50 protein-coding genes, 1 other RNA gene and 1 pseudogene (2 of these 52 only partly in view) are annotated in these 57671 nt (G+C 63.2%); 33 read left to right on the top strand and 19 right to left on the bottom strand.

What is annotated here, in order from left to right; translation table 11 throughout:
- Positions 1-297, bottom strand: partial view of a LysR family transcriptional regulator gene (locus ABIB73_RS11190; RefSeq protein WP_354223913.1) — the 5' portion only. The gene continues 624 nt to the left of window position 1, outside the view; only the first 297 of its 921 coding nucleotides appear in the window; it begins with the start codon at positions 295-297; the stop codon falls past the left edge of the window.
- A 96-nt stretch (positions 298-393) separates the two neighbouring features.
- Between ABIB73_RS11190 and ABIB73_RS11195 the strand changes: the two genes are divergently transcribed.
- From ABIB73_RS11195 to ABIB73_RS11210, 4 genes are all read left to right on the top strand, one after another.
- Complete coding sequence (locus tag ABIB73_RS11195; RefSeq protein WP_354223915.1) at positions 394-837, top strand: DoxX family protein; 444 nt, start codon at positions 394-396, stop codon at positions 835-837.
- Positions 838-1208: 371 nt separating this feature from the next.
- Positions 1209-2240, top strand: a complete 1032-nt coding sequence (locus ABIB73_RS11200; protein WP_354223917.1) for a TRAP transporter substrate-binding protein — start codon at positions 1209-1211, stop codon at positions 2238-2240.
- An 8-nt stretch (positions 2241-2248) separates the two neighbouring features.
- A complete protein-coding gene (locus ABIB73_RS11205; protein ID WP_354224282.1) occupies positions 2249-4102 on the top strand; it encodes a TRAP transporter large permease in 1854 nt (617 codons plus the stop codon).
- Between the two features lie 11 nt (positions 4103-4113).
- Entirely contained in the window at positions 4114-5091 is a 978-nt protein-coding gene (locus ABIB73_RS11210; RefSeq protein WP_354223919.1) for an NAD(P)-dependent oxidoreductase, read from the top strand.
- 205 nt (positions 5092-5296) lie between these two features.
- On the opposite strand, the gene ABIB73_RS11215 is transcribed toward ABIB73_RS11210, so the two are convergent.
- Complete coding sequence (locus ABIB73_RS11215) at positions 5297-6463, bottom strand: ABC transporter substrate-binding protein (RefSeq protein WP_354223921.1); 1167 nt, start codon at positions 6461-6463, stop codon at positions 5297-5299.
- Between the two features lie 325 nt (positions 6464-6788).
- Here ABIB73_RS11215 and ABIB73_RS11220 point away from each other — a divergent pair, with 325 nt between their 5' ends.
- The 3 genes from ABIB73_RS11220 (at position 6789) to ABIB73_RS11230 (ending at position 13413) form a co-directional block, all read left to right on the top strand.
- Positions 6789-9179: a bifunctional diguanylate cyclase/phosphodiesterase gene (locus tag ABIB73_RS11220; protein WP_354223923.1), complete on the top strand. Its 2391-nt coding sequence runs from the start codon at positions 6789-6791 to the stop codon at positions 9177-9179.
- Between the two features lie 91 nt (positions 9180-9270).
- The gene (locus tag ABIB73_RS11225) at positions 9271-10572 is read left to right on the top strand and encodes an MFS transporter (protein ID WP_354223925.1); all 1302 of its coding nucleotides are present in this window, start codon (positions 9271-9273) and stop codon (positions 10570-10572) included.
- A 255-nt stretch (positions 10573-10827) separates the two neighbouring features.
- Positions 10828-13413 (top strand): EAL domain-containing protein, encoded by a 2586-nt coding sequence (locus tag ABIB73_RS11230; RefSeq protein ID WP_354223927.1) that lies wholly within the window; start codon positions 10828-10830, stop codon positions 13411-13413.
- A 57-nt stretch (positions 13414-13470) separates the two neighbouring features.
- Here the strand turns inward: ABIB73_RS11230 and ABIB73_RS11235 are convergent, their stop codons facing one another.
- Positions 13471-13719 (bottom strand): hypothetical protein, encoded by a 249-nt coding sequence (locus tag ABIB73_RS11235; RefSeq protein WP_354223929.1) that lies wholly within the window; start codon positions 13717-13719, stop codon positions 13471-13473.
- Between the two features lie 112 nt (positions 13720-13831).
- Between ABIB73_RS11235 and ABIB73_RS11240 the strand changes: the two genes are divergently transcribed.
- From ABIB73_RS11240 to ABIB73_RS11255, 4 genes are all read left to right on the top strand, one after another.
- Positions 13832-14014, top strand: coding sequence for a hypothetical protein (locus ABIB73_RS11240; RefSeq protein ID WP_354223931.1), 183 nt, complete (start codon positions 13832-13834; stop codon positions 14012-14014).
- Positions 14015-14664: 650 nt separating this feature from the next.
- Entirely contained in the window at positions 14665-15630 is a 966-nt protein-coding gene (locus ABIB73_RS11245; protein ID WP_354223933.1) for a class I mannose-6-phosphate isomerase, read from the top strand.
- The gene (locus ABIB73_RS11250; RefSeq protein ID WP_354223935.1) at positions 15618-17894 is read left to right on the top strand and encodes a glycosyltransferase family 4 protein; all 2277 of its coding nucleotides are present in this window, start codon (positions 15618-15620) and stop codon (positions 17892-17894) included. The genes ABIB73_RS11245 and ABIB73_RS11250 overlap by 13 nt, the downstream gene beginning before the upstream one ends.
- Before the next feature lie 43 nt (positions 17895-17937).
- On the top strand, positions 17938-19254 hold the full coding sequence (locus ABIB73_RS11255; RefSeq protein ID WP_354224284.1) for a glycoside hydrolase family 130 protein: 1317 nt from the start codon (positions 17938-17940) through the stop codon (positions 19252-19254).
- A 45-nt stretch (positions 19255-19299) separates the two neighbouring features.
- Here the strand turns inward: ABIB73_RS11255 and ABIB73_RS11260 are convergent, their stop codons facing one another.
- Positions 19300-19911, bottom strand: a complete 612-nt coding sequence (locus ABIB73_RS11260) for a TetR/AcrR family transcriptional regulator (RefSeq protein WP_354223937.1) — start codon at positions 19909-19911, stop codon at positions 19300-19302.
- Positions 19912-20040: 129 nt separating this feature from the next.
- On the opposite strand from ABIB73_RS11260, the gene ABIB73_RS11265 reads away from it, so the two are divergent.
- The 5 genes from ABIB73_RS11265 to ABIB73_RS11285 all read left to right on the top strand — a co-directional run bounded on the left by ABIB73_RS11265 (position 20041) and on the right by ABIB73_RS11285 (position 28899).
- A complete protein-coding gene (locus tag ABIB73_RS11265) occupies positions 20041-21273 on the top strand; it encodes a cytochrome P450 (RefSeq protein ID WP_354223939.1) in 1233 nt (410 codons plus the stop codon).
- A 138-nt stretch (positions 21274-21411) separates the two neighbouring features.
- The gene (locus ABIB73_RS11270; protein WP_354223941.1) at positions 21412-25032 is read left to right on the top strand and encodes an AsmA family protein; all 3621 of its coding nucleotides are present in this window, start codon (positions 21412-21414) and stop codon (positions 25030-25032) included.
- A gap of 323 nt (positions 25033-25355) precedes the next feature.
- The gene (locus ABIB73_RS11275; RefSeq protein ID WP_354223943.1) at positions 25356-26480 is read left to right on the top strand and encodes a DUF2336 domain-containing protein; all 1125 of its coding nucleotides are present in this window, start codon (positions 25356-25358) and stop codon (positions 26478-26480) included.
- Between the two features lie 34 nt (positions 26481-26514).
- Positions 26515-26748: a hypothetical protein gene (locus ABIB73_RS11280; RefSeq protein WP_354223944.1), complete on the top strand. Its 234-nt coding sequence runs from the start codon at positions 26515-26517 to the stop codon at positions 26746-26748.
- A gap of 522 nt (positions 26749-27270) precedes the next feature.
- Positions 27271-28899 carry a di-heme-cytochrome C peroxidase gene (locus ABIB73_RS11285; RefSeq protein WP_354223946.1) on the top strand — a complete coding sequence of 543 codons (1629 nt, stop codon included), beginning with the start codon at positions 27271-27273 and terminating at the stop codon, positions 28897-28899.
- Positions 28900-28908: 9 nt separating this feature from the next.
- Here ABIB73_RS11285 and ABIB73_RS11290 read toward each other — a convergent pair whose 3' ends face one another.
- Complete coding sequence (locus tag ABIB73_RS11290; RefSeq protein WP_354223948.1) at positions 28909-29748, bottom strand: class I SAM-dependent methyltransferase; 840 nt, start codon at positions 29746-29748, stop codon at positions 28909-28911.
- A gap of 159 nt (positions 29749-29907) precedes the next feature.
- Between ABIB73_RS11290 and ABIB73_RS11295 the strand changes: the two genes are divergently transcribed.
- The gene (locus tag ABIB73_RS11295) at positions 29908-33279 is read left to right on the top strand and encodes an AAA family ATPase (RefSeq protein ID WP_354223950.1); all 3372 of its coding nucleotides are present in this window, start codon (positions 29908-29910) and stop codon (positions 33277-33279) included.
- 5 nt (positions 33280-33284) lie between these two features.
- Positions 33285-33806 (top strand): sterol desaturase family protein, encoded by a 522-nt coding sequence (locus ABIB73_RS11300; protein ID WP_354223952.1) that lies wholly within the window; start codon positions 33285-33287, stop codon positions 33804-33806.
- A gap of 44 nt (positions 33807-33850) precedes the next feature.
- On the opposite strand, the gene ABIB73_RS11305 is transcribed toward ABIB73_RS11300, so the two are convergent.
- The 3 genes from ABIB73_RS11305 to ABIB73_RS11315 all read right to left on the bottom strand — a co-directional run bounded on the left by ABIB73_RS11305 (position 33851) and on the right by ABIB73_RS11315 (position 35861).
- Complete coding sequence (locus tag ABIB73_RS11305; RefSeq protein ID WP_354223955.1) at positions 33851-34210, bottom strand: hypothetical protein; 360 nt, start codon at positions 34208-34210, stop codon at positions 33851-33853.
- 132 nt (positions 34211-34342) lie between these two features.
- Entirely contained in the window at positions 34343-35008 is a 666-nt protein-coding gene (locus tag ABIB73_RS11310; protein ID WP_354223957.1) for an HAD hydrolase-like protein, read from the bottom strand.
- A 115-nt stretch (positions 35009-35123) separates the two neighbouring features.
- Positions 35124-35861, bottom strand: coding sequence for a 3-oxoacyl-ACP reductase family protein (locus ABIB73_RS11315; RefSeq protein WP_354223959.1), 738 nt, complete (start codon positions 35859-35861; stop codon positions 35124-35126).
- A gap of 98 nt (positions 35862-35959) precedes the next feature.
- On the opposite strand from ABIB73_RS11315, the gene ABIB73_RS11320 reads away from it, so the two are divergent.
- The 3 genes from ABIB73_RS11320 (at position 35960) to ABIB73_RS11330 (ending at position 37815) form a co-directional block, all read left to right on the top strand.
- Entirely contained in the window at positions 35960-36553 is a 594-nt protein-coding gene (locus ABIB73_RS11320) for a TetR/AcrR family transcriptional regulator (RefSeq protein ID WP_354223961.1), read from the top strand.
- 176 nt (positions 36554-36729) lie between these two features.
- Positions 36730-37215 carry a YkgB family protein gene (locus tag ABIB73_RS11325; protein WP_354223963.1) on the top strand — a complete coding sequence of 162 codons (486 nt, stop codon included), beginning with the start codon at positions 36730-36732 and terminating at the stop codon, positions 37213-37215.
- Between the two features lie 228 nt (positions 37216-37443).
- Positions 37444-37815, top strand: coding sequence for a cupin domain-containing protein (locus tag ABIB73_RS11330; RefSeq protein WP_354223965.1), 372 nt, complete (start codon positions 37444-37446; stop codon positions 37813-37815).
- 352 nt (positions 37816-38167) lie between these two features.
- Here ABIB73_RS11330 and ABIB73_RS11335 read toward each other — a convergent pair whose 3' ends face one another.
- Positions 38168-38863, bottom strand: a complete 696-nt coding sequence (locus ABIB73_RS11335; protein ID WP_354223967.1) for a class I SAM-dependent methyltransferase — start codon at positions 38861-38863, stop codon at positions 38168-38170.
- Between the two features lie 303 nt (positions 38864-39166).
- Here ABIB73_RS11335 and ABIB73_RS11340 point away from each other — a divergent pair, with 303 nt between their 5' ends.
- A complete protein-coding gene (locus ABIB73_RS11340) occupies positions 39167-40261 on the top strand; it encodes a glycosyltransferase family 2 protein (RefSeq protein ID WP_354223969.1) in 1095 nt (364 codons plus the stop codon).
- Positions 40258-40881, top strand: a complete 624-nt coding sequence (locus ABIB73_RS11345) for a class I SAM-dependent methyltransferase (protein WP_354223971.1) — start codon at positions 40258-40260, stop codon at positions 40879-40881. The genes ABIB73_RS11340 and ABIB73_RS11345 overlap by 4 nt, the downstream gene beginning before the upstream one ends.
- Before the next feature lie 80 nt (positions 40882-40961).
- Here ABIB73_RS11345 and ABIB73_RS11350 read toward each other — a convergent pair whose 3' ends face one another.
- The 3 genes and pseudogenes from ABIB73_RS11350 to ABIB73_RS11360 form a co-directional block, all read right to left on the bottom strand.
- On the bottom strand, positions 40962-42467 hold the full coding sequence (locus tag ABIB73_RS11350) for a hypothetical protein (protein WP_354223973.1): 1506 nt from the start codon (positions 42465-42467) through the stop codon (positions 40962-40964).
- A gap of 161 nt (positions 42468-42628) precedes the next feature.
- Entirely contained in the window at positions 42629-42865 is a 237-nt protein-coding gene (locus ABIB73_RS11355; RefSeq protein ID WP_502918424.1) for a GNAT family N-acetyltransferase, read from the bottom strand.
- A 125-nt stretch (positions 42866-42990) separates the two neighbouring features.
- Positions 42991-43487: pseudogene (locus ABIB73_RS11360) on the bottom strand (GNAT family N-acetyltransferase).
- A 259-nt stretch (positions 43488-43746) separates the two neighbouring features.
- On the opposite strand from ABIB73_RS11360, the gene ABIB73_RS11365 reads away from it, so the two are divergent.
- Positions 43747-44421 carry a hypothetical protein gene (locus ABIB73_RS11365; RefSeq protein WP_354223975.1) on the top strand — a complete coding sequence of 225 codons (675 nt, stop codon included), beginning with the start codon at positions 43747-43749 and terminating at the stop codon, positions 44419-44421.
- A gap of 483 nt (positions 44422-44904) precedes the next feature.
- Here the strand turns inward: ABIB73_RS11365 and feoB are convergent, their stop codons facing one another.
- The 7 genes from feoB to ssrA all read right to left on the bottom strand — a co-directional run bounded on the left by feoB (position 44905) and on the right by ssrA (position 50473).
- Positions 44905-46776: a ferrous iron transporter B gene (gene feoB / locus ABIB73_RS11370; RefSeq protein ID WP_354223977.1), complete on the bottom strand. Its 1872-nt coding sequence runs from the start codon at positions 46774-46776 to the stop codon at positions 44905-44907.
- A gap of 36 nt (positions 46777-46812) precedes the next feature.
- Complete coding sequence (locus ABIB73_RS11375; RefSeq protein ID WP_354223979.1) at positions 46813-47088, bottom strand: FeoA family protein; 276 nt, start codon at positions 47086-47088, stop codon at positions 46813-46815.
- Between the two features lie 112 nt (positions 47089-47200).
- Positions 47201-47455, bottom strand: coding sequence for a ribbon-helix-helix domain-containing protein (locus ABIB73_RS11380; protein WP_354223981.1), 255 nt, complete (start codon positions 47453-47455; stop codon positions 47201-47203).
- The gene (locus ABIB73_RS11385) at positions 47452-47640 is read right to left on the bottom strand and encodes a DUF4169 family protein (RefSeq protein WP_354223983.1); all 189 of its coding nucleotides are present in this window, start codon (positions 47638-47640) and stop codon (positions 47452-47454) included. Before ABIB73_RS11385 ends, ABIB73_RS11380 begins: the two co-directional genes overlap by 4 nt.
- 277 nt (positions 47641-47917) lie before the next feature.
- Entirely contained in the window at positions 47918-49375 is a 1458-nt protein-coding gene (gene fumC, locus ABIB73_RS11390) for a class II fumarate hydratase (RefSeq protein WP_354223985.1), read from the bottom strand.
- Between the two features lie 89 nt (positions 49376-49464).
- Positions 49465-49983, bottom strand: a complete 519-nt coding sequence (locus ABIB73_RS11395; RefSeq protein WP_354223987.1) for an SspB family protein — start codon at positions 49981-49983, stop codon at positions 49465-49467.
- 114 nt (positions 49984-50097) lie between these two features.
- Positions 50098-50473, bottom strand: a transfer-messenger RNA (tmRNA) gene (gene ssrA / locus ABIB73_RS11400).
- Positions 50474-50557: 84 nt separating this feature from the next.
- On the opposite strand from ssrA, the gene ABIB73_RS11405 reads away from it, so the two are divergent.
- From ABIB73_RS11405 to hflK, 9 genes are all read left to right on the top strand, one after another.
- Positions 50558-51163: a chromate transporter gene (locus ABIB73_RS11405; RefSeq protein WP_354223989.1), complete on the top strand. Its 606-nt coding sequence runs from the start codon at positions 50558-50560 to the stop codon at positions 51161-51163.
- A complete protein-coding gene (locus ABIB73_RS11410; protein WP_354223991.1) occupies positions 51160-51690 on the top strand; it encodes a chromate transporter in 531 nt (176 codons plus the stop codon). Before ABIB73_RS11405 ends, ABIB73_RS11410 begins: the two co-directional genes overlap by 4 nt.
- A gap of 95 nt (positions 51691-51785) precedes the next feature.
- Positions 51786-52547 carry a tripartite tricarboxylate transporter TctB family protein gene (locus tag ABIB73_RS11415; RefSeq protein ID WP_354223993.1) on the top strand — a complete coding sequence of 254 codons (762 nt, stop codon included), beginning with the start codon at positions 51786-51788 and terminating at the stop codon, positions 52545-52547.
- 7 nt (positions 52548-52554) lie between these two features.
- Positions 52555-54069, top strand: coding sequence for a tripartite tricarboxylate transporter permease (locus ABIB73_RS11420; protein ID WP_354223995.1), 1515 nt, complete (start codon positions 52555-52557; stop codon positions 54067-54069).
- A gap of 151 nt (positions 54070-54220) precedes the next feature.
- The gene (locus ABIB73_RS11425; protein ID WP_354223997.1) at positions 54221-55204 is read left to right on the top strand and encodes a tripartite tricarboxylate transporter substrate binding protein BugD; all 984 of its coding nucleotides are present in this window, start codon (positions 54221-54223) and stop codon (positions 55202-55204) included.
- A gap of 189 nt (positions 55205-55393) precedes the next feature.
- A complete protein-coding gene (locus ABIB73_RS11430; protein WP_354223999.1) occupies positions 55394-56188 on the top strand; it encodes a thymidylate synthase in 795 nt (264 codons plus the stop codon).
- 5 nt (positions 56189-56193) lie between these two features.
- Entirely contained in the window at positions 56194-56679 is a 486-nt protein-coding gene (locus tag ABIB73_RS11435; protein WP_354224000.1) for a GNAT family N-acetyltransferase, read from the top strand.
- On the top strand, positions 56679-57188 hold the full coding sequence (locus ABIB73_RS11440) for a dihydrofolate reductase (RefSeq protein WP_354224001.1): 510 nt from the start codon (positions 56679-56681) through the stop codon (positions 57186-57188). The genes ABIB73_RS11435 and ABIB73_RS11440 overlap by 1 nt, the downstream gene beginning before the upstream one ends.
- Positions 57189-57347: 159 nt before the next feature.
- Positions 57348-57671 carry the 5' portion of an FtsH protease activity modulator HflK gene (gene hflK, locus ABIB73_RS11445; RefSeq protein WP_354224003.1) on the top strand. It continues 813 nt past the right edge of the window, so only the first 324 of its 1137 coding nucleotides appear in the window; its start codon is at positions 57348-57350; the stop codon falls past the right edge of the window.

The raw sequence follows: 57671 nt of genomic DNA on the forward strand, positions 1-57671 counted from the left end.
CACGTTGACGCGCAACAGCCCGCGCGGTTCGACGCGCTCGCGTGCGACCGCGGCGTCGGCTGTCTCCATATCGGCGAGGATCCGCTCGGATGATTCCAGATAGAGGCGGCCCGCCTCGGTGATCGACAGCCGCCGCGTCGTGCGGTGGAACAGCTTGATGCCGAGCCGCGCCTCCAGCGACGCCACATGCTTGGTGACCATGCTCTGCGACAGGCCCATGACCCGGGCCGCGCCGGACAGGCTGCCGATCGCCGCCACCTTGGCGAAGACTTCCAGGCTGGTCAGGCGGTCGAGCATTTATCTCACTCTATAGGTGTGAAGTATAATTCCAGAATAGCGGATTATCATTCAGTTGAGAATAGATCATAGCTCGGTCCAGCAAAGGAGACTGCCATGATCGATTCCCGTACCGCTCCCTACGCCGCGCTGGTGATGCGCGTGACGCTGGGCACGCTTTTCCTGGCCCATGCCAGCCTCAAGCTGTTCGTCTTCACCCCGGCCGGGACCGCCAAGTTTTTCGGCAGCCTCGGCTTCCCGCCTGAGCTCGCCTATGTCGTGATGACCGTGGAAGTGCTGAGCGGCATCGCCCTGATCCTCGGTGTCTGGACCCGCTATGCGGCGCTGGCCGGCATCCCGGTTCTGCTCGGGGCGATCTTCACGGTGCATGGCGCAGCCGGCTTCTTCTTCACCAATCCGAAGGGCGGCTGGGAATTCCCCGCCTTCTGGGCGATCGCGCTGGTCGCGCAGGCGCTGCTCGGCGATGGCGCCTACGCACTGCGTCCGTCGCGTGATGTCGAGGCGGCGAGTGGACAGTTGAGCGCCGCGCATTCGCGCTGACGTCATTGCAGTGTTGAAGCGCGAGAGCTGCGGGACCAGGATCCCGCGGCTCTTTCTTTGTTGTGCTGACGTACGCGAAGCGGGCCAAAGCCAAATCAATCTGCGTTCGGCATTGATCCATACCTGAATTGGATCGATCTGCGTCAATCTTGCCCAGCTCGCCGTTTGGCCGCGATGCGGCATCATCGGAATTAACGGCAAACATAGGCGTTCCGCTGCGGTTTCCGCTGGAGCGCCAGCCTCTCCTAGCTGTCGTAGCACCGCCAGTTGCAACCCTTGCCTGCCCCGACGCTTTGGCCATACAGTCCGCGCAACAGGCTGTGGCAACGACCGCGGCCGCGAATAATAAATACTCGGGGAGAGACCGCGCCATGACCATCGTGCCCGTGAGCCGTCGCACGTTCATCAAATCGTCGACGGCGGTCACCGCCGGCCTCGTGTTCTCTCCCACGATCATCGGCCGCGCCGAAGCCGCGACGATGAAGCTGAAATGCTCCTCCTCGCTGCCGAACGATCCCAAATACGCCAACGGCCGCGTCTACTACGACAATCTAGTCAAGAACCTGAAGGCGAACGGGCTCGGCGAGCAGGTCGAGGTGGCGTTCTTTCCCGACAACCAGCTGGGTCAGGAAATCGACGTCATCAATTCAGTGAAGCTCGGCGTCATCGACCTCATGGTGTCGGGCTCGTCGATCTCGGCCAATCTGGTGCCGCTCGTCGGCACCTTCGATCTCGGCTATCTCTTCACCAGCTTCGAGCAGCAGACCAAGGCGTTCGACGCCGGTGCAGCCAAGCCGATCGAGGACGCGCTGCTCAAGGGCAGCAACATCCGCGTCATCGCCTGGGCCTATAATTTCGGCGCGCGCAGCGTGCTGGCGAAGAAGCCGGTGAAGACGCCGGAGGATCTCGCCGGACTCAAGATCAGGACGCTGCCCAATCCGGTGATCACGGAATGCCTGCGCCTGATGGGCGCAGCCGCGACGCCGCTGGCATTCGGCGAGATCTACACCGCGCTCCAGGCCGGTGTTCTCGATGGGCTCGAGCACGATGCGCCGACCATCCTCGCCAGCAAGTTCTACGAGACATCGAAGCACTATGCGATGACGCAGCACATCTTCTCGCCGCTCGCGATCTATTTCAGCGACATGACCTTCAACCGCATGGATCCAAAGCTGCGCGAAGGTTTTCTTGACGCCGCCAAGAAAGCGGCGGCCGACAGCCGCACCCACGGTCGGGCGGTCGAGAAGGAGGCCTTGGCGACGCTCGGCGAGAAGGGCGTGACCGTGATCGAATGCGATCGCGAGGCCTTCCGCAAGCGCGTGTTGCCGCAGACGGAGAACTTCATGAGGGCGCGGCCGGAGTCCAAGCCGGTCATCGACATCATCCGCGCGACGCAAGCCTGATGTCGGTGATGACAGGCGCCGTGCCGCTCTCGGGCGGCCGCCACGGGAGTATCAGTCTTCTGCTTCGCTTGAGCGACGGGATCGCGGCCATCCTGCTGGCCGCCGACCTCGTGGTGGTCTGCGGCTCCGTGCTGCTGCGCTTCCTCTTCAATGCGCCGGTCGAATGGTCTGACGACGTCGCGCGCGGATTGATGGTCGGCTCGGCTTTCTTCGGTGCGGCAAGCGCGCTTGCACGCGGCGAGAATGTCGGCGTGTCCTTCTTTCGCGATCTGCTGCCGCTGCGGCTGCGCACGCTGGTCGATGCCGCGAGCGCGCTCCTGATCGTGCTGATCTCGGGCTATGTCGCCTATCACGCAGTCAAGCTGGGCTCGTTGACGGCGGGCCAGACCACCGGCTCCGGCCTGCCGCTGGAGCTGACATTCTACCCGATGGGCGTGGGCGCGCTGTTCATGACGGTGTTTGCGATCGACCATCTCTGCGCAAGGCCGTTGCCGGACATCGTCAGGGGCTTCGTTGCGGTTGCCGTGCTGACCGGCCTCTATCTCGCCTGGGATTATCTCTCGCCGTCGACGGTGCCGTCGGCGGGCACGCTGATGTTGATCGGCTTCTTCGCGACGCTGTTCGGCGGATTGCCGATCGGCTTTGCGCTGGCGCTCGCCGCGCTGATCTTCATCTGGGTCGAGGGCGCGCTGCCCGGCGTCATCTTCGCTCAGCAGATGGCGCGCGGCATCGATAATTTCGTGTTGCTCGCGATTCCCTTCTTCATCCTCGTCGGCTACCTCATGGAAGCCAACGGCATGTCGGTGCGCCTGATCGAGCTGTTGCAGCGCGGGGTCGGCCGCATGCGCGGTGGGCTGAACGTCGTGATGGTGGCCTCGATGGTGCTGTTCTCGGGCATCTCGGGCTCGAAGATGGCGGATGTCGCCGCGGTCGGCTCCGTGCTGATCCCGGCGGCGCGTCGCTCAAGGCAGAATCCGGGCGGCGCAGTGGCGCTGCTCGCCGCGTCCGCGGTGATGGCGGAGACCATTCCGCCCTGCATCAATTTGATCATCCTCGGCTTCGTGGCCAACCTGTCGATCGGTGGTCTGTTCATCGCAGGGCTTCTGCCGGCGGCGCTGATGGCGCTGGTCCTGATCGCCGTCTCGATCATCTTCGGCAAGCGGCCGGCGGAGACCGAGGAGGTCGAGCCACAGGTTCCGGTGTCGGGTCTGTGGAGCGGCGCGATCGCGTCGTTCGGCCTGATCTTCATGATCTTCTTCGGTTTCAAGAGCGGCTTTGCCACGGCGACTGAAATCTCCGCTTTCGCCGTGGCCTATGCGCTCGTCGTCGGCAGCCTCGTATTCCGCGAGCTCAGCTTCAAATCGGCCGCGCACAGTTTTGTCCAGGCGGCGACGCGCGCAGGGCTCGTGCTGTTCATCGTCGCCGCTGCGCAGTCGCTTGCCTTCACGCTGACCTTGCAGCAAGTGCCGCATGCGGTCGGCGAGATCATGCTGGGATTGTCCAAGACCAGCGGCGTCTGGATGTTCATTCTGCTCGCGATCGCGGTGCTGATCGTGATGGGCTCGGTGCTGGAAGGCGCGGCCGCGCTCATCATCTTCGGGCCGCTGCTGTTGCCGGTGGCGGTGCAGCTCGGCATCGATCCCCTGCATTTCGGCGTCGTGCTCGTGATCGCGATGGGCATCGGCCTGTTCGCGCCGCCGCTCGGGCTCGGGCTTTACGGCGCCTGTCTGATCGGCAATGTGCCGATCGAGCAGACGGTGAAGCCGATCATGGGCTATCTGGGCCTGCTGCTGCTCTGCCTGCTGGTGATCGCGTTCGTGCCGTCGCTCTCGACCGCGCTGCCGCGCGCGTTCGGCTACTGAAGGAGTTTGCCGTGAAGGTCCTGCTGGCCCACACGCCGGACATGCGACGCAATTACTACGGCGATCGAAGCCTGAACGGCCTGCGCGCGATCGCCGACGTGATCCTGCATGAGGGCGATCAGCCGCTCGATGCAGCTAGCCTCCTGCTCGCGGCAAAGGACGCCGACATCATCGTCGCCGATCGCATGACCGAAGGCCGCGGTGAGATCTTTGCGCAACTGCCGCGCCTGCGCGCCTTCGTCCGCTGCGCCGTCGACATCCGCAACGTGGATGTCGAGGCGGCCTCGCAAGCAGGTGTGCTCGTGACCCGCGCCGGTCCAGGCTTCGTGCAGGCGGTCGCCGAGCTCGCGGTTGGCTTCATGGTCGACCTGTCGCGCGGCGTGTCACGGGCGACCGCCGACTACCACGCCGGCCGCAAGCCCGAGGCGCGGATGGGCCGCCAGCTTGCCGGCAGCAAAATCGGCATCATCGGCTATGGCAGCATCGGGCGTTACCTTGCCGAGATCGCCAAGGTGATGCGCATGGAGGTGCTGGTCTCCGATCCCTTCGCGACTGTCAGCGACAGCGCGATCAGGCAGGTCGCACTCGACGAGCTCCTGACCGCCTCCGACTACGTCGTCTGCCTTGCGGTCGCGAACGAGCAGACGGAGAAGCTGATCGGGGAGGCGGCGCTGGCGCGCATGCAGACGCACGCCGTTTTCATCAACCTCTCGCGCGGCAATCTCGTCGACGAGGCGGCACTGGCGAAGGTGCTATTGGAGAACCGCATCGCGGGTGCGGCAATGGATGTCGGCCGTGCGCCCGACCAGATGCCGACGCCCGAGCTGGCGAAATTGCCGAACGTGGTCGCGACTCCGCATGTCGGTGGATTGACGCCGCAGGCGATCGAATACCAGTCGCTGGAAACCGTGCGACAGGTGGACGCGATCGTCAAAGGCGATGCCCCGCAGGGTGCCGTCAATGCCGAACGTTGGACTCGGCGGCCCTGAATCCACGCTCCCTCCGTTCCCTCCCCCCTTGCGGGAGGGGCTGGGAGGGGGGTGCCACACCGGGACTCTTTCCTTCGAGCAGACGCCGCGCGCCGCATCGTGAACAACGGACGCACCTTTTGCTGGGCTACCCCTCTCCCTAGCCCTCTTCGGGGAGGGGGGAGGGAACGCACTTTCATCGGCGGAGCTATGATTTCGCTACGCCTTACAGCCGGTCGACCGACCTGAACGTCCCGTCCTTCTGGATCACCGTCAAGAACACCTTTGGCGGCGCGTCAATGGCGCGTGCGCCGATGGTGATGACGCTGCCGCTGATGTCGAAGCGGCCGATGTCGTTGATCACGCGGAGCACGTTCGCCCGCGTCGGATTCGGTCCGGCCTTCTCCAACGCCGCGGCCGCGAGGCGGCCGGAGAGATAGCCTTCCAGCGACACGAAGTCGGGTGTCAGCGTCGGGTCGAACACCTTCTGGGAGTCCTGATAGTCGGCGACCAGCTTGAGCGAACGATCCCAGGGAAACGGCACGACCTGCGAGACGATGACGCCTTCGCCCTCCGGGCCGAGTTCTTTCGCGAGCGCATTGGCGCCGACGAAGGAGATGTTGACGAAGGTCGGTGAAAGACCGCTGCGGTGCACGAGCTTGATGAATTCGGCGCAGGGACCGTAGGTCCCGACCATGACGATGGCCTCGGGCTCGGCGCGCTTGATCATCCGCCATGCCGAGCCGACCGCGCGGGTGTTGCGTTCGAACGTGCCTTCCGCGGCGAGCTCGAGGCCGCGCCGGGCGAGCGCATTCTTCACGCCGGCAAGGCCGTCGCGGCCGAAGGAATCGTCCTGGTAGAAGATGCCGATGCGGGTCAAGTGGCGATCTTCCGTGAGGTGTTTGATCCACGCCTCGGCCTCCGCGCCATAGCTCGCGCGGATGTTGACGACGTTCGGAAGTTCGAGGTCGCGCAAGAACTCGGCGCCGCTGAACGGTCCGATGAACGGAATATTCCTGGCGCTGGTGATCGGAATCGTCGCCATCGCGGTCGGCGTCCCCACCGCGCCGATCAGCGCGAACACCTTGTCGTCCTCGATCAGCCGCAGCGTCTGCACCACCGAGCGGTCGGGATCGTAGCCGTCGTCGCGGCTGACGAGTTGAAGCCTGCGGCCGTGGACGCCGCCTCGAGCGTTGATCTCGGTGAATGCCGCGACAATGCCCTGCCGCATGCGTTGTCCGAGCGCGGAGGAGGGGCCCTCGAGCGCAGCCGCCTGACCGAACAGGATTGCATCCTGACTGACGCCGACCTCCTCGGCCCTCGCCGCAAGCGTGGCCACAGCCAGCAGTGCGAAGGTCAGAACGATGCGTGTCGCCGATTGAAACGGTTTCATCAGGAGGTCTTGCTGCATGCGGGAGAAAATCGCGGCGAGCATAGCCGCGTGGCCTGAATAGCTCGCTAACCGGAGCTGCAACGCGACCCCGTAAAACTTCGGGCAAAACAGGCGAGTTACTCTGATAACGCTGGGTCGCGCGCGTACTTCGTTAACTAAGCCGCGCAATGCGGGAAGGCCGGGTTCCGAAATTGTGCAGTTCTTAACTGCGGTCCTTGTCCGATCGCGGTCCCGGCGGTTCAACCAGAAGTTAGCTCCGCCGCAAAGAGGGGACGACGGTTTCGGGATGGGCGATCGCGATCAGAATGATCAGGATCGGGGACGGATGATCGGACGGTGGCGTCTCGCGCCGCTGCTCGGGCTCTATCGTCCTGCGCTCGTTGCAGTCGGCGTCGGTCTCTTGTTCTCGCTGGCGGGCGCGGCGGCGGTGGCGCGGTGGGAAGACCGTGTCAACAGGATCGAGTTCGAGAACGCGGCCGAGACCGAAGCCATCGTCTTGCAGAACGGCATGAACGAATATATCAGCCGGCTCGTCGCGCTGCGCACCCTGTTCGAATCGACCAACGAGGAAATCACCCGCAGCGAGTTCGAGACCTTCAGCGCCCGGCTGTTCGAGCGGCATCCCGGCATGCTGCGCATCGCCTGGCTGCCGCGCGTCAACCGCAAGGAACGCGCCGAATACGAGGCCGCGGCGGTCACGGACGGCCTCTCCAGCTATCGCATCAAATCGCTCCAGGGCGAGGCTTTTGCGGTCGCGCCGCAAAGCGACGAATATTTTCCTGTCTTCTACTCGACCCAGCCGAAGACTTCGTCCGTTTACGGCATGGACTACGCGACCGTTCCGGAACGCCGCGCGGCACTCGAGCGGGCGCGCGACAATGACCGGATCGCCGCCATTCGTGCGCGCCTCTACGAGCCGAGGGAGGGGGGCCGGCTGCCCGATGTCATCGTCGCCGTTCCCGTCTATGCCAAGGGCACCTCGCGCGAGACGGTGGTGGACCGGCGCCGCAATCTCGCAGGCTACGTCGCCGGCGTCGTCGATTTGCCGCTGCTGATGCAGGCCATCCGCGTCACGACCGGGGCAAACCCCGCGGTCAGCGTCAACGTCTATCCGCCCTTCACGGCACGGATCGTCAGTATCGAGGAGGCGCTGCCCGATTATTCGTCCGCGTCATCATCGCCGCAGTCGATGCGCGACGTCGCGCAGGGGCCGCACTGGGCCGGCCATCTCAAGATCGGAGATACTGACTGGCAAGTTCGCGCGATGCCGACGGCCGGCGGCTCGCTGGAGACGACTTACGACCGCGCGGTCGCGGTCCTCACCGTCGGCATGCTGCTGACGCTGTCGCTCGCGACCTATCTGATGCTGGCCAGCCGCAATTCGCGGCGGCTGTCGTTGGCGAACCGGCGCGTGCTCGAGCTTGCGCAGACCGACATCCTGACCGGCCTGCCGAATCGCGCCTTCTTCCTCGCCCGGCTCGACGAGCTCAACGGCCAGCTGATGGACCGCGGTCCGACCTTCTCGATCCTGATGCTCGATCTCGACCGCTTTAAGAACGTCAACGATTCCCTCGGTCACGGCGCCGGCGATGCGCTGCTGCGAAAGGTGGCGCAGCGGCTGAAATCCGCGGTGCGTGCCACCGACGTGCTGGCGCGGCTCGGCGGCGACGAATTCGCCATCATCCAGGAAGGCTGCGAGGATCAGCGGGTCTGCTCGACCGAGCTGGCGGGGCGGATCGCAAAGCTGGTGGCCGAGCCATTCCTCCTGCCCGGACATCGCGTCGAGATCGGCACCAGCATCGGCATTGCGATCGCGCCGGATCACGGCAGCGACCAGGAGCAGCTGCTGAAGAAGGCCGACCTCGCGCTCTATCGTTCGAAATCGGCGGGCCGCAACTGCTTCACGATCTACGACGAGGCGATGTCGGCCGAGCTCGAGGCGCGCAACACGCTGGAAGGGGACTTGCGCGACGCCATCGCGCTTTGCCAGCTCGAAGTGCACTATCAGCCCTTCGTCGACGCCAATAGTGGCGGCCGACACGGTTTTGAGGCGCTGGTGCGCTGGCGGCACCCGACCCGCGGACTGATTCCGCCGGACCAGTTCATACCGCTGGCCGAGGAAACCGGGCTGATCGTGCCGCTCGGCGAATTCGTGCTTCGGCGCGCCTGCGCGGACGCCGCCGCCTGGCCCTCGAATCTGATGGTCGCCGTGAACCTGTCGCCGATCCAGTTCAAGGAAGCCGATCTGTTCGACATGATCTGTGCGGCGCTGAGAGATTCCGGGCTGTCGCCGCAACGGCTCGAGATCGAGATCACCGAGTCGGTCCTGCTGGAGCGCGGTGCCGAGAACCACGCCTTCATGGAGCGGCTGAAGCACATCGGCATCGAGCTCGCGCTCGACGATTTCGGCACCGGCTATTCATCGCTCAGCTATCTCACGGCGTTTCCGTTCGACAAGATCAAGATCGACAAGTCGTTCATTCGCAATCTCACGCACCAGCCGCGCAGCTCGGCGATCATCTCCGCGATCGCGACGCTGGCGCGCGGCCTGGACATGTCGGTGACCGCCGAGGGGGTCGAGACCCGCGAGGAGTACGAGCGCCTGAAGGCGCTCGGCGTCAACTTCGCGCAAGGCTATCTGTTCGGCCGACCGCTGCCGATCGACCGGATCGAGCTTGACGTGTCCGGTCAGCCTTCGCAGCTCGACGCGGCCTGAGCTTGCTGTCCGACGGGCATGCGCGAAAAGCGCTTGACCCGGACAGCCCCAGATGGTCGGAAGAACCGTCTAGGGATGAAATAAACTCAACATGCGGCTTCCGTTCTTCTACGGCTGGGTGGTGGTCGCGGTGACCTTCGTCACCATGGCCATTGGCGTCAACGCGCGCACCGCCTTTTCATTGTTCTTTCCTCCCATCATCTCCGAGTTCGGCTGGGAGCGCGGCGTCACCGCCGGCGCCTTCTCCTTCGGCTTCGTTGTATCGGGCATCGTCAGCCCGCTGATCGGTCGCCTGATGGATCGCGCCGGGCCGCGCGCGGTGATGGAGCTTGGCGTCGTGCTGATGGGCGGCGGGCTGCTGCTCGCCCCACTCACCAGCCAACCCTGGCATCTCTACGTCACCATCGGCGTCATGGTCGGCGCCGGCTCCGTGTGCCTCGGCTATTCCGGCCAATCGCTGTTCCTGCCGAACTGGTTCATCCGCAAGCGCGGCTTCGCCATCGGCATTGCCTTTGCCGGCGTCGGCATCGGCTCGGTGACGCTGCTGCCGTGGGTGCAGCACATGATCGAGCAGACTGGTTGGCGCACCGCCTGCACCGCGATGGGCCTGATGATCCTGATCGTGCTGGCGCCGATCAATTTGTTCCTGCACAAGCGCCCCGAAGACATCGGCCTTCGGCCGGACGGTGAAGCCGCGCCATCCGCCGGCGCTGCAAAGCCCGTCTCCAACATCGTCGATCCGGTCTGGGCTGGCACCGACTGGACGCTCCGTCGTGCGCTCGCGACTGCGCGATTCTGGTGGATCGCGCTCGGCTATTTCTGCGGCCTGTACATCTGGTATGCGGTGCAGGTGCACCAGACCAAATTCCTGCTCGACATCGGCTTCAGTCCGAACGTCGCGGTATGGGCGCTCGGCATCGTCAGCCTGCTCGGCATTCCCGGCCAGATTTTGCTTGGCCATGTCTCCGACCGGATCGGGCGGGAATGGGTGTGGGCGATCAGCTGCGCCGGTTTTGCAATCTGCTTCGCGGCGCTGATCGCGCTGAAATATCAGCCTTCGTTCTGGCTGGTCTATCTGATGGTGTTCACGCAAGGCGCGCTCGGTTATGGCCTCACCTCGATCATGGGCGCGGTGGTGTTCGAGATTTTCCAGGGCAGGCACCAGGGCAGCATTTTCGGCACGATCATGCTGGCGGCGCTGGCGGGCGGTGCGGCCGGTCCCTGGGTCACGGGTTTTCTCTACGATCGCGCCGGCGACTACACGCTCGCCTTCGCCATCGCGATCGTCGTGAGCGGCCTGTCGGCGCTGTCGATCTGGCGGGCGTCGCCGGGCAAGGTGCGGGCCGTGGCCGGCCGGCTGCACATGCTCAAGACTGGAACCGGCGCGGAATAGAGCGTTTTCGAGCGAAGTGGATTCCGGTTCGCATAAAGAAAACGCGTCAAAACAAGAATCCGGAGCCCCGTTCCGATTCCATCGGAGCGGGGCTCTGAGTTCCGCACCCACCGGATTACCCTGGTCGCTTTCGCGGAACGTTAAGCATGTCGCGTCTTGGCAGGCCGCGAGCCGGTTGCAAAAACGTCTTGGACACCATCGAAGCATTAGCTTTGGGCCGATTGCCGCATCTTCCCGATGCCTCCGGGTCAAACGATGTCCGCCTCCGATTGCCTTGTGACAGAAAGTCCGGACGTACTGCGCGCTGCGCTCGAATGCGCCGACGATGGCATCGTCATTGTCGATGGCGCGCAGCGCATCACGCATTTCAACGCCGGCGCCGAGCGGATCTGGAAGCTCGCGCGCACTGACGTACTCGGCCGCGATGCCGAGATCCTCACGCTCAAATGCCTTCAGGCCGACCCGATCGCAGACTTCCGCGACGAGATCAGCCTGGTGCGCGGTGACGGCAGCCGGATCAGGGCGACGGTCTCGCTGTCCTCCGCAACCATCGACGGTGCGACCCATCACATCGTGTTCGCCCGCGACGTCACCGCCGACGCCGAGCGTCGGGTCAGGATCGGGCTGCTCAACGCCGTCTCCGACCAGACCAACCGCGCCGTGATCATCACCGACGTCGAACAAAATATCCGTTACGTCAATTCGTCCTTCACGACGCTGTTTGGCTATACCAGCGAGGAAGCCGAGGGCCGGCGCGCAGCCGAGCTCATTGCCGGCTGCCACACCAACCGCACCGCCGTCGCCAAGTTCGTCAAGCGGCTCATCGATGGCGGCCGGCGCGGCGAAGTCGAGACGCTGGTCTATAACAAGGACGGCGAGGAGATCTGGGTGTGCGCCCGGATCGATGCGTTTCGCGACAAGAAGGGCCGCGTCAAGCACATCTTCGCCCTTCTCGAGGACATCACCGAGACGAGGCAGTTGCGCTCGCTCCAGCAGCTCATCATGAGCGCGCTGGCCGACGAGGTGCCGATCACCGAGATCGCCGACCGGCTGTGCCGTCGCGTCGAGGAAATCGCGCCGGACGTCGTCTGTTCGCTGCTTCACGTCGATTCCGCCGGATTGATCCATCCGCTCGGCGGTCCCAGCCTGCCCGAGGACTATTCGCGCGCGCTGGACGGCATCGCGATCGGCCCGAATGTCGGCTCCTGCGGCACCGCCGCCTTCTACGGCGAGCCGGTTCTGGCCGAAGATCTCGACACCGATCCGCGCTGGCAGCCCTACAAGGCGCGTCCGCTCGAAGTCGGCCTGCGTGCCTGCTGGTCGACGCCGATCAAGGCCAAGGACGGCCGTGTCATCGCGACCTTCGCCTTCTACTTCCGTGAGCCGCGTGCGCCGAGCAACTGGCATCGCCGGATCGTCGAGGCCTGCGTCAATCTCGGCGCCTTCGCGATCGAGCGCAAGGAGGCGCGCGCCGAGATCGCGCGGCTCGCCTATCACGACATCCTCACCGGCCTGCCGAACCGCGCGCAGTTGCGGCATCTGATCACCACCGCGATCGACGCCTGTCCGACCGGCAGCCATATCGCGCTCGCCTTCCTCGACGTCGATCATTTCAAGGATGTCAACGACACGCTCGGTCACGCCGCCGGCGACGAGCTTCTGATCCAGCTCGCGCAGCGCCTGCGCGAGCATATCGGGCCCGAAGACATGCTGGGGCGGCTGGGCGGCGACGAATTCGTCGTGCTGCTGCCGTATCGCAACGCCGAGAGCGCCGAGCGCGTCGCGGCCGAGATCACGGAGGCGCTCGCCGCACCCCTGCGGCTTGGATCCAGGCAGTTGCAGATGTCGGCCAGCATCGGCATCAGCCTCTATCCCGATCATGCCACCGACATCGACACGCTGATGCAGCAGGCCGACGCCGCGATGTACATGGCCAAGCAGGCTGGCCGCTCCACCCATCGCCTCTTCTGCGCCGAGATGAACGGGCTTGCCGAGCAGCGGCTGGCGCTGATCGCCGCGCTCCGCCGCGCCATCGCGGATGGGGCGCTCACGCTCAACTACCAGCCGCAGATCCGCAGTTGCGACGGCGCCATTCACGGCGTCGAGGCGCTGGCGCGCTGGCACGATGCTGCGCTCGGCGACGTCTCGCCGGCAAAGTTCATCCCGCTCGCCGAGGAATGCGGCCTGATCGAGCAAATCGGCCTGTGGTCGGTGCGCGAAGCCTGCCGGCAGATGGCGAGCTGGCGCCGCGCCGGGCTCAACATACCTACCGTCTCGGTCAACCTGTCGCCGATTAATTTCCGCCATGTCGCGCTCGCAGCGCGGCTCGCCGATATCCTCGCCGAGTACGCGCTGCCGGCGGACGCGTTGATGCTAGAGATCACCGAAGGCACATTCATGCAGGACGGTGCCGCCGCGCTGGAAACGATGCAGGCAATTCGCGCGCTCGGCATCGGGCTCTCGGTCGACGATTTCGGCACCGGCTATTCCAGCCTCAGCCGGCTCGCGCATCTGCCGATCCGCGAGTTGAAGATCGACCGCAGTTTTATGCGCGATATCGAGAAAGACGCAGGCGCCGTTGCGATTGCCACCGCCGTGGTGCGCGTAGGCCAAGGCCTCGGCATGACCGTCGTGGCCGAGGGCGTCGAGACCGAGGGACAGCGCAAGATGCTGGCCGAGCTCGGCTGCGACGTCGTGCAGGGTTTTCTTTATGCGCCCGCGCTCGCCCCCGTAGCGTTCGAGCGCTGGCTGATCGAGCACTGTGCGGAGCAGGCGAGGGCGATGCTGGGGCGGCTGGATCTGGCGCCGGTCGATGTGGTTGCGGTGAAGCGGTCGGCTTAGGGCGCGCGAGTTGTCTCGTCGCGTTGACATGGCACCCAGGGAAAACGCCTATGGCAATCACACCGCGTTATAACGCGTCGCACTTCTGACCGCGTCGTCGATCTCACCAGCCAGCTCGTCTGCGCCTATATGATGGAGATCAGTTGCCAATGACGATGCCTGTTCGGCGCTCATCGAGAGCGGCTGGTCAATGTCATAGCTGAATTTGATGCGCCAGATCTCGCCGCGATTTCGATGAGGCTCGATGAGCACCACGGGAAGATCGGGCAATCCGTTCTGCAACAGCAGCAGCGACAGGCTGGTCATTGGAGCCAACGCATCAGGTTACTCCAATTCGCGCCTAGTTTGGCCGCCTTTGAAGTCGTGGCAGTGCATAGTGAACGGTTAGCAGGCTTGCCTTGCTGTCATCGAAAATCAAATGATCCGTCAAGGCCATTTCCGCGCGCATCGCATTGCAGCAGAAGATCATCCATGGACCGAAAAGGGGGAGCTTGCTCACGGACCGATAAAGCTCGCCACATTCGATGGTCAGGTCCTGCTGGCCTTGCGCGCTCGCCAATTCGAACCGGGATCGAATCTCTTGCCGGAAATGATCCATTGAAACCATGCGACATCCGATAGCCGTTCCGAAAAGTGGATCAGCCAGCCAGGTTGGGATTGAGAAAGCGTCCCTCGTCAAATCAGACGTCAGGTCTTGTGACCATAGAGCAATGCCAACATAAAGATACAGCTAATAAAGCCAATCTGGTTGATGCTCTCCTCTCGCTATTGGGCGACGACGTTCCTATGTAGCTTGTATCACCGCCCGCCCTTGGCTGTTATCGGTGACTGAGAGCGTTGCGCTCCCGCCTCAACCAAGAAGGCGGTTGGATGTCTGATACCCCAAAATTCAAGTCTCGTGGGTGGTTGGTGCCTCCGGTGCCGCTGCCTGTTTTCATTGTTCTGCCGGTCGCTGCGTGGGCCGTTATGCATCGGGAATCCATTTCAAATTGATCTGCAGCCACGATCTCGCACTCAGATCGGTCAGGAGGTTACTTGGCAAATACAGCAACGATCCGAAACTCGAACGGACTTCCGGCCACATTCGCTGGATCGAAGACCGGGCAGGACGACGCCCCGTTTGTTTTTGTCAAAGTCGGCGGTGAAGAACGCCGCATGCGATGGGCTGAATGGGATGCGCTCCCGCCCTGGACCGGCCCGCGTCCTGCACGAACAGTCAACGACTGAACGCACAGCCTTCGGGAGGCCAGCTTGACGATCGACCATGCCATGGTGCGAACCAAGCCGAAGCCCTGGGGCAGCTTCGATCTGCGTCCCTGGAGCTCGGCGTCGACCAGCGACGGCCCGATCGGGGAATTGTGGTTTGAACGCCCGGGTCTTGCTGCGCCCAAGACGGCGTTGCTGCTCAAAATACTCCTCACCACCGAACCGCTATCGATTCAAGTTCATCCGGATGATGCGTTCGCGCGCTCGATCGGACTTGCCAACGGCAAGACCGAAGCTTGGTACATCGTCTCCGTCATCCCCGGAGCCAAGGTCGCGGTGGGACTGAACTATCCGCGCTCCGCCGCCGAGTTGCGAACCGCTATCACCGATGGCTCGATCGCCAATATCGTGCATTGGCACCCGGTTCATCCAGGCGACGTCATTTTCATTCCCGCTGGAACCATTCATGCGATCGGCGCTGGCATCGTGCTCGTCGAAATCCAGCAGCACAGCGATGCCACGTTCCGGCTGTTCGACTATGGACGAGAGCGCCAACTGCACATCGAAAACGCCGTCGCGGTGGCAACGGCGGGCCCTCGCGAAATCCAATCGCCTCCCCAACGATTGAGCGGCGCGCGAACGGCCCTCACCGTCAATTCTTACTTTGCGCTGGAGCAAATTGACCTTGCTCCGGGTTCCGTTTGGATGCTCGACGCACCGAAAGAGACCTGGCTGCTGGCGATCGAAGGTCACGCCCAACTCGGCTCGATGAAGCTCGCGCCGGGTGCCGGCGTTTTCCTGGAAGCCGACCATGCGGACATCGAGGTGGGTGCGAACGGGTTGAAAGCGCTGCTGGCCTATCCCGGCCCGAACGTAAACCACGGTGCGTTAACCGAGCGGCGCGCTGCGGGCGCCAGCCGTGGACCACACGCTTCTCCATGCGCCCCGGTCCCGACCTCCTTCGATACTGCCGCGCTCAAACAAACGGAGACGCCAAATTGGCTGCCGTAAATCGTATCGCATTCATCGGAAACTCGCTTCCGCGCCGCTGTGGTATTGCTACCTTTACCACCGACCTGCAGAGCGCCATTGCGGCCTCCCGAGGGGATCTGGAGACTGTCATCGTCGCGATGACCGATCACGGCCAGGTCTACGATTATCCCCCTACGGTGGGCCTGGAGATCAACGACGACCGGCAAGATGATTATGTCCGTGCGGCCGCCTACCTGAACAGCGGCGGCTTCGAGGTCGTTTCGCTGCAGCATGAATTCGGCATTTTCGGCGGCGAAGCCGGAGGTCAGATCATGGCCCTCTTGTCACGCCTGACCATACCGGTCGTGACAACGCTGCATACGGTCCTGTCCGAGCCGACACAGGTTCAGCGCGATGTCATCGCACGCATCGTCGAGGCCTCATCCAAGGTCGTCGTGATGGCTGAAAAAGGTCGGGAGTTGTTGCGCTCGGTCTATCACGTGGCTGACGAGAAGATCGAAATCATCCCGCACGGCATCCCGGAATTCGCGTTCGTCGAACCCGACGCGGCCAAGGCTGCGCTCGGATTCAGCAACAAGTCGGTCATCCTGACATTCGGGTTGCTGTCGCCGAACAAGGGCATCGAAGTCATGATCGATGCGATGCCTTCGATTCTGAAAACCCGACCCGACGCCGTTTACGTCGTGCTCGGTGCGACGCATCCCAACCTCGTGCGCGATCAGGGCGAAGCCTACCGTGAGTCCCTGATGGCGCATGCGCGCCAGGCCGGAGTCGAGCATCACGTGGTGTTTCTCGATCAATTCGTCGATCAGAAGACGCTGCTCGATTTCATCTCGATGTCCGACGTCTACGTAACGCCGTACCTCAATGAAGCCCAGATGACATCGGGCACGCTCGCCTATAGTTTCGGCCTCGGTAAGGCCGTGGTTTCCACCCCGTATTGGCACGCCCGCGAACTCCTGGCCGATGGCCGGGGCATTCTGGTTCCGTTTGGCGATGCAGCAGCGCTCGGCATTGAAATTGCCAAGCTGCTCACCAACGATGTGCTTCGGCAGGCGATGCGCAAGCGCGCTTATTCGAGCAGCCGCGCGATGACATGGGAAAGAACCGCCGAACGTTATATGTCGGTATTCGAGAACGCCGGGCGCCGGCATCGGCTCAAGACCATTGCGCGCACGGATACCAGCACACTGCTGCGCGACAGTCGCGCGCCGCCGGAAATGCAACTCGGCCATTTCCTGTCGATGTGCGACGACACAGGATTGTTTCAGCATGCCGTTCACAGCGTGCCGGACCGTGCCCACGGCTATTGCGTCGACGACAACGCCCGCGCACTGCTTGTGGCCTGCGCACTCAACAATCCGGGCGAACAACGGCTGCCGGAAGCCCTGACAGCGCGATTTGCCGCCTTCGTCCAGCATGCCTGGAATCAGGACATACGACGATTTCGCAATTTCATGGGCTTCAACCGTTGCTGGTTGGAGGACAAGGGATCGGAGGATAGCCACGGACGAACGCTCTGGGCCTTGGGCGTATGCGCGCTGACCGATATCAACCCGTCGCGGCGCTCATGGGCCGCCACGCTGTTTTCGGAAGCGATGGCGACGGTGGAAAGTTTTAGTTCGCCCCGTGCGTGGGCGTTTGTGTTGCTTGGGCTCGATGCTTACTGCTCGGCTGTTCCGGACGACTTCCACGCGACCCGCCTGCGTGCGGTGCTGGCCGATCGATTGATTTTGATCTTCGACACCGTGGCAACTGGCGATTGGGTCTGGTTCGAGGATGGGTTGGCCTACGATAACGCTCGCTTGCCCCAGGCACTGATCATCACCGGCATGGCCAGCAAGACGTCGCGTTATGTCGATATCGGCTTGGAGTCGCTGCGCTGGCTTGTGAACCGGCAAACCTCGGCGAAGGGCCAATTCCGCCCGATCGGCACGGCCGGATTTGGTGATCGACGCCAACCGCCGCAAGCCTTCGACCAGCAGCCGCTGGAGGCTGCGGCGACCATCGCGGCATGCCTCGCCGCATGGCGCGCCGATCACGATGTCGATTGGAAAGCCGAAGCCGCACGGGTATTCGCGTGGTTTCTGGGCAGTAACGATTTGTCAGTCTCGCTGGTCGACCTGGAAACTGGAAGCTGTCGGGATGGCCTGCACCCCGACCGTCCCAATGAGAACCGGGGAGGGGAATCCGTGGTGTCGTATTTGCTCGGCCTTTCCGAGATTCGACAAATTGCCCGCCTCAGCGAAAGCCGCGCCAAGCCTGCTCCGCTGGTCGCCTGACGGCGCCGATAGCGATTTCCTCCTTCAACCAACCGAGGCCGTTTTGTCGCAATCTCCCTTCCTCAAACGCCAAGCCCTTCATTTGCGGCCGGACCCGACCCGTGTGATCGTTCGGCCTTTCAAGCCGGCAACGGAGCCGCGCGACCTCAATCCGACGGACAAGACCCGCGCCAATCATATCGTCGAACGGGTCCTCGCGCTCGATCCCGAGACGGCTGACCGTCAATTGGCCGACGTCCTCGATAACTTCCTCGGCCGTCACCGCAATCTGTTACAGACTTTCGAGGCACGTGCCGCGGAAATGGAAGCGGCGCTGGCCGACCATGCTGTCTTCACACAGGTGCAGCGCCAACTCGTGGGCGCCTATTTTCTCAACGAATATTCGTTCGAGGCCTCGGCATTGTTCAATCCGAGTATCGTGCCGCATCCCGATCAGTCCGGAACGCCGGAAGGCAGCCTCCGCTTCATCCTCAGTCTTCGTGCCGTCGGCGAGGGCCATGTGTCTTCCCTGACATTTCGCTCGGGGTTTATTGCGGCAGACGGCGCCGTAACCATCGACCCTGCGGCGCGTCTTGCATCCAGTCCCGATCTTGTCGGGCTGACATCGGGCGCCGGCGGCGACGATATTGACGTCACATTCGCGGCTGGACAAGATTTGAGCGAGCGGGTGATTTTTCCGGTCACCGAAGCGCAGTCAAACGGGATTGAGGACGCCCGCTTTGTGCAATTCAGCAGCGCCGGACAGAAGATCTACTACGCGACCTATACCGCCTATAGCGGACGGGCGATCCGGTCGGAGCTGATCGAGACATCTGATTTTGTATCGTTCCGGCTATCGACCTTGAAGGGCAGTGCCGCGCGCAACAAGGGCATGGCGTTATTCCCGAAAAAGATCGACGGCAGATATGCGATGATCGCGCGCCAGGATAACGAAAACCTCTATCTGATCTTTTCCGACGATCTCCATACGTGGGACGGCGGCCAGCCGATTTTGAAGCCTCGATACCCCTGGGAATTCGTGCAGATCGGCAATTGCGGATCGCCGATCGAACTCGACGTGGGGTGGCTGCTGCTGACGCACGGCGTCGGCCCTGTGCGAAAATACTCCATCGGGGCCGCGTTGCTGGACAAAAAGGATCCTTCGAAGGTGCTCGGCCGCCTGCGCGAGCCACTATTGCGCCCAGACCCGTCCGAACGCGAAGGATATGTTCCGAACGTCGTCTATACCTGCGGCGCGATGCGCCACCGCGACAAGATCATCTTCCCTTATGCAATCTCGGACACCTTTTGCAATTTCGCGACGATCGAGATCGCCTCCTTGATCGCGGCTATGGACAGTAGCCCATTGGAACAATGCTAACCGTTCTCGAAATCAATCAGGTATGAGGACACGCCCCAGCCGCCTTCACTCCGACGCCAGTCCCGTCCTGCGCCTCAGATCCGTGATCGCGCGCAAAAAACTGTCGGCCGGCGTTGTCTCGGGATCGATCAGCCGGTGCAGGCGAAAACCGTCTTCCAGAGCCAGCACGACGGAGGCCATCCATGGCGGGTTCAGCGTGTTGTTCTGGCTGTTGCCATTCAGCGTGGCCTCGACGATGTCGGCGATCAGCTTGCGCCGCGCGCGCAGCCGCTTGGCGAGTTCGGGCCGTCGCTTCTCGGCGCGCGCGACGTAGAGGATCATCTCCATGTGCAGCAGCGGCGAGCGGCCGAGCGGATCCTGCCGTGTGCGATCCATCGCCTTCAACGCCGCGATGAAATCATCGAGATTGCTGTGCTGCGCGAGGATGTCGAGATTGCGCCGGATCGATTGCTCGACGTGGTCTTCGAGCATGGCGATGATCAGCTCGTCCTTGCTCTTGAAGTTCGAATAGAACGCGCCGCGGGTGAAACCGGCCGCAGCCGCGATCGCCTCGATGCTGGCGCCGCCGATGCCGTCCTCCTCGAACATTCGGGCGGCTGCCTCGAACAGCTTGTCGCGCGTGTCGTCCCTGGTCGGCCTGGTTCTCACCCTTGACATCGGGACAGTTTAGGGCAGAATGCAACTCGATACAACAATGTATCGAGTTGAAAATGTCAGGGATGGTTACGCTGCGGATCGGGGGCGACCGGCGTATTCGTTTCATGCGGCAACCGATGTGAGGTCACCATGAACGAGCAAGTTCAACCCGCAAGCGGCGGACCGCTTTTCAATCCGTTGTCGCCGGACTTCATCCGTAATCCCTATCCGCACTACGCGCGGCTGCGCATCACCGATCCGGTCCACGTTTCGCCATACGGCTCGTTCGTCGCCAGCCGCCATGCCGAGGTCAGCCTCGCGATGCGCGACAAGCGCTTCGGCAAGGACTTCGTCGAGCGCACCAGGCGCCGCTACGGCCCGCAGATCATGGAAGAGCCGGTCTTCCGCAGCATGAGCCACTGGATGCTCCAGGCGGATCCGCCCGATCACACCCGCCTGCGCGGCCTCGTCGTGAAGGCTTTCACCGCGCGCCGGGTCGAGGACATGCGTCCGCGCATCCAGGAGATCGTCGATCAGGCCATCAATGCGGTGATCGACCACGGTCACATGGACCTGATCGAAGATTTCGCTTTCCGCCTGCCGGTCACCATCATCTGCGACATGCTCGGAATCCCTGAGGATCATCGCGAGGTCTTCTACAACAGCTCTCGCGATGGCGGACGGCTGCTCGATCCGGTGCCGATGTCGGCCGAGGAGATCGCGAAGGGCAACGCCGCCAACATGATGGCGCAGATGTACTTTCAGCAGCTGTTCGAATTGCGCCGCCGCAATCCGGGCGACGATCTCACCACCCAGCTCGTGCAGGCCGAGGAAGACGGCAACAAGCTCACCAATGAGGAGCTGACGGCCAACATCATCCTGCTGTTCGGCGCCGGCCATGAGACCACCGTCAATCTGATCGGCAACGGCCTGTTGGCGCTGCACCGCAATCCGGACCAGCTCGCGTTGCTGAAGGCGCGGCCCGACCTGATCACGAACGCGATCGAGGAATTCCTGCGCTACGATTCGTCAGTGCAGATGACCGGGCGTGTCACGCTGGAGGACATCGACGACCTCGGCGGCAAGAGGATCCCCAAAGGCGAGACCGTGCTCTGCCTGCTCGGTTCGGCCAACCGCGATCCGGCGGTCTATCCTGATAACCCCGATCGCCTCGACATCACCCGGCCGAACGTCAGGCCGCTGTCGTTCGGCGGCGGCATCCATTTCTGCCTGGGTGCCCAATTGGCGCGCATCGAGGCCGAGATCGCCATCGCCACGCTGCTGCGGCGGCTGCCGGATCTGCGCATCGACGACGTCGCGAATCCGGAATGGCGCCCAACCTTCGTGCTGCGCGGCCTGAAGCGGTTGCCGGCGAGCTGGTGAGGTCGCCCGCGTTAACCTCCGCGCGCAACAGTCGCTGTGACTTCGCCACACTTCCCCCTATATAAGGGGCTGTTCCGGCGCGCCTGAAGCCTTTGGCCAGGGTTTGGCCCGGGTGCCGGTTTGGCCGAGGGGAGACCCGTGCAGACGACGCTGCTCGGATTGGCGATTGCCTTCATCTTAGCGCTGCTGGCCGCGCTGATCGGGCCTTATTTCGTCGACTGGAACCAGTTCCGGCCCCAGTTCGAGGCGGAGGCGACCCGGATCATCGGCGTACCGGTGCGGGTGGCGGGTGAACTCGACGCGCGGCTGCTGCCGGCGCCGACGCTGCGGCTCCGCTCGGTCACCTTCGGCGGCAACAATGACCTTGGCCGCCTGCGTGCCGACAAGCTCGACGTCGAGTTCAGTCTGGGCTCCCTGATGCGCGGCGAATGGCGCGCCACCGAGCTTTCGGTCAACGGCATGGCGGTGGATCTCGGCCTCGACGCCAAGGGGCGGGTCGACCTGCCGTCAATCGCGAGCGGCACCTTCAATCTGGCTTCCCTTGCCATCGAGCGGCTGAACCTCACCGGCCGCATCGCCCTGCATGATGCCGCCAGCCGCTCGACGCTGGAGCTGAATGACATCGTCTTCTCCGGCGACGTGCGCTCGCTCGCCGGCTCGGTGCGGGGCGACGGCAATTTCACCGCGGCCGGCACACGCTATCCGTTCCGCATCTCCTCCGGCCCGAGCGCCGACGGCAGCGCCACCCGCCTTCACCTCAACATCGACCCTGGCGAGCGCGCGATCCTGGCCGATCTCGAAGGCGTGCTTGCCTTCGACAACCGCCTGCCGAAATTCGAGGGCGCGCTGACGCTCGCCGTGCCTCCGGCCAAAAAGCCGGGCGAGGCGGGGCCGACACCCTGGAAGCTCACGGCAAAGCTCAAGGCCGATCCGGCCGGGGCCAAATTCGATCAGATCGACGCGAGCTTTGGCACTGATGACAACGCGTTGAAGCTTGGTGGCGTCGGCGACCTCAGGTTCGGCGCTTCGCCGCTGTTGCGCGCGGTCTTGTCGGCGCGCCAGGTCGACGCCGACAAGCTTGCCGGCAAGGACAATGCCGAGCCGCTGCGTATCCTGCCGGCGTTGCGCGCGGGCCTGGCGGCGATTCCGCAGGCGCCGATCCCGGCGCAGATCGAATTCAACTCCGACCAGATCATGCTGGGCGGCCGTCCGCTCCAGAACATCGCGGCCGAGCTCAAGACCGACGGCAAGTCCTGGACCTTCCAGCGGCTCGACCTGCGTGCGCCCGGCATGACGCAGCTGTCGCTCAACGGCGCAGCCCCGGGCTCCGACAGTTTCAGCGGCCGTCTCAGCGTCGAATCCTCTGATCCCGACACGCTGATGGCCTGGCTCCAGGGCCGCAGCGAGGTCAATCGCCGCAGCACAAGGCCGCTGCGGCTTGCCGGCGACCTGACCATCGCGGCCAACCATCTCGCCATCGAGAAGCTGAAGGCCGATATCGAAGGTGGCGCCGTTGAGGGGCGGATCGCCTTCGCGCAGACCGGCGCGAACAAGGGCTCCCGGATCGACGCCGATATCAAGGCGGACCGTCTCGATCTCGATGCCGCTGCGAGCTTTGTGCGCGCGCTCGCCGGACCGCAGGGCGAATGGCCGGAGGAAGCGAAGCTTTCGCTCGATGTCGGCCGCGCGATGTCCGCCGGCCAGGAGCTGCGGCCGTTCGCGGCAAGGCTCGGCTATGGCGCAACGTCGCTGTCGCTGGAGCAATTGCGGTTCGGCCAGGCCAGCGGCGTGACCACCGAGGCGAGCGGCAGCTTTGATCGGACGAACGCGACCGGCCGGCTCGCGCTGAAATCGTCGGCCAATTCGCTGCGCGAGCTCACGGCGCTGATCGAGCCGATCGCGCCGGCAGTGCGCGCGCGCTTCGATGCGCTCCCATCGTTGCCCGGCGCGACGCGGCTGAAGCTTGACCTCAGCCTCGACAAGAACACGGAGCATGCCGATCGCAGCGACGCGCGTGCCGTGGTTGACCTCGATGCGCCGCAGCTCAAGGCCACCGCGACGCTGGCCGCGCAGATGCCGGTGGCCGCGGTCAATGGCATCGACATCGACCGCTTGCGCAATAGCGACTTCACGCTGGAGTCGAAACTGTCGACGCCGCAGGCCAGCGCGCTGATAGTCCTGCTCGGCCTTGATCGCATCGTGGCCACAGGCGAGGGCGCCTCGCAGTTCGAGGGCAAGCTCAGCGGCGCGTGGCGCCGACCGCTGCAACTCAATGCAAAGCTCAGCGGCGGCGGACTGGACGCGGATGCGCAAGGTAGCGTCGAATTGTCGGCGCCGGAGCCGAAGGTCAGCGTGAACCTGCGTGTGCGCAACGCCAATCTGGCGCCGCTGTTCGGGACCAGCCCGGCCGACAAGTCGGCTCAGAACGTCAGCCTGTCCTCGCGCGTCGGCCTGTCCGGCAATCGCCTGACCTTCGACGATCTCGACAGCACTGCCGTCGGCTCGCATCTGCGCGGCCATCTCGCAATGACGCTGGATCAGGAGAAGAGCGTCGATGGCGAAGTCGGGCTGGACTCGCTCGATCTTGCCCCCGCACTCGCGCTGGCCTTGGGCGCGGCCGGACAAGACGCCGGCGAGCCGCTGAGCGCGGGGCTCATCATTGGCTGGCGCGGCCGGATCGCTTTCCAGGCGTTGCGCGGGACCTTGCCGGGCGGAATCGAAATGCGTCCCTTCAGCGGCACCATCAGGAGCGACGGCCAGTCGCTCGCGCTCGATGCGCTCAAAGGCGGGGTTGGCGGCGGCGAGATGACCGCGAGCCTCGATGCGCGCAATGGCGCCAATGGCCTTGCGCTGAATGCGCGTCTCGATCTCACCAATGTCGACGTGGCGACGCTGCGCTACCGTGATCTCGCATTGCCGAAGGGGCGCGCCTCGGTGCAGATGACGCTGACGAGCCAGGGACGCAGCATCTCGGCCTTAACCGGCGCGCTCGCCGGCAATGGCACGGTGACGCTGGACTCGGCTGAAATCTCAGGCCTCAATCCCCGCGCCTTCGAGATCGCGATCCGCGCCAGCGACGGCGGCCAGGTCGCCGACGACAACCGGCTGCGTCAGCTCGTCGAGCCCGCGCTGTCGGCTGGTCCCATTGCAGTCGCCTCGGCGCAGATCCCGTTCACGATTCGCGACGGCCGCCTGCGCGTTGGAGCTACTCCGCTGGAGGCCAAGAACGCCCGCGCCATCGTCTCCGGCGGTTACGACATTCCCGCCGACCAGGCCGATATCCGCGCCAGCCTGACGCCGATCATGACCGGGCTCTCCGGCGCTCCGCCGGAAATCCAGTTGTTCGCAGCAGGTCCCCCCGACAAGCTCAACCGCACCGTCGATCTCACGCCGTTGTCGTCGTGGCTTGCGGTGCGCACGATCGACCGCGAGACGCGCCGGCTCGATGCCATCGAGCGCGGCGAGCCGCCGCCGGCGACCGCCGCGCTGCCGACACTGGTCTCTCCCGAACCGGCGTCCGAGCCGTCACTGACCGACGTGCCGGTGCCGGGCCGCGATCCGCGCCGCGTGCCGCCGAAGCCAAGGGTTGCGCCGATGCCGAAAGCGCCGCAGGCGGCTCCTGCCGTGCCGAGCCCGCCGCTCGCGAGCCAACAGGTCGCGCCACTGCCGCCGCCGATCGAGGTGAGGCCGGCCCCGGGCCCGGCGCCGCCAAGACCCAGGCCGAAGCCGCCGCTGGTCCTGACGCCGTCGAATCCGTGAGGGCAGAGCTCGTCATGCCCGGGCTTGTCCCGGGCATCCACGTTCTTCGCGCTGTGCGGTGAGGCGTGGACGGCCGGAACAAGTCCGGCCATGACGCCGGCGAGGTTTCAGCGCCCTAAGCTTCGTACGTCAGACGCAACCCTTGCGCCCCGGTAAACACATTCCCTCGCATTTTAATGAATTTTGGTCGACAAAACTGCGCTGACGGTTTTACCGGATTCTCGCGTTTGATCCCTAGTGTCGGTTCCCAGAGGAATTCGGCGTCCTGCCAACAGAGGCAGGACGGTTCGCCAAGAACTGGGCCAAGAACTGGGGTGATCGACATGAACGGGGCGAAATCGCTTCTACAAGATCTGGACGACGCGATCGCACGTGGCACCGACGAAAGCCGGACGCGGGCGTTGTGGCACGCGACCGACCTCCTGATCACCGGTCGCTACGTCGACGACGAGATCAGCATGTTCGGCGAGGTCATCGGGCGGCTTGCCGAGGAGATCGAGGTCGTCGCGCGCGTGCAGCTTTCGGAGCTCATGGCAGCCTGCGATCACGCCCCGCTCAACGTCGTCGCGCAACTTGCCTTCGACGACGAGATCGCCGTCGCCGGCCCGGTGCTGCGCGACTCCGAGCGTCTCGACGAGAAGATGCTGGTCGAAAGCGCCATGACCAAGGGCCAGTCGCATCTGCTCGCGATCGCCCAGCGCAAATCCATCGGCGAGGCCGTCACCGACGTGCTGGTCAAGCGCGGCGACCAGGAGGTCGTGACCTCGGTTGCGAAGAACGAGGGCGCGCGTTTCTCTGGTTCGGGCCTTCTGCACATGGTTCGGCGCGCCGAGGGTGACTCGATCCTCGCCGAGCAGCTCGGCCTGCGCAAGGACGTGCCGCGGCACATCTTCCAGCAGCTCATTTCCAAGGCGTCCGAGGACGTCCGCCGCCGGCTCGAGCACGAGCGGCCCGAGATGATGACGCAGATCCAGAGCTCGGTGACCGAGGTTACCGGCGATTTGCAGTCCAAGTTCGGCCCGTCCTCGCGCAGCTACTTCGTCGCCAAACGCGTGGTGACGACGCAGTACCGGCAGGGCAATCTCAACCAGGTCTCGATCTCGAACTACGCGCGCCAGCACCGCTTCGACGAGGTGCAGATCGGCCTGTCGCTGTTGTCGTCGCTGCCGGTCGACGTGATCGAGCGCGCGATGATGGACCGCAACCGCGAGATGATCCTGGTGCTGTGCAAAGCGCTCGACTTCTCCTGGGACACGACCATGTCGCTCTTGTTCCTTGGCGCCAAGGATCATTTGATCACGGCGCGCGAGCTCCACGACAACGAGCGCGATTTCGGCCGGCTCAAGATCGAGACCTCGCGCAGCGTTTTGAAATTCTACCAGTCGCGCAAGAACAGCGCCGGCGCCGATCCCGCCCAGGGTCGTCAGCCCGAGCTTCAGGTGCACTGAGCATCATCCGGGAATTGGCAGGGGAGTATTAGCAATGTTGCCTCAATTCGGCACCGCAGTTCGCAAGACCAAGAGCCTCACCGCCGATGCGGGCGGATCGGCTCCGGACAAGGCTTCGGTCGACGCCGCATGGCTCGTGCTGGAAGCCGCCAACGATCTCGGCGATCACGCCGCAATCGAAGCCTGCCGCCGCGTCATCGACGCCGAGCTGAACGGCACGGTGGCCGGCAGCTCGGATCTCGATCTCGTGCTGGGGTATTTCAGGTAAGCGCGTCAGACCTTCTGCAAAGCGATCCGGACACGACGTTCTGGGGACATCGCTGCTCTTGCCGCAGAGTGAGCTTTGAGACCGGCTCGCGGATCAAAAGGGCCAAACGCGGCCTCATCTCTACCTTTGCGCTCATGTGTGACCTGATGTAGCCTCGACTTGCAGGCGCCGAAAGGTGTCGGCAGGCAATGAGGACTGGAGCGGTCGCTATGGCGCGGCATGCCTTCCTTGCTGGTGGTTTCGCGCAAGCGCACACGCTCGCGGCGCGTTTTGTGCGCGTCCAAACGCGGGCGCCGTCGCCGGCTGCCATTGTCATTTGCATAAGAATAATTGGAAGGCCTCCGGTGCTGCGCGCAGCTCCACCGGTGGCACACGATCGCTGATTGCTACGCAAGCCGAAGGCTTTGATGTGAATTGTTTGCTGACGCCGGGCCCACTCCGCTTTGTTTGATTGCGGCGAATTGGACCGGCCAAGGACCTATCAAGGACCCATTGAGAGCTTCACAATATTTGGAGCCGAATATGAAATTTGATTTTCGCATGCCATTGATTGCCATCGCGACTCTTCTCGCAGTTTTCATTTTCGCGGCGGCCGAAGACAAGACTACGCCGGACAATCCCGTGCATCTGCAACAGGGCTGGAGTGCCGAGACTGCCGATCGCTGGCACTTCGTTTCGCAGGGAACCGCGATCTTCCCCTACGAATGGTTTCTCGCGCTCGAACAGCCGGACCAGCAACCGGGGCAAACCGACCTGATCAGTGCGCCCGCGAATTTGCAGCGTCTCGGCTTCCTCGCCGAGCCTGCGCGCGCGACCGACAATCCGGACGGCCTTCCCGTCGGGCTTTACAAGACGCCGGTCGACTTCCCTGACGGCAAGCACCAGTGCTGGAAGGGCAACTGGCTCGGCCTGGGCTGCGCGGGCTGTCACACCGGCCAGGTGAGCTATCGCGGCCAGCAGATCCGCATCGAGGGCGGACCGTCCCATATCGATATCGGCGGCCTGACCGACCAACTCTCGAAGGCGCTGGCAAAGCTCTCGGATCAGCAGGTCGCCGCGCGTTTCCTGGCACGCGTGAAGCTTCCGCCTCCCGACGTGATGAGCGGATTGGGATGCTTTAAACAACTCCCGTCGATTCCGACGGATCCCCATAACCCCGATACGATCTCGGGCGCGGGCAGATTGGACGCGCACGGGGCGGGGCTGAACCAGCTCCTGGCCGGCCCTATGGACGAGCCCAGGAACTATGCGCCTTTGACCGCGCCGGTGCGCTACCCGCCGCTGTGGGATACGCCGCGTTTCAACTGGGTGCTGTACAACGGCTCGATCCGGCAGCCGCTGACGCGTAACCTGATCGAGGCGCTCGGCGTCCAGGCGCCGATCAAGCATGACGCCACGATGATCGGGCTCAATGTGACGCATGCGGTTCAGATGGACAACGTGGTCTGGGGACAGCGGGCGCTGATGGATCTGCGCTCTCCGCGCTGGCCGGACAAGATACTCGGGACCCCCGAGCTGAAACTCGCCGCATTCGGCCAGGCGGTGTACGCGAAGGCGTGCGCCAATTGCCATGCTCCCGCGCCTGTCGCAGCGGCCCCGGGGGCCTGTGACGAGATCCAGATCCCGCTGTTCGACCTCAAGGAGGTCGGGACCGATCCCGCGCAGGCGATGACGTTCGCGAACCGCAGGGTCACGCTGTCGAAGATCGACGGGCCGGCCGATATCGCCAATTACGATGCCGCCAGGATCGTCACGGGCAATGTCGCCGAGCAATGGATCGCCAAATCCAAGGACAACGCAGACTCTGCTGCCGCGATCAATTGCGGACGTCGAAACGAGTACCGGGGGCTACTCCAGTATCGCGCAAGGCCTCTCAACGGCATCTGGGCGACGGCGCCGTATCTGCACAATGGCTCCGTTCCGTCGCTCCATGACCTCCTACTTCCGCCGGCGCAGCGGCCCGGGACGTTCTTTGTCGGCAATTGGGAGTTCAATCCGGTGACCGTGGGATATGAGATGGGAAGCCAGACGCCGGGCGCATTCCTGTTTGACACCACGGTGCCCGGTAACTCGAATGCCGGGCACGCCTATGGAACGGACCTGAACGAGGAGGACCGCAAGGCGCTCATCGAGTATCTCAAGACGCTATGAGCCGGCCGCTCAATCCTTGCGGCAGGTGAAGCAATAATAGGGGCATTCGCCGTTGGCGAAGGACGCATGGAGCTGCGTGCCCGGAATGCCGGCGAACTCGTGCGACAGTCCAAGCAGCAGCCGCGGAACGATCTCGTCCGCCAGCGCGGTCCGCCGCGCGCCATCGAGCTCCAGCGCTCGGGCGACATTGGCCGTGATGTCGTCCTCCCCGACGAGGCGCAAGCGCGATTGGCGCAAGGAATCTCGCGGAAACACGTCCTTTGACGGGTCCTCGAAGCACGCCATCAGGAACTCGCCGCCCGGCCTGAGGACGCGGTGGACCTCCTCCAGGAATCGTCCCATGTCGCCGTAGTGCTGCGCGCTCTCGACGTTGATCACGACATCGAAACTGTCATTCTCGAACGGCAGGCTGAGCGCATTCCCGACACGAAATGCGAGGTTGTCCTGGTCGGCGTAGCGGGCGCTGCTGAATCGTATGGCCGCCTTGCAGATGTCGAGCCCGGTGAAGCTGCGAGGATGGAAGTATCGCGCAACATATGACGCGCCGCCGCCGCGGCCGCTGCCGACTTCGAGGACGTTCTTCCCGGCGATCGCAGTCCCCGACACCACGTGATGGTAGAGCTGGATCGCATAGCGATCGGGCTCGTCCGCGGCTTGCAGGTCGACCTGCTCGCCGTTCAGGGAGGCGTAGCCGTAGTTGAGGAATTTGATGGCGGCATCCCTGTCGAGGTTGCTGAGCAGGGAGTACCAGGCGTTGGTGAAGAGCTGGCGGGCGGCGCGCGAATAGAACAGTTTTACGACAGCCGAGTGAACGGGGCTTGTCCCTGTTGGATACAGATCCTGCTTCACGAGCGAATACTCTCACGCGAAAATTGGGAGCGCTTCCACCGCAAAGGATGGGCCACGACCTGGAGTGCGTCAACAATGCGATGCGCGCGTGGCGCGATTGACTTCATTCCGAGGGAAGATATACTTTAGGTTTAGTACAATTAATGCTGGACCCGCGTGATGACTGGGCAGGTTGCTGCCTGGTTGGAGAAGGTCGGCCTCCCTCAATACCTGAAGTCCTTTTCCGACCACGGCATTGATTTCGACATTCTTTCGGAGATTACGGACCGCGATCTTGCGAGCATGGGTGTCGTGCTCGGGCATCGGCGCAGGCTGCTGCGTTCGATTGCCGAACTGGAGGTCCCGACGGCGCGCCTAGCTGCGCCGAGGTTCGACGCGGGAGCCGAGCGCCGTCAGCTCACGATCATGTTCTGCGATCTCGTCGGCTCGACCGCGCTTTCGCAGCAGTTCGATCCCGAGGAGATGCGCGGGATTCTGCAAGCCTATCGCGAGGCCGCGACCGCGGTCATCGCGCGCTATGACGGAATTGTCTCGCGATTGGTGGGCGACGGAATCCTGTCGTATTTCGGCTATCCGTCTGCCCATGAGGACGATGCCGAGCGCGCGGTCCACGCAGGACTCGAGACGATCGCCGCCGTCCAGGCCATCAACGCGCAGCCGGGCGTGCGGCTGGAGGTTCGCATCGGCATCGCCACCGGGCTCGTCGTCGTCGGCGACCTCATCGCAAAGGGCGCTTCGAGCCGGCTCGAGGTGATCGGGGAAACGCCCAACCTCGCGGCGCGCATGCAGGCATTCGCCGATCCCGGCACTGTCATCATCGCGTCGTCCACGCGTCGGCTGCTCGGAAACCTGTTCGAGCTGCGCGAGCTCGGAACGCGTGCGATCAAAGGGTTCAGCGAGCCCGTTGAAGTCTGGGCGGTGGACGGTCCGTCTCCGCTCTCGAGCCGCTTCGAAGCCTACCGCTCCGCGGGCCTCGTCGGGTTCGTCGGCCGCGAACACGAGCTGGACCGTCTTGCCGAGTGCAAGCAGCGGGCCTGGCGCGGCCAGGGCCAGGTCGTCCTGATTTCCGGCGAACCCGGGATCGGCAAGTCGCGGCTTGCGGCGCATTTCCTCAGCGAGCGGGTCGCCGCGGAGCCGCACATTCGATTGCGGTATCAGTGCTCGCCGCATCACCGCGCCAGCGCGCTCTATCCGGTCATCACGCAGCTCCAGAGGGCTGCAAAGCTTGGCACCGGCGATACCAATGAATATCGGCTGCGCAAACTCGAGGCGCTGCTGGGGCGCACCGATCTGAGGGCGCCGACAATCGTGCCGCTGTTTGCGAACCTGCTGTCGATCCCTACCGACGGACGCTATCCGCCGCTCGCATGGACGCCGCAGCAGTTGCGGCGCAACACGCTGGCGGCGCTGATCCAGCGCCTGCAGCGTCTGAGCTCCGAAGCGCCCGTGTTCTGCATCGTCGAAGATCTGCATTGGGCGGATGCGACCTCGCTCGAACTGCTCGAGCTCGCGGTCAAGCAGGCCGACCAGCTTCGCGTCCTGCTCGTCCTGACGTTCCGCGACGAATTCGCGCTGCCATGGATGGGCCCGGCCAACCTGACGACGCTGGAGCTGGGACGGCTCAAGGAGACCGATGTCGAACGCATGATCGAAGACGTGATCGGAAGCCGCTCGGTTCCGTCCGAGCTCGTCACGCAGATCGCGGCGCGGACCGATGGAATCCCGCTGTTCGTCGAGGAGTTGACGCGGACCGTGCTCGAGATGGGCATCCTCGAAAAGGAGGCTGGCGGCCGCTACCGGATCGGCGGCAGCCTGCCGCGTCTGTCCATCCCCTCGACCCTCCAGGATTCGCTGATGGCGCGGCTCGACCGGCTCGGACCGGCGAAGGAGGTCGCGCAGATCAGCGCCGTCATCGGCCGCGAATTCTCGGATGTGCTGCTGCGCGCCATCGCGGACAAGGACGATTCCGAGCTTGATGCCCTGCTCGCCCAGCTCGAACGCGCCGAACTGATATTCCGCAGCAAGTCGGCGCCCGAAGGTGTCTATACTTTCAAGCACGCTTTGGTGCAGGACACCGCTTACGAGAGCCTGCTCAAGAGCAGCCGGCGGCGATTGCATGAGCGGATCGCCGCAGCGATTCAGGAGAAATTTCCGGAAGCTGCCGCCGCGGCGCCGGAAATCGCCGCGCATCACTTCACGCAAGCCGGCCTGGTCGAGGACGCCGTGGAGTGGTGGGGCAAGGCGGGCGATCGCGCTCTACGCAGCTCGGCCTATCACGAAGCCATCGCGCATCTGACCAAGGCTATCGGTCTCGCAGAGGGGTTGAGCGAAAGCCCCGCCGGGCAGAGCCGCCGGCTGCAATTGCAGATCGCCTATGGCAACGCACTGATCTCGACGCGCGGATATGGCGCGCCGGAGACATCGGTTGCTTTTGCGCGGGCGCGCGAGCTCGCATTCGGGCTCAAGGGCGCTCCAGAGCGGTTCGCCGCCACCTACGGCCTGTGGGTCGGCAGCCTGGTTCGCTGCGAGCTCGGATCCATGCAGGAGCTTGCACGGGTCTTCCTGCATGATACCGGCGACCGGCCCGACTCTCCGGAGACGGGGATCGCCCACCGTGTTTGCGGCATGACCCGCTGGTTCGAGGGCAATTTCGTCGACGCCAAACAGCATCTCGAGCAGGCGCTCGCCATCTACCGCTACGAGCACGACCGCAATCTCGCATTCCTGTACGGCCATGATTACGGGATCGCGGCGGCGATCTACCTCGCGCTGGTGCTCTGGCCGCTCGGCGAAGTGGATCGCGCCGAGCATCTGGCGCAAGAGGCGATCCGCCGCGCTACCGACAGCGGCCATGTCGCGACGATGGCCTACGCGCATTTCCACAAGATCGTTCTCGAAGCGGTTCGCGGCAACCCCGAGCGGGCCAGGCCGCATGTCGATGCCGTCATCGAGCTCAGTCGCGAGCATGGGCTGCTGCTCTACACGCGGGCGAGCAAGTTCTGGAACGGCTGGATCCATTGCCACTCCGGCGAGCGGCAGGCCGGGCTCCAGGAGATGCAGGACTCTATCGCGCTGCCGCTGGTCGGAAAGATGGCGACCGGGCTCTATGTGCCCTTGACCTGGACCCTGCTTGCGGAAGCGAAGGCCGGCGAGGGGCAGTTCGACGATGCGCTCGCGATCCTCGATGAGCAGCTGGTCGAGGTAGAGCGGACTGGACAGGAGTGGTTCACCACGGAAATCCACCGGCGGCGTGGCGAGCTGCTGCTGCGCAAGGACCCCCGGGATATTGTCGCGGCGGAGACAGCCTTCACGCAGGCCATTGAAACTGCGCGCCGGCAGCAGGCCGCCACATTCGAGCTGCGGGCCGCGCTCTCGCTTGGCAAATTGTATCTCGCAAGCGGAACGGGCGAGCAGGCGCGGACAGTGCTCGCCTCCATCGTGGGCAAGTTCACCAGCACACAGGAGTTGCCGGAAATCTTCGAGGCGAGGGAGGCCCTGGACCGCTCGATTAAGACAAGCCTATGCGATTGACCAGGTTGTTGTATTTCACCGATTTCGTCTTCTATCCCCTGGCAAGCGTTGCGCTGGTGGCGGCCGCGTTGCTCCTGAAGGAACCTCTCCGCTGGGACGAGGCGGCCATCGGCTTCGCATGCGGCCTGGCGCTCTGGAGCCTGGCCGAGTACCTCATTCACAGGTTCGCTCTTCATGGTCCGGCTTATCTTGCAGCCCTGCATGACATGCACCATTCCGATCCGCGCGCGCTGGTCGGTTCACCGCTCTGGCTGAGCCTGGGGTCGATCTGTTGCGGATCGCTGCTGCCGGTCTGGCTCCTGATTGGCTTTGGGACCGCGTGCGCCGTAACCGCGGGACTCATGCTGGGCTACATCTATTTTGGGTTGCTTCACCACATCGTTCATCATCATCACGCGAGGCGCGGCAGCTATCTCTGGCGGTTGAAGCGCCGTCATGCGCGCCATCACTATGGCAAGACGCCCTGCAATTTCGGGGTGGTCACCAGCATGTGGGATCGCGTCTTTGGAACGTTTTGTTCCGAATGATGGCTCGTCTACCTCTCCCCGTTCGGGAGAGGTGAGTAGACGGATCAGCCGCAATTCCAGACCGCGCCGATCGGCGTTCGCGTCCAGCACGGACCGAAGCTGCCGCCATTGTAGCGGGGGCCGCCAAAGCCGGGCCGGCCGAAATAGTGCCAGTCGCCATCCCAGCCGTAATAGCTGGGCACGGGGTCGATATACCAGTTGCGTCGGTTGTTGCGCGCGTAGCGTTGCAGCCCATTTTTCTGCGCATAGAGCGGCTGGCTGTTGCTCAGCGGCTGACGATAGCCCGGCAGGAAGCCGTAGCCATGCCAGCTTGGCTTGGGCTTTTTTGGGACGGGCGCAGCCGGCGCGACGACCGGCAGCAGCGACAGAATGGCAGCAACAAATAGACATAGGATGCGCGACATGCGCTCACCATAGACAGCCGATTGTGGGAACGCCATTCAAATTCGAGTGCGATTTTTTTGTAGATTCGTGGGAATTTTGTGGAGGAATGTGCGCCTCGGCGCAGGAGCAGACGTCGCCGCTGGAATCGGGAGCTACCTCTCCAGCATCAATCGAACCGTGCGAGCGAGATCGGCGGTCCGTTCCACCAGATGACCTGCGCCCGCGGTTTCAAGTTCGTCCCGGCTGCCAAATCCCCAGAGCACGCCTAGGCCGCGCATCTTGACCGCGTGAGCGCCGGCAATGTCATGCCGGCGGTCTCCGACCATGAGAGCGTCTGAAGCAACGAGGTCCTGTTCGGACAGGACGTGTGCGAGCAATTCAGGCTTGTGATCAAGCTTGCCGCCGTCGACCGAGCCGTAGATCCCGTCGAAATATTTCGCCAGGTTCAAGTGCTCTGCGATGCGCCGGGCAAAGACTTCCCGCTTCGATGTGGCCATGTAGATGCGTAGGCCCGCTTGCCGCATGTCTTCGAGCGCCTCGCCAATTCCGGGGTAAAGCGCGCTTCCGAGAAAGCCGCTTTCGCCATAGTGCTGACGATACGCCACCACAGCTTCGTCGAGGCGGTCGTCGTCGTACCGTTGTAGCAAGGCGCGCAACGCGTCTTCGAGCGGCGGCCCGATGAAGGGTGTGATGTCGAAAGCCTCGTCAGGGGCGTGTCCCAACACGCGTAGCGCAGCGAGGCAGCTTGCGGCAATGCCGGGCCGGGAATCGATCAACGTTCCGTCGAGATCAAGCAGTACGGCGCGGCTTCCAGGCATGTTCGAAGCATAGCATCGTCATGGCCTTCAGCCCAGATCAGATGGTTCGGCTGGAAAATGACAGGTGCTGTCGCGGAGAACTCGGCCGGGCCGGGCCCGGCCGTTATTCCTTCGCCTACGCGTTCGCGCCGCCGTCGACGGTCAATGTCGAACCGGTGATGTACTTGGCTTTCGCGCTCGCCAGGAACGCCACGGCGTTGGCGATGTCCTCAGCCGCGCCATACCGGCCCAGCGCCATGAACTGCTTCAACGTCTCCGCGGTCGGGCCGCTGGCAGGGTTCATGTCGGTGTCGATTGAGCCCGGCTGCACGAGGTTGACCGTGATGTCCTTGGAGCCAAGCTCCCGCGCCAGGGCCTTGTTGAATGCGATCAGCGCCGACTTCGATGCCGCGTACACACCGAGCACCGGCGAGGGCACGCGATCGGCGAAATAGCTGCCGATGGTGATGATGCGACCGCCCTTGCCAAGGTGCGGCAGCGCGGCCTTGCTCGCGATGATCGGGGAGCGGACGTTGACGTTCAGCAGCGCGTCGATATCCCCGAGCGAGATGTCGTTGAGGCCGCCCAGGCGAAGAATTCCGGCATTGTTGACCAGGATATCAAGCCCGCCCAGTGCGGTAACGGTCTTGGCGACCGATGCCTGAACCGCAGCAACGTCCGCGCTGTCGGCTTGAATGGCCACGGCTTTTCGCCCCGTCGCCTTGATGGCGTCAACGATTTTCGCCGCGCTGTCGGCAGACTTTTCGTAAGTGATCGCGACATCGGCGCCTTCTGCGGCCAGCGCCTTTGCGATGGCCGCACCGATACCCCTGCTTGCGCCCGTCACAAGGGCCCGTTTTCCTGCCAGCGTCATTTTACTCTCCTATTCTATAATGATCGACACAGAATATCTGGGATCTTGATCGCCCGCGTCAAGTGAATTATGTGTTGATCATTACAGAAAGAGCGGCGATGGCAGGACGGCCACGGGAATTTGATCGGGAGGCGGCACTCGAAGCCGCCATGCTGCTGTTCTGGCGCAAGGGCTTTGCGGCAGCCTCCATGAACGATCTGTGCGACGCCATGGGCGTCCGCTCGCCGAGCCTCTATGCGGCCTTCGAGAGCAAGGAGGCACTCTACCTCGCGGCGATAAAGCATTACGTCCTGATCCACGGACAGCCGGTCTGGGACAGGCTCGCGGACGGCGCAACCGCGCGTGAGGGTATTGCGAACCTGCTGGCCGCGGCGGTCGAGACCTTGCCAAAATCCCGGATGACACCGGCCGGCTGTATGGCCGTGCTGGCAGCCGTGAGCGACGAATGGCCGGCCCCGATCGCCCGCGAAATCAGGAAGGTCCGGCTCGACATGCTCGGTAGTTTGCGCGCGCGGCTGGAGGCTGCGGTCGCCAATGGCGAATTGCCTGCAACGACGGACATCGAAGCTCTGAGCCGGTTCTATCTCAGCGTCTTCCAGGGCATGGCCATCCAGGCCAAGGACGGCGCCACGCCGGCGGAGCTGAAAGGTGCGGCGGAGGCGGCGATGGTTGCTTGGCCGGGCGACGACTAGAGCCTTCCCGTCCGAAATGCGTGCGTCTCGACCGCGACGCGAACAAGCGCGTCGCACGCAGCTGTGATCAGCGGAACCCCAAACGCAGGTAACGACGGAAGATCCTCTCCGTACAGCCCGTAACGAACGTTTCGTTCGCAAGCTGATGCATACGCAATCCGGGGAGACATCGTCACATGAAAGGGTTCAACATCGCCGAGAATGGTGGCGGCTCTTATCGTCCGCTCGCCATTCTCCGCTGGGTCATGGTGGTCATCTTCGTATCGTTCGGAATGCAGAAATTCACACTGCAATCCGCGCAAGGCATCGCTCAGTTCATCAGCAACAGTCCAATCGTCTCCTGGCTTTCCGTGTTCGGTTTGAGGGGAGAGGCATATTTTCTCGGGGTGGCTGAACTCGTGATTGCGGCGCTGCTCGTAGCCGGCGCGTTCAGTCCAGTCTTGTCCGCCCTCGGTTCATTCATGGGTATGACGACCTTCGCGATCACGTGGTCGTTCTTTTTCACGACGCCGGGCGTGGTCAAATGGAGCCTCTCGTCCGATCCAATGGCGTGGAATTTGACCGGCGAGTTTCTGTTCAAGGATATCGTGTTGCTGTGTGTTTGCGCCGTGTTGTTTCTCGCGTCGCTGCCGCAATCGGTCGTTCGGCTGCGCACCGGCTGAATGGATCGAGGATTGCTTTGTCGGCCCGACAGCGGGAAGAGCCCTTGGGAAATCCATCGCGTATCCCCCAACCCTGATATCTCTTCGTCGCGACGTTGTTCGCGGCACTGTTCAAACCTGAGGAACCGGAACTTGGGCACTTTGTTGCCTTGGGCTAAGCGTCCCATCGTCATTCGCCGCGATCTGGCGCGCCGACGACGACTCAATGCGCGACGAGAAAGGTGCCCCATGGGTGAACGTACCGACGGTCAGGCAAGCGCTCAACAAGCCGGGTTTGCAGGCGTCACACGCAAGGTTCTCGAACGTCTTCCATTGCCCGGCAGTCACCAGGAACTCATGGTCGTTGAGGTCACCTATCCGCCCGGCGGCGTAGCTCCGCTGCACCGGCATCCCGTTGCGGGCGCGATCTACATTGTCGAAGGCGCTGCCGAGTCCGCTTATGGCAGCGACGATCCGCGACAATACCGGGCGGGCGAGACGTTGCAGGATCGGGCGGATATTCCACACACCCTCTTTCGCAATTGTGACCCGGAACGTCCGCTCCGCTTTCTGACCATCTACGTGCTCGAACCCGGGCGCTCCTATACGATGGAGACATGAAGTTGTTACGGCAATGCGAGCAAATCTGAATTCGACTCGGAGTTCGATGGGTTGAGCTTTTGCGAAACCCATCGCCGCTTAATGACATGCACGTCTCGAAAGCGTTGCAGCGGGGGCTGATGGGTTGCAGCATGGCTGCCACACGCTGCAATGGCACTTGCGGCTTTCGTCGGAATTACGGTGCTGGACGGTAATACCGCAATACAAATCAGCCGGCGTGCCCATACCCAACGGTTCGGTCTGGATCACCCTCGCGTCCATCCGCATTGCTGGGCGACAGCGCGAAAGCGGCCTGGTTCGATGAGCGGTCGATTCGATGATTGCGCCCGGTGCCGAAAGCCGGCGCGCAGCGTCACGCTTTACGCGCAAGCGCAACGTATTGGGCCCCAAGTGGCAGCCAGTGGAGTTTGTCTTCGAGCGGGCGTAGCCTGGCAAGCCTGCGCGGAAAAAACAGGTTGTACCGAATCCGGGGTAAGACCCATCCGGTCCCGACCAAGCTTCGCGCCAAATCGCGGGCGAAAATAAGCTTCGCGTTCACGTCAAATGGACAAGTGTTCACGGCACGGACGGTCAGCGGGTTCAATGGATTATGCTCGAAGATGGCGATCAGTCCGCCCGACTTCGTAATCCGGTGCAGCTCCCGCAACCACATCGCGTGTTGCTCGTGACGGATATGGTGAAATACGCAGGCCGAAAATACCACGTCGAAGGCATCGGGCCCGGAAGGAATGCGGTTGTTTTCGATCAGAAGGTAATTGGTTGAATTGGGGTAACGCTGGTCGCTGAGCGCAAGGCTGCGCTCGGACACGTCGCAGGATGTCAACGAAGCCTCAGGAAAATGTCTCCGGAAGAATGGAATTGAGTTGCCGATTCCGGAACCGAAATCGCAGATGTGGGACGCGCCGACGCGGTCGCCGTCGACCGCCTGCCGCAGCTTCTTGATCTTGTACTCCGCGAAATACTCCGGGGCCTCTCCGGTCACCGCCACATTCTCGCGGTGCTGGTCGTGGTATTCATCAGCGAAGCGATCGAATTCGATTTGGTCCATGCTGTTGTTGGTCCATGCTGCTGTCGGGGATGCCGTGTCCAACGAGTTGCCGTTCGAGTTGTCGCCGAGCCGAGGAGGCAGTCCGCCGTCGGCCTCTAACCGTGACAATAGGTCGCAATATTTAGTTACATCCGCGTATCGGGCCTTGGTGAGGACGTTGACACCTCGCAAGGCCACGATCGCTCCGTACCTCGCCTGAAAGAAATTGATGAATAATTAACCCGATATCGCCGACTATGCCGTTTGGGCTGGGTTCAATCGCAGATTTTCGCGGCAATCAAAGTCTTGCGAGCTGTTAAAATCATGACAATTCACGACGGGGTGCAGCTCCCGAAGAAGGCGTTCCTTTCGATTGTCGTCCCCTGCTTCAACGAGGGGGAGGTGCTGCGTGAATTTCATCGCCAGATGACGGCTGCGGCGCGGGCGCTCTTCGGCCAGAAATTCGAGCTCATTTTCGTCGAGGATGGCTCGACTGACGACACTTGGAAGATCATCAACGAGCTATCGGCGGAAGATCGAAATGTCGTCGCGGTTCGGCTCTCGCGCAATCACGGTCACCAGCTCGCACTGACCGCCGGCCTTTCCACGGTGCGCGGCGATTTGGTGCTCGTCATCGACGCTGACCTGCAGGATCCGCCGGAACTGCTCGGACCAATGCACGATTTGATGGCGCGGGAAGATGCCGACGTGGTCTATGGATTGCGGCGAAGCCGTACCGGCGAAAGCCGATTCAAGAAGAAATCGGCCGAGGCTTTCTATCGTCTGCTCGCCAGTCTGACTCGCGTCAGCATTCCCGTCGATACCGGTGACTTTCGGTTGATGAGTCGGCGCATTTCAGATCAGGTCGTGCAGATGCCGGAGCATGACCGTTTCATCCGTGGCATGGTGGCGTGGCTCGGGTTCAAGCAGGTCGCCTACGAATACGACCGCAATCCAAGATTTGCTGGCACCACGAAATATCCTCTGACCAAAATGATCGGTTTCGCCGCGGATGCGCTGGTGAGCTTTTCCATGGTGCCGCTGCGCATCGCAACCTACATTGGCGCGCTGCTGACGACCGTCCTGACCTTCGTCGGGATTGGTGCTGTGGTCAGCTGGATCTTGTCCGGCACGGTGCCCGGATGGACCAGTCTGACGTTGCTGGTCGTCATGATCTCTTCAGTGCAATTGCTGGTGCTTGGCCTTATTGGGGAGTATGTCGGCCGCACGTACATCCAATCGAAAAACCGCCCCTTGTATGTGATCTCCCATATCCACCGGCGCGGCCGATTGCCCGATCGATTGCCGTCCGACGCACCCACAGGCCGGGAGATGTCGGGAGATCCGTTGTTCACAACGCTGCAACCTGGCTTGCCGATCGATGCGCGCAGCGAGTTTTTCGACGACACGCGCACATGAAATCGCTCTTGAATTATCCCGCACTGTATCAGGCCTACCAGAGCGCGGGAGGCTTCTTCGGCGCGCGCGTCAAAGCAATCGCGGATTACCTGGAGCTCCGTTCCGGGATGCGTGTGATCGACATCGGCTGCGGCCCCGGCTATATCCTGCGCTATCTGCCCCTCGGTATCGACTATGTCGGCTTCGATATCGATCAGGCCTATATCGATCACGCCACACGCGCGTTCGGGCATCTCGGGGATTTTCATTGCCGGTTTTTTGACGCGGACGCGGCCCGTGAATTTGGAGGTGCCGACGTCGTCATGATGAACGGCGTGCTGCACCATATCTCGGATCAAGAACTGGGCGGCACGCTCGCGAATGTGCGCGACGTTCTGAAGAGCGACGGTGTTCTGTTCACACTGGACGGATGCTACCGCGAAGGTCAGTCGCGGATCGCAAAATGGCTGCTGGACAACGACCGCGGCGAATTCGTCCGCGACCGCGATGGCTATGATCACGTGCTAAGCCGCACTTTCGAGAACGTGGATCTGGCTATTCGTGACGACTATTCGCGGGTGCCTTATACCTTCATCATCGGCATTTCGCGCAAGCAGCTCCGCTCGCAGTCGATGCGATAAGCACATGGCCATCGTGGTCGCATCGTTCGTCTGTTCCGACGGCTCAAATGCCAGTCGTAAAACAGGTTGTTCGCTACTTGTCACTCGGCCCGGCGCAGGATGTCGATGCCTTCTACCGTCCGCACCAGCGCGTAAGACCTGAGAAGTCGCGTCAATTCAGGATCGGCGTGCGCCCAATCACCCCAGCCGTCACGCAGATTGTCGACCAGAACGATATCCGGCGGCAGCTTTTTGAAGTCCTCAATCAGCCATGACCGTTCCAGCGCCAGATATCCGTTCAGTCTGGCGTCCGTCGGTGGATCGATTACGTTGTGCTCGCGCGTCAACCGCACGAATTCACGGATCCAGAGGTTTTCCTGGCGCGAGACCCAAGTGCCATGCAGCGTTCGCACAAGGGGATGCCCGATCGCGGCTTCACCGCTCAGTACCAGAATTCTCGGATTGGGCTTGAGAGGCGCAACCGCTTGCTCGATGGGGCCAACATAAACCGCAGTATCGAACCATTGAATACCCAGCACGAATGTCGCGGCCATGGCAGATAGGCCGACAGTACCGATGCGAGGCCGATCCGCAGCGAACGTCAGATACCCCAGCCCGAGCAGGGAAACGGCTACCATCGGATAGGAATGATAGGACCACCCCCGGCGCTGTAGGAAAAACGAGATGGCGAATCCGAGGGACGCCAGCAGGATCACCAGCACAGCGGAATCCAGCCTCGTTTTCCGATAGGCAAAAAAGATTGCCGTGACGGCGATGGCCCAAATCAACGTTGCCGAATTGAACATGAAGACCGCCGCCGGCATCGACCAGGACAGATAGGTGTCGCGGACCAGCGGGTAGGTGATGGCGAAATATCCGGGATAGGCGAGGTAGGTGTAGCCACTGAAGGTGCCCACCAGAACGCCCGCGATCCAGTTCTCAGGGGCGAAAAGCGTTCGCCATGACTGCGCACGTATGGACGTTAAGACGACGCACAGCGCTGCCGGCGCTACAAAGAAGGGCTTGAAGGCAAGCGTAATGCCCGCGCCGATGCCCGCGGTGACGATCGCCCAAAGCGGAACCTGCTCGCGGTCGCAGCGAAGCATATAGACTGCCAGCGCCGGCAGGAATGTTAGCGTGGCCATGTGCTCGCGCTGGCCATATACCTGCATGGGCAGGATCGTCAGCACGGCCGCCGACCAGACCGCCAGCGGAGCCCATCTTACGCGCGCCGTCGTTGAAGTGCGGGTCAAGATGCGCCATGTCACCAGCAAGGAGGCAGCGGTTAGCAGCAGCAGCTGGCAATCGATCAGGATTTTCGGGTCCAGAGCGAGAGCCCGCGCCAGTGCTATGCCTGGAAGATAGGACAGCACCGCCATCGGGGGATTGATTTCGACGATATCGGCATACAGACGCTCTCCATTCAATACGCGCTCCCCCACGGTGAGTAGCCAGCTCACATCGGTGTTTAGCGGCACGACCTGACGTAGCAGGACAGCGACCGCGATCACGATGGAAATTGAAAGCCACCACAGGAGAGATAATCGCCTGCGATCTGCTGGATCGCTCATCGGCAGGTGAGGTGCGGCATCGGTGGTTGAGGTCATGGAAGCGCTCTGGAGAAACGACCGTCAGATTAGCTTCGGAGCGTTAATGCCGCATTGTCGCAAAGCCGGCCCGCCGGTCCCGGCAGCCACTCAATTGGTTAAAGTCGTTGTAAATTCCTGAGATTCGGCTTTTTGCAGCTTACATTTATCGAAAGCACGGCTCACCGCCGCAGGCGGTAAATCACGACGTCTTCGCCGTGATGTGTCGTGCTCTTTTCGAGGGCGTAGCTCGATTTCTCCAGCACGCGGCGGGAAGCGCCATGTCCGACAAAAACTAGGCCGATGAGGGACGGCAACGCAAGCTGCGACAGTCCGATGTCCGTCAGCGCGATCGCGATCTCGCTCGCAAGTCCCTGGCCCCAAAGACTGCGCTTGAACGTGTAGGATTTCGGTGACAGTGCACTTAACTTCCGTTGTGATCGCCGGAGATCGCGAGGGGCGGACTTGGAGGTAGACGACGATTTGACCGGTGGTGAGTGGCGACGCCATGGTCAGCCGGCCTGCGCGATTGTCTTCCCGTCTCTCACCGCCGGATGCGGTAGATCACGGCGTCTTCGCGTGATGTGTCGTGCTCTTTTCGAGGGCGTAGCTCGATTTCTCCAGCACGCGGCGGGAAGCGCCATGTCCGACAAAAACTAGGCCGATGAGGGACGGCAACGCAAGCTGCGACAACCCGATGTCCGTCAGCGCAGTCGCGATTTCGCTTGCAAGTCCCTGGCCCCAGAGACCGCGCTTGAACGTGTAGGCGATCTCGATCTCGTCGATGCCATCGACGAGGATGTGCCGGATGCCTGCCCGCCCGGCGAAAGCTCCGTCCTTCGTCCGCAGCACCCACAGCCCGAAGCCGTGCTGGTCCCAATGCGCCATGTTGACGGCGAGATAGGTCTTCGTCGCCTCGGGCGAGCGCACGCCACCGAGATAGCGGGACACCTCGGGATCGAGGTGCAGCGCGACCAGGTCCGCGAGGTGATCTTCGCGCAGCCTCTCGGCGGTCAAGCTTTCGGTGCTGAAGTGTTCCATGGCGCCAAATAGCCGCTGCCGAAGCTACTTTCCGATCACGAGGCCCATTGCGGGTCGATGATGATGTCGTGCCGCTGTTTTGCCCGTCATGTCAATCGGCTCGCAGCCCGTAGCCCGGATCGAGCCAACGGGTCGGCGCGAAGCGCCGCCCGATGACAGGCTCTGCGCAATCCGGGATCACTATGTCGGGCGCGCGCCCCCGGATTTTTGGTCGTCAAGGCTGAAGACGGCGTATGCAAACTGTGCTACCTAAAGATGCATGATCAGGCTCAATCGCAACTTTATCTGGCGAAAACGCACGACTGGACAATCTGGTACAGTCGTTCGAGATGCGAGCCCGACGAACCTCACGGGCAGTCCTGATACCCGATCCGGAAGCAACTCGGGGGGTAACGGGTCGGAACACGAGCAACGCAAACGCGATGAACGTTTCTCTGCGCTCTACTTCATGATTTCCGTGGTAGGCGGGTGGGTCGTCGAAGCCATGTACAGCATAGCAGCGGAGAAAGATTGGCCAACAAGCTTCCGCACGTTCTGCTTGCTCTGGTTCGCGTCGGCTGCGGCATTTTTCGGCGGTTCAATATTGGGCTTTCTGTTTGCTGTGCCGAAATCATTATCCATTCCGGATGGCCCGACGTTGCAGGGTGCCAACCGCTATAGAACGAACACGAATCTTGAAGAGGTGTCCGATTGGCTCACCAAGATCATCCTCGGGTTGGGCCTGGTGAACGTGGATGGGCTCATCCAGTTTACCAACGCGGTTGGTGACGCGACTGCAAAGGCCATAGGGCCGGCGCAAGGCGCTAAGCTCATCGCGATATGCTCGATGATCTATGGCTTTGCTGCAGCCTTCATCATTGTCTACAGCTGGACACGTACTCAATTGAGGAGAGATTTTGAGAGAAGCGAACTGCCGACGCTGCCGCAGAGCTAGCGTTAGCTAGCCATTTGTCGAGCATGTGACAGCGATTCCTTGGGATCGAGGTGTAGCGCGACCTGGTCCACAAGGTCTTCCTCGCGAAGCCTCTCGGCAGTCAGCCTGCTGGTGCTGAAATGATCCATGGATCCAGACAGCCGCTTTCGAGCTCGTTGCGGATTACGAGACCACTGCGGGTCGATAATATCATCGTGCCGCTGTTTTGCCCGGCGGGTCAACCGGCGCGCAGCCCGTAGCCCCGGATGGAGCGCAGCCCAATCCGGGATCACTGTATTGTACGCGCGTTCCCGATTTCGCGGAGCCTGTCATCGGGCGGCGCTTCGCGCCGACCCGTTGGCTCCATTCGAGCGGCGATCTATTTTGCCCGATAGGTCAATGGCTTCATGGAGTTTGCCGGGCATCATCCCCGCAGCCGCCGTCTACTTTGCATGGGGTTGTTTTCGAGTTTTTTGTTGAAGCGAGCGCGTCGAGCGCGCTGACCTACCCGGCCCCGAGCGCGACGGCGACGTTGTACGTCAAAAAGCTCGCCGCATAGGCCAGCACCAGCATGTACGCAAACGTCGCCGCCATCCAGGTCCAGCTTCCGGTCTCGCGCCGGATCACCGCCAGCGTCGAGGCGCATTGCGGGGCGAAGATGTACCAGGCGAGTATCGACAGCGCGGTGGCGAGCGACCATTTCGTCGCCAGCACCTGGCCGATCTGCTCGGCCGCTTCCTTGCCGCCCTCGATCGCATAGACGGTGCCGAGCGCTGCGACCGCGACCTCGCGCGCCGCCATGCCCGGGATCAGCGCGACCGCGATCTGCCAGTTGAAGCCGACGGGGCTAAGCAGCGGCTCGATCGCCTTGCCAATGATTGCGGCGAGGCTGAAGTCGATGGCGGGCTCGGTCGCACCTAGCGGCGGCTGCGGGAACGAGGCCAGGAACCAGATCAGCACCATCATCGAGAAGATCGTGGTGCCGGCGCGGTGCAAAAACATCTTGGCCCGCGTGTAGACGCCGATCGCGATCGAGTTCAGGCGCGGCATCTTGTAGTCCGGCAGCTCCAGCATGAACGGCGCCGGCGCATAGTCGCGCAGCATGAAGAACTTGATCAGGAACGAGACGGCAAGCGCGCTGACGATGCCGGTGGCGTAGAGGCCGAACATCACCAGGCCCTGGAGGTTGATGAAGCCCCAGACGTCCTTGGCCGGAATGAAGGCTGAGATGATCAGCGTGTAGACCGGAATCCGCGCCGAGCAGGTCATCAGCGGCGCAATCAGGATCGTGGTGAGCCGGTCGCGCTTGTTGTCGATCACGCGCGTCGCCATGATGCCGGGAATGGCGCAGGCGAAACTCGACAACAACGGAATGAAAGCGCGGCCGTGCAACCCGGCGCCGCCCATGATGCGGTCCATCAGGAACGCGGCGCGCGCCATGTAGCCGAAATCTTCCAAGAGCAGGATGAACAGGAAGATGATGATGATCTGCGGCAGGAACACGATGACGCTGCCGACGCCGGAGATCACGCCGTTCTGCAGGAAGCTCTGCAACAGGCCAGCGGGGAGCGTGGCGTGGACGAAGTCGCCGAGCGCGTCGAAGCCCGATTGAAGCAACTCCATCAGCGGCTGTGCCCAGGCGAACACGGCCTGGAACATCACGAACAGGATAGCCGCGAGCACCACGAGCCCGCCGACGGGATGCAGCACCACGGCATCGATCCGTGCGGTCCAGGTGTCGGGGCGGCTCGGCAGGCTGACGCAGTCGGCGATGATGCGGTCGGCCTCGCGCTGGGTGGCGCGCAGTTCGGCGACGCTGAGCGCGCGCCATCTGTTCTCCGCGGGCTCGGCTGCGAGCCTTGCCGAGATCTCGTCGGTCAGGTTCAGGAGGTCGGCGGTGCCGCCCTTGCGCACCGCGATCGAGGTGACCACGGGCACGCCGAGCTCCTTGGCGAGCCGCTCCACGTCGACGGTGATGCCGCGGCGGTTCGCGATGTCGAACATGTTGAGCACGAGGATCATCGGCCGGCCGGTGCGCTTGAGCTCGAGCAGCAGGCGGATGGTCAGGCGCAAATTGGTCGAGTCGGCTACGCACAGCACAAGATCCGGCATGGCTTCGCCGGAGGCCTTGCCGAGCACGAAATCGCGGGTGATCTCCTCGTCCGGGCTGCGGCCGCGCAGCGAATAGGTGCCGGGCAGGTCGACCACCGAGACCTGGCGGCCCAAGGGAGTGACGAAAAAGCCCTCCTTGCGCTCGACGGTGACGCCCGGATAGTTCGCGACCTTCTGCCGGCTGCCGGTCAGCGCATTGAACAGCGAGGTCTTGCCGCTGTTTGGCGTGCCCACCAGGGCGAGATGCAGCAGGGGTGCTTCCATGTGTTTTAAAGGCCTTGGATCAAATATCCGGTCGCGTCAGGCGACGATGATGGCCATGGCTTCGCGACGGCGCACCGCGATCGTGATGTTGTCGACACGCACGGCGATCGGGTCGCGCCCGACCAGCCCCTCGTGCAGGACCTCCACCCGGGCCCCCTCGACGAAGCCGAGCTCGATCAGCCGGCTCTCGAGCTCGATGTCCGAGAGCGCCGAGCCTGCGTCCTTGGCGGAAAGGTGCTGAATGACGCCGGTGTAGCCGCGCAGGGCCAGACCCAGCGGCATCTCGGGGCGCGTATTCTTGGTATCGGTCATGCCCTGTATTTTCAACGCAGGGCATTGAGGTCAAGCGCGCTCGCTCGTGGAAGCCGCACCTTAGAGTGATTTTAAAGTGCAGATGCCGAAAGCGTGAGGAAAGCGCCGCGGCTTACTGGGCCGGGACCTTCTGCTCGGGCGGGACGGCCATGGCGCGGCTCCTGAAGTAGTCCAGCACAAACAGGCGGATCGCCGAGGACAAATTGCCCTGCTGGCGGTTGCCGTCGATTTCGCCGACGAGCTCGGACAGCGTCATGTTGCGCAGGCCCGAGATCTCCTTCATGCCGTTCCAGAATGCCTCTTCCAGGCTGACGCTGGTCTTGTGGCCGGCGACGACGATCGATCGTTTCACGACGGGCGACTTCATGGCTGCTCCTCGCGATCGATCCGGTGCTGGTCCAGATGCTCCTTCGCCTGGTCCGCGCGCGTCTCCTCCACCGACCGTTCCGCCTTCGTGCGGCCGAACTTCGCCCGGTTGGCGTCCGCCTGCTTCGCCGAGGCTTCCCGCTCGGCGCGCTTCTTGAAGCGATTCAGGTTGATGACGTTCCCCATGCCGCGTCTCCATCACCCGATCCTCTGCGGGCAAGATGAAACATTCAGAAACCAGGCGCCGCGTGGCGCCCCAAAAGACTTGATTGTCATTTGCTCGTCCTCGTCAATCGGCCCCTTGGGCCATCAAACGATGAATTTTCGCCCGCCAAGGGCAGAATGGCTGCGTAGTAAACATCCTCGCCGCGACATTGACGGTAATCAAATCCTGCCCGCTTAGCCTTATATTTATGAGCCTTAGGGCTCCGTATCATTACGGATGACTATCGGAATTCGGAATTCATCCGGGCCTCGTCATCTTCTCCGGCTGCACCAGACGGTCGAATTCGTCCGCCGAGACGAAGCCGAGCCGCAGTGCTTCCTCCTTCAGCGTGGTGCCGTTGGCATGCGCCGTCTTCGCCACCTTGGCCGCGTTGTCGTAGCCGATCTTCGGCGCCAGCGCTGTCACCAGCATCAGCGAGCGCTCCATCAGCTCCTTGATGTGCTTTTCGTCGGCGCGGATGCCGCTGACGCAGTGCTCGGTAAAGGAGCGCGCGGCATCGGCCAGCAGGCGGATCGAATGCAGCATGTTGTAGGCGAGCACGGGCTTGTAGACGTTGAGCTCGAAATGGCCCTGGCTGCCGGCGACCGTGATCGTGGTGTGATTGCCGAACACCTGGCAGCACACCATGGTCATCGCCTCGCACTGGGTCGGGTTGACCTTGCCCGGCATGATCGATGAGCCCGGCTCGTTCTCCGGCAGGATCAGTTCGCCCAGGCCCGAACGCGGGCCCGATCCCAACAAGCGGATGTCGTTGGCGATCTTGAACAGTCCCGTCGCCACCGAATTGATGGCGCCGTGCACCAGCACATAGGCGTCGTTGGAGGCCAGCGCCTCGAATTTGTTGGCGGCGCTGGTGAAGGGCAATTTCGTGATCCCGACCACGTGCTTGGCGAACAGCTTTGCGAAGCGAGGGCTCGAATTGAGGCCGGTGCCGACGGCGGTGCCGCCCTGCGCCAGCGGATAGAGATCCTTCACCGCGACCTTGAGCCGCGCGATGCCGCTTTCGACCTGGGCGGCATAGCCCGAAAATTCCTGGCCGAGCGTCAGCGGCGTCGCATCCTGGGTGTGGGTGCGGCCGATCTTGACGATCCTGGCGAATTCTTTCTCCTTCTCGCGCAGCGCCCGGTGCAGCTCGCCGAGCGCGGGAACGAGGTCGGCGGTGATGCGGCCCGCGGCCGCGATATGCATCGCGGTGGGAAACGAGTCGTTCGACGACTGGCTCATGTTGACGTGATCGTTCGGATGCACCGGCTTCTTGGTGCCGAGCTCGCCGCCCAAGAGCTCATTGGCGCGGTTGGCGATGACCTCGTTGAGGTTCATGTTGCTCTGGGTGCCTGAGCCGGTCTGCCACACCACCAGCGGGAAATGATCGTCCAGCTTGCCCTCGATCACCTCGCGCGCGGCGCGGATGATGGCATTGGCGCGGCGCTGGTCGAGCAGGCCGAGCTCTTGGTTGGACTGTGCGGCGGCAAGCTTGACGATGCCCAGCGCGTGCACGAGCGAGATCGGCATGCGATCGATGCCGATGCGAAAATTCTGGCGCGAGCGCTCGGTCTGCGCCCCCCAATAGCGATCGGAGGGGACCTCGATTGGACCGAAGCTGTCGGTCTCGATACGGGTCGCGGAGCTTGACGGGCGGGCGGTCTTTGAGCGGGCAGTCTTTGAGCCGGCAGTCTTGGCCATGAGCACATCCATTCTGCCGCGCGAAACACCGCGCGGTCTCTTCATATGCTCTTCTATATAGACAGTTTGGTCGGGCGCGACGGTCTCGCGCCCAACCTGGATCATTTCTTGCGGAAACGATCGAGCCGCACGACTTCGGCGCCGCCCTGGCTCGGCGGGGTCGGCTCTTCCGCGGTCTCCGCCTTCTCGCCGGCGGGCGCGGGCACCGATACGGCCGACGCAGCGGGGGCCGCCTGCAAGGTCTCAGGCGCGACTTCGGCGACGTCGGCGGTCTCGAACTGGAGGCCGAATTTCACGGACGGATCGAGGAAGCTCTTGATGGCGCTGAACGGCACGATCAGCCGCTCCGGAATGCCGCCGAAGGACAGGCCGACCTCGAAGCGGTCTTCGAGCACGGTCAGATCCCAGAACTGGTGCTGGAGGATGATCGTCATCTCTTCCGGATACTGCGCGAGCAGCCGCGACGAGATCTTCACGCCCTCGGCCTTCGAGACGAAGGTGATGAAGAAATGGTGCTCGCCCGGCAGTCCATGGGACGCGGCATCGGTCAGCACCTTGCGCAGCACGCCGCGCAGCGCGTCGCGGGCCAGCACATCGTATCGGATATGATCGGTCGCCATGGTGGTCCTGTTGCATTCCAGGAGACTGGCCCTGCCGGCCCGACTCGCCAAGCCGCAATAGTACCGCGCCTGACGGGTCAGCAGGAGTCCCCGCCGGGAAGGAAATAAGAGGTAAGTGGAGGCTTCTGTTGCCAGGTGCCTCCGAACCCCGCCTAACGGAGCTTAACCCGTTAGGACTTCAGAATGGTCTTTCAAACTGCGTTACGCAGCCTGAGCAACCGGAGCAAAGTTGTCGTTGGCAACTATTGCATAGCCCGATAACGGCGGAACAATACCGAGAAAAAGAACGCCCTTTACGCCCTCGTCGATCCTATTTCGCCCCCGCCAAAGCCCGCCTTTCGGCAGGCTGAAGCCCGTCAATCGGAGGGCTTTGGTGGAGGCGCCGGGTACCGCCCCCGGGTCCGAATGGTTTATTACGACGACCGTTTATTTCCATAGCCGGCGAACCGGCACCCCCAATATAGGGGGCAAAGGTTTAGAAAGACAGGGGTTTGGCGCGGGCACGGCGCTGTTCCCTTTGGATAGGTTCCGGACAGCCTTGGCCGGGCTGCGGCCCGCGTTCTAAGCTGTTGGCATGTCCCTGGATTCAGCACCGGCCGCCCAAGAGCCGGATATTCCCGCCACCCACGCCCCACCGCCCGGCCTGCTCGCGCTGTTCCTGGCCTTCGCCCGGATGTCACTGGCCGGTTTCGGCGGGGTCTTGGTGTTTGCCCGGCACGCCATCGTCGATCGGCACCGCTGGATGACGGCGGACGAGTTCAACGAGACCTTCGCGCTCTGCCATTTCCTGCCCGGGCCCAACATCGTCAATTTGTCGATGGTGTTCGGGTCGCGGCTGCGTGGGATCGCCGGCGGCGTTGCCGCTTTTACGGGGCTGCTGCTGCCGCCGACGCTGATCATGACCGTGCTCGCGATCATCTACGCCCATTTCGGCGATGTCGACGTGCTGCGCCGCAGCCTCGCGGGCATCTCCTGCGCCGCGGTCGGCCTGTTGATCGCGGTGGTCTTCCGCATGATGACGCCGCTGTTCAAGCGAATGGATGCCGCCGCGCTCATCCTGATGATTGCGGTGTTCACAGCCATCGGCGTGCTCCGGTTGCCGCTCCAGGCGGTGCTGCTGGTCGCGATCCCCCTCAGCATCGCCGTGACCTTCATCCTGCGACGGAAGGTAGCAGCATGAACAGCGAGAGCCCGATCTGGGCGCTGATCTCCACCTTTGGTCTGATGTCGCTGTTCGCTGTCGGCGGCGCCGCGGCGGCGGTGCCCGAGATGCACCGCATCGCGGTCGACGTGCATCACTGGATGACCGACAAGCAGTTTGCCGACGCCTATGCGATCGCGCAGCTCTCGCCCGGTCCCAATGTCCTGATCGTCACATTGATCGGCTATGCCGTTGCCGGCATTCCGGGCGCGTTGGCGGCGACGCTGGCGATGTGCCTGCCGACGGCGCTGCTTGCCTATTATGTCAGCCGGCTCCTGAACCGGCCGAGCCAATCGCGCTGGCCCGGCCTGATTCAGGCTGCACTGGTTCCGCTCTCGATCGGATTGATGGCGGCCAGTGCCCTGATCCTGGCCCAGTCGACCGATCGCACCATTGCTGCGCTGCTTCTGACCGTGACGGTTGCGGTGATCGCCTCTGTCTCGCGCATCAATCCGCTGTGGCTCCTGCTCATCGGGGGATTGTTGGGTTTTGCTGGCATTGTGTGATGAAAATCGCTAGGCAGTGATCCGGGCGGGGGATCCATTTTCCAGCCGATTAGAACAACAGTGCTCGTGACTTACGGGTCGCGGAGGAGACATGCATGGCCGATACAATGGGCCACTCGGCGACAACCATACGAAACACGTCGGTGGCGATCGGGTTTTGCCTGCTGGCGCTCGCGCCGCAGATTTTCGAATTCATCTGGTCGATCGGGACGATCTTTGGCTGGGGCGTCGGGCGCGGCCCGGCCACCGTCCTGATCAGCCACGCCACCGCGCTGGTTGTTGGCGGCCCCGCTGCGTTGCTCGGCGCGGCCGGTGGTGACACCAAGAAGGCGTCATCCGATGTGCTGCTGGCGCTGATCTATTCCTATCCGCTGTTTGTGGTGGCGATCCTCACCATCTTCATGACGATCAGGTCGGCTCAGGACTATGTCGGCGGGATCGTTCTGATGGCGCTCGCCCTGTTCGCGCTGTGGGCCTCCAGCGATTTGCAGGGGATGCGCGGCTTCTCCTTTGGCGCAGGCACGGCGCCGCGCATGTTCGGCGGGCTTCTCGTGGCGCTTGGCGCCGGCATCGCATTGACGGGACTGCTGACCGACGGACCGGCGATGGCGCATTATTCCTGGCGCGGGCCGCTGTTCGTGATGGCCTCGATCGTTTTCTTCGCTCTGGCGATCCGTCCGCTCGGGGTGGTGGTTTCGGCATTCACGAGCTTCCTGATCGCGGCGATGGGCACGCATGAGACGCGCTGGATCGAAACGATCATCGTCGGCGCCTGCCTGACGCTCGGCTGCGCGCTACTATTCCCCTACGTGCTCGGGCTGCCGATGCCGATGTTCCCGCGTTTCCTGGTTCAGTGAGGCTGTCATGGAGCTCTTCGCCAACCTCGCTCACGGTTTTGCCGTCGCATTCTCTCCGATCAATCTTCTGATGTGCCTAATCGGCGCCCTCGTCGGCACGCTGGTCGGCGTGCTGCCGGGCATTGGCACCATCGCAACCGTCGCGATGCTGCTGCCGATCACCTTCGGACTGCCGCCGGTCGGCGCGCTGATCATGCTCGCCGGCATCTATTACGGCGCCCAGTATGGCGGCTCGACCACATCGATCCTGGTCAACATACCCGGCGAGGCGACATCGGTCGTCACCGCGATCGACGGCCACGCGATGGCCAAGCAGGGCCGCGCCGGCCCGGCGCTGGCGATCGCCGCGATCGGCTCGTTCTTCGCTGGCTGCGTCGCGACCGTCCTCATCGCCGTGCTCGGTGCGCCGCTGACCAAGCTCGCGCTGGCGTTCGGTCCGGCCGAATATTTTTCGCTGATGGTTCTCGGCCTGATCTTTGCGGTCGTGCTGGCCAAGGGTTCGGTGCTGAAGGCGATCGCGATGATCGTGTTCGGCCTGTTGCTGTCGATGGTCGGCTCGGACATCGAGACCGGCGCCTCGCGCATGGCCTTCAACATTCCGGAGCTTGCCGACGGCCTCGGCTTTGCGACCGTAGCGATGGGCGTGTTCGGCTTTGCCGAGATCATCCGCAACCTCGACGCCGGCGCCGAGATGAACCGCGATCTCGTGCAGCAGAAGATCACCGGCTTGATGCCGACCAGGAAGGACCTGGTCGACTCGGCGCCTGCGATCGTGCGCGGCACCATCCTCGGTTCGATCCTCGGCATCCTGCCGGGCGGCGGCGCGGTGATCGCGTCGTTTGCGGCCTACACGCTCGAGAAGAAGATCGCCAAGGACCCGTCGCGATTCGGCCGCGGTGCGATCGAGGGTGTGGCGGCGCCGGAAAGCGCCAACAACGCCGCGGCGCAGACCTCGTTCATCCCGCTGCTGACGCTCGGCATCCCGCCGAACGCGGTGATGGCGCTGATGGTCGGTGCGATGACCATTCATGGCATCGTGCCGGGTCCGCAGGTGATGCAGAAGCAGCCGGACCTCGTCTGGGGCATGATCGCCTCGATGTGGATCGGCAATCTGATGTTGATCATCATCAACCTGCCGCTGGTCGGAATCTGGGTGCGGCTGTTGCGCGTGCCGTACCGGCTGATGTTCCCCTCGATCGTGATCTTCTGCGCGATCGGCATCTACTCGGTGAACAACGCGCCGGTCGACGTCATCCTCGCCGGCGTGTTCGGCCTCGTCGGCTATTGGCTGATCAAGCACGATTTCGAGCCGGCGCCGCTGCTGCTCGGCATGGTGCTCGGACCACTGATGGAAGAGAACCTGCGCCGCGCGCTGCTGATCTCGCGCGGCGACTGGACCGTGTTCCTGACGCGTCCGTTGTCGGCCGTGCTGCTGGCGATCGCGGCCTTCCTGCTGGTGCTCACGGTGCTACCTTTCTTGCGGACCAAGCGCGACGAGGTGTTCACCGAATCCGAGAGCTGATCGCGCCGCGCCCTGCGTCGTCGCCGCGCCTGCGTCGGCGCGTCGCATTCGGAAGTCCAATCGACTTGGACGACAGCTTCGTGAAATGAAAATGCCGGCCGTAAGGCCGGCATTTTTGTTTGTGGCGCAAGAGACCGACAAGGGGATCGAGATGACTTCTATTCGCGCGCTTGCCGCGACCGCATGTGCCGCGGCGCTCGCATCGCTGTGCGGCTTTGTCGCACCGGCTCACGCGCAGACCTATCCGACCCGCAGCATCACCATGATCGTGCCGTTCGCGGCCGGCGGTCCGACCGACGTCGTCGCGCGCATCGTCACGTCGCACATGGCGCAGACGCTTGGGCAGAGCATCATCATCGAGAACGTCGTCGGCGCCGGCGGCACCACCGCAACCACGCGCGCCGCGCGCGCGGCCAACGATGGCTATACGCTGATCACCGGGCATATGGGCACGCATGCCGCCTCGGTGCCGCTCTATCCGAAGCTCGCCTATCATCCCGAAAAGGACTTTGAGCCGATCGCGCTGCTCGCGGGCACGCCGATCCTGATCCTGGCGCGCAAGGATTTTCCGCCGAAGGACCTCAAGGAGTTCGTGACTTACGTGAAGGCCAACGCCGAGAAGGTCAACGCGGCGCATGCCGGCGTCGGTTCGGTCTCGCATGTGTCCTGCGAGCTGCTGCACTCCATCCTCGACATCAAGCCGGTCGGCGTGCCTTTCAACGGCACCGGACCGGCGATGAACGCGCTGGTGGCGGGCCAGGTCGATTACATGTGCGACCAGATCGTCAACGCCGTGCCGCAGATCAATGCCGGCACCATCAAGGCCTATGCGATCGCTACGCCGGAGCGCAATCCGTCGCTGCCGACCGTGCCGACGACGGCGGAAGCGGGGCTGTCCGCGTTCCAGGCCCAGGCCTGGAACGCCATGTTCGCGCCCAAGGGAACCTCGCCCGCGATCGTGACAAGCCTGAACGCTGCCGCCATCAAGGCGCTCGACGACGAGACGGTGCGAAAGCGCCTGCTCGAGCTCGGCAGCGTCATCCCGGGTCCCGCGGAGCGCACGCCGGAGGCCCTCGCGACCCTCGTGAAGAGCGAGATCGCAAAGTGGAGCCCGGTGCTCAAGCCGGCAAGTTAATCAGCACAATCAAGCCGATAGGCGAGGGGGCGGGACGCGAGTTCCACCCCTTGTCGTTTGCACCCGGAATGCTCAGTTTTCCGGGTATAATCTGTGCGAACCGGCGAATCGCCGCTGTTGCAGCGCGGGGCCGGCCGTTAAGTTCGCCGTCCTCCCAAAGGCTGCCGTATTCCCTAAGGTTTTTGGCACATGCACCAGTATCAGGACCTGCTCGAGCGGATTCTTTCAGACGGCGCCGAGAAGACCGACCGGACCGGCACCGGCACGCTGTCGGTGTTCGGCCATCAGATGCGCTTCAATCTCTCCGCCGGCTTCCCGATGCTGACCACCAAGCGGCTGCCGCTGAAGGCGATCGTGCATGAGCTGCTGTGGTTCCTGAAGGGTGACACCAACATCAAATATCTCAAGGACAACGGCGTCACGATCTGGGACGAGTGGGCGGACGCCAATGGCGATCTCGGTCCGGTCTACGGTCATCAATGGCGCTCCTGGCCGGCGCCGGACGGTCGCAGCATCGACCAGATCGCGAACGTGGTCGACATGATCAAGCGCAATCCGGACTCGCGCCGCCTGATCGTCTCGGCCTGGAATCCGGCCGAAGTGGACAAGATGGCGCTGCCGCCGTGTCACTGCCTGTTCCAGTTCTATGTCGCCAACGGCAAGCTGTCGTGCCAGCTCTATCAGCGTTCGGCCGACGTGTTTCTCGGCGTGCCCTTCAACATCGCCTCCTACGCGCTGCTCACCATGATGGTGGCGCAGGTCACGGGCCTGAAGCCCGGCGATTTCGTGCATTCGTTCGGCGACACCCATCTCTATTCCAACCATCTGGAACAGGCACGGCTCCAGCTCGCGCGCGCCCCGCGCGCGCTGCCGGTGATGCGGATCAATCCTGATGTGAAGGACATCTTCTCCTTCCGCTACGAGGATTTCGAGCTCGTCGGCTACGATCCGCATCCGCACATCAAGGCGGCAGTTGCGGTCTAGCACCGATGTCTCTCAACATCCGACGCGCGCGTTCCGGCGAAGCCGGGCTCGTTCTTTCGTTCATCCGCGAGCTCGCCGCGTACGAGAAGCTGTCGCACGAGGTTGAAGCGACCGAGGCGATGATCGGTGATGCGTTGTTCGGCGTCGATCCGCGGCTCTATTGCGCGATTGCCGAGTGGGATGGCGAGCCGGTCGGCTTTGCGGTGTGGTTCGTCAATTTCTCCACCTTCAGCGGCCGCCACGGCCTCTATCTCGAAGATCTGTTTGTGCGGCCGTCGCATCGGGGCAGGGGCCTCGGCAAGGCGCTGCTGGTCTATTTGGCGCAGGAATGCGTCGAGAATGGCTGGTCGCGCCTGCAATGGGCGGTGCTCGACTGGAACGCGCCGTCGATCGCGTTCTACAAATCGCTCGGCGCCGTGATGATGGACGACTGGACGCTGTGCCGCGTCACGGGTCCTGCGCTGGCGCGGCTCGCGGGGAATGACACCTGATGGAGATCGTCTTCGTGGTTGCGATTGCGGAAAACGGCGTCATCGGCGCAGGTGGCGCGATTCCGTGGCGGCTGAAATCCGACATGCAGCGCTTCAAGGCGCTCACGATCGGCAGGCCCGTGATCATGGGCCGCAAGACGTTTGAATCCCTGCGCCGGCCGCTGTCCGGCCGTACCAACATCGTCGTCACGCGCGACGCGGGCTATCGCGCAGCTGGCGCGGTCGTCACGATATCGAACGCAGATGCGGACGTGGTTGCGCGCGGCGATGCCCTGCGGCGTTCGGTCGCCGAGATCGCCGTGATCGGCGGCGCCGAGATCTACCGGCAATGGCTCGATCGCGCCGATCGCCTCGAAGTGACGGAAGTGCACGCGCGGCCCGATGGCGACACACATTTGGACATCGATAAGGCAGAGTGGGAGGAAACGAGCCGCGAGCGTCATCCGGCCGGCGCGGACGACAGCGCCGACTTCTCCTATGTGACATATCGTCGGCGGCTGCCCCATTAACTGCATTCGCCAATGTTTACATTGACTTTTCCGCGCCCGAGCATAGCTCGTGGGGCGGTCAGGCTTGCGTTGTAAGGGTCCTTTCGGTCCCCTATAAAGCCGGACCGGACAATGCGGGCCGGCTAAGTTCTAGTCCCGGTCTGCCGAGGAGAGCGTCGAATGCCGTGGAAGAATCAGGGCGGTGGCCCGTGGGGCTCGGGTCCGAAAGGACCGTGGGGCTCAGGCCCGCAACCGGTCGGGCCGAGGCCGCCGGATCTGGAAGACCTTCTGCGCCGCGGTCAGGACCGCCTCCAGCAGATCATGCCGGGCGGCTATTTCTCCGGCATCGGCATCACGCTGATCCTGCTCATCATCATCGCGCTCTGGCTGCTGTCGGGCTTCTTCCGCGTGCAGTCTGAAGAGCAGGGCGTCGTGCTGCGCTTTGGCAAGCACGTGCGCACCGTAGACCCCGGCCTGAACTATCATCTGCCCTATCCGATCGAG

It is taken from the genome of Bradyrhizobium sp. F1.4.3 (assembly GCF_040548375.1).
In the GTDB taxonomy this organism is placed as follows: domain Bacteria; phylum Pseudomonadota; class Alphaproteobacteria; order Rhizobiales; family Xanthobacteraceae; genus Bradyrhizobium.

Excerpts from the sequence above, each read along its gene's own strand:
- ABIB73_RS11220 (WP_354223923.1), top strand. The coding sequence starts at position 6,789 with ATGATCGGACGGTGGCGTCTCGCGCCGCTGCTCGGGCTCTATCGTCCT.
- ABIB73_RS11320 (WP_354223961.1), top strand. The coding sequence starts at position 35,960 with ATGGCAGGACGGCCACGGGAATTTGATCGGGAGGCGGCACTCGAAGCC.
- ABIB73_RS11200 (WP_354223917.1), top strand. The coding sequence starts at position 1,209 with ATGACCATCGTGCCCGTGAGCCGTCGCACGTTCATCAAATCGTCGACG.
- ABIB73_RS11385 (WP_354223983.1), bottom strand. The coding sequence starts at position 47,640 with ATGGGGAACGTCATCAACCTGAATCGCTTCAAGAAGCGCGCCGAGCGG.
- ABIB73_RS11440 (WP_354224001.1), top strand. The coding sequence starts at position 56,679 with ATGGAGATCGTCTTCGTGGTTGCGATTGCGGAAAACGGCGTCATCGGC.
- ABIB73_RS11395 (WP_354223987.1), bottom strand. The coding sequence starts at position 49,983 with ATGGCGACCGATCATATCCGATACGATGTGCTGGCCCGCGACGCGCTG.
- ABIB73_RS11280 (WP_354223944.1), top strand. The coding sequence starts at position 26,515 with ATGTTGCCTCAATTCGGCACCGCAGTTCGCAAGACCAAGAGCCTCACC.
- ABIB73_RS11380 (WP_354223981.1), bottom strand. The coding sequence starts at position 47,455 with ATGAAGTCGCCCGTCGTGAAACGATCGATCGTCGTCGCCGGCCACAAG.
- ABIB73_RS11285 (WP_354223946.1), top strand. The coding sequence starts at position 27,271 with ATGAAATTTGATTTTCGCATGCCATTGATTGCCATCGCGACTCTTCTC.
- ABIB73_RS11260 (WP_354223937.1), bottom strand. The coding sequence starts at position 19,911 with ATGTCAAGGGTGAGAACCAGGCCGACCAGGGACGACACGCGCGACAAG.
- ABIB73_RS11325 (WP_354223963.1), top strand. The coding sequence starts at position 36,730 with ATGAAAGGGTTCAACATCGCCGAGAATGGTGGCGGCTCTTATCGTCCG.
- ABIB73_RS11345 (WP_354223971.1), top strand. The coding sequence starts at position 40,258 with ATGAAATCGCTCTTGAATTATCCCGCACTGTATCAGGCCTACCAGAGC.
- ABIB73_RS11195 (WP_354223915.1), top strand. The coding sequence starts at position 394 with ATGATCGATTCCCGTACCGCTCCCTACGCCGCGCTGGTGATGCGCGTG.
- ABIB73_RS11265 (WP_354223939.1), top strand. The coding sequence starts at position 20,041 with ATGAACGAGCAAGTTCAACCCGCAAGCGGCGGACCGCTTTTCAATCCG.
- ABIB73_RS11330 (WP_354223965.1), top strand. The coding sequence starts at position 37,444 with ATGGGTGAACGTACCGACGGTCAGGCAAGCGCTCAACAAGCCGGGTTT.
- fumC (WP_354223985.1), bottom strand. The coding sequence starts at position 49,375 with ATGGATGTGCTCATGGCCAAGACTGCCGGCTCAAAGACTGCCCGCTCA.
- ABIB73_RS11410 (WP_354223991.1), top strand. The coding sequence starts at position 51,160 with ATGAACAGCGAGAGCCCGATCTGGGCGCTGATCTCCACCTTTGGTCTG.
- ABIB73_RS11430 (WP_354223999.1), top strand. The coding sequence starts at position 55,394 with ATGCACCAGTATCAGGACCTGCTCGAGCGGATTCTTTCAGACGGCGCC.
- ABIB73_RS11375 (WP_354223979.1), bottom strand. The coding sequence starts at position 47,088 with ATGACCGATACCAAGAATACGCGCCCCGAGATGCCGCTGGGTCTGGCC.
- ABIB73_RS11365 (WP_354223975.1), top strand. The coding sequence starts at position 43,747 with ATGATCAGGCTCAATCGCAACTTTATCTGGCGAAAACGCACGACTGGA.
- ABIB73_RS11230 (WP_354223927.1), top strand. The coding sequence starts at position 10,828 with ATGTCCGCCTCCGATTGCCTTGTGACAGAAAGTCCGGACGTACTGCGC.
- ABIB73_RS11420 (WP_354223995.1), top strand. The coding sequence starts at position 52,555 with ATGGAGCTCTTCGCCAACCTCGCTCACGGTTTTGCCGTCGCATTCTCT.
- ABIB73_RS11305 (WP_354223955.1), bottom strand. The coding sequence starts at position 34,210 with ATGTCGCGCATCCTATGTCTATTTGTTGCTGCCATTCTGTCGCTGCTG.
- ABIB73_RS11225 (WP_354223925.1), top strand. The coding sequence starts at position 9,271 with ATGCGGCTTCCGTTCTTCTACGGCTGGGTGGTGGTCGCGGTGACCTTC.
- ABIB73_RS11425 (WP_354223997.1), top strand. The coding sequence starts at position 54,221 with ATGACTTCTATTCGCGCGCTTGCCGCGACCGCATGTGCCGCGGCGCTC.
- feoB (WP_354223977.1), bottom strand. The coding sequence starts at position 46,776 with ATGGAAGCACCCCTGCTGCATCTCGCCCTGGTGGGCACGCCAAACAGC.
- ABIB73_RS11405 (WP_354223989.1), top strand. The coding sequence starts at position 50,558 with ATGTCCCTGGATTCAGCACCGGCCGCCCAAGAGCCGGATATTCCCGCC.
- ABIB73_RS11350 (WP_354223973.1), bottom strand. The coding sequence starts at position 42,467 with ATGACCTCAACCACCGATGCCGCACCTCACCTGCCGATGAGCGATCCA.
- ABIB73_RS11235 (WP_354223929.1), bottom strand. The coding sequence starts at position 13,719 with ATGACCAGCCTGTCGCTGCTGCTGTTGCAGAACGGATTGCCCGATCTT.
- ABIB73_RS11205 (WP_354224282.1), top strand. The coding sequence starts at position 2,249 with ATGACAGGCGCCGTGCCGCTCTCGGGCGGCCGCCACGGGAGTATCAGT.
- ABIB73_RS11340 (WP_354223969.1), top strand. The coding sequence starts at position 39,167 with ATGACAATTCACGACGGGGTGCAGCTCCCGAAGAAGGCGTTCCTTTCG.
- ABIB73_RS11295 (WP_354223950.1), top strand. The coding sequence starts at position 29,908 with ATGACTGGGCAGGTTGCTGCCTGGTTGGAGAAGGTCGGCCTCCCTCAA.
- ABIB73_RS11415 (WP_354223993.1), top strand. The coding sequence starts at position 51,786 with ATGGCCGATACAATGGGCCACTCGGCGACAACCATACGAAACACGTCG.
- ABIB73_RS11435 (WP_354224000.1), top strand. The coding sequence starts at position 56,194 with ATGTCTCTCAACATCCGACGCGCGCGTTCCGGCGAAGCCGGGCTCGTT.
- ABIB73_RS11215 (WP_354223921.1), bottom strand. The coding sequence starts at position 6,463 with ATGAAACCGTTTCAATCGGCGACACGCATCGTTCTGACCTTCGCACTG.
- ABIB73_RS11315 (WP_354223959.1), bottom strand. The coding sequence starts at position 35,861 with ATGACGCTGGCAGGAAAACGGGCCCTTGTGACGGGCGCAAGCAGGGGT.
- ABIB73_RS11335 (WP_354223967.1), bottom strand. The coding sequence starts at position 38,863 with ATGGACCAAATCGAATTCGATCGCTTCGCTGATGAATACCACGACCAG.
- ABIB73_RS11310 (WP_354223957.1), bottom strand. The coding sequence starts at position 35,008 with ATGCCTGGAAGCCGCGCCGTACTGCTTGATCTCGACGGAACGTTGATC.
- ABIB73_RS11240 (WP_354223931.1), top strand. The coding sequence starts at position 13,832 with ATGATCCGTCAAGGCCATTTCCGCGCGCATCGCATTGCAGCAGAAGAT.
- ABIB73_RS11275 (WP_354223943.1), top strand. The coding sequence starts at position 25,356 with ATGAACGGGGCGAAATCGCTTCTACAAGATCTGGACGACGCGATCGCA.